At 60.6% G+C, this 57,671-nt stretch carries 53 protein-coding genes and 1 pseudogene (1 of these 54 running past the window's edge); 43 read left to right on the top strand and 11 right to left on the bottom strand.

Annotated features, from left to right (window positions below):
* Both DW661_RS02515 and DW661_RS02510 read left to right on the top strand, forming a co-directional pair.
* On the top strand, window positions 1-821 hold the 3' portion of the coding sequence (locus DW661_RS02515; protein ID WP_118934463.1) for an alpha/beta hydrolase. It extends 259 nt beyond the left edge of the window; the window shows 821 of its 1,080 coding nt (coding positions 260-1,080); its start codon lies beyond the left edge, outside the window; it ends in the stop codon at window positions 819-821.
* A 191-nt stretch (window positions 822-1,012) separates the two neighbouring features.
* Window positions 1,013-1,264: pseudogene (locus DW661_RS02510) on the top strand (HAD family hydrolase); the annotation flags it as partial.
* A gap of 45 nt (window positions 1,265-1,309) precedes the next feature.
* Here DW661_RS02510 and DW661_RS02505 read toward each other — a convergent pair.
* Window positions 1,310-2,101 (bottom strand): DeoR/GlpR family DNA-binding transcription regulator, encoded by a 792-nt coding sequence (locus DW661_RS02505; RefSeq protein WP_128620070.1) that lies wholly within the window; start codon window positions 2,099-2,101, stop codon window positions 1,310-1,312.
* A gap of 348 nt (window positions 2,102-2,449) precedes the next feature.
* Between DW661_RS02505 and DW661_RS02500 the strand changes: the two genes are divergently transcribed.
* The 5 genes from DW661_RS02500 to DW661_RS02480 all read left to right on the top strand — a co-directional run bounded on the left by DW661_RS02500 (window position 2,450) and on the right by DW661_RS02480 (window position 6,458).
* A complete protein-coding gene (locus tag DW661_RS02500) occupies window positions 2,450-3,160 on the top strand; it encodes a transaldolase (protein WP_117564350.1) in 711 nt (236 codons plus the stop codon).
* Window positions 3,161-3,169: 9 nt separating this feature from the next.
* The gene (locus tag DW661_RS02495; RefSeq protein WP_117793886.1) at window positions 3,170-3,616 is read left to right on the top strand and encodes a PTS sugar transporter subunit IIA; all 447 of its coding nucleotides are present in this window, start codon (window positions 3,170-3,172) and stop codon (window positions 3,614-3,616) included.
* A 75-nt stretch (window positions 3,617-3,691) separates the two neighbouring features.
* A complete protein-coding gene (locus tag DW661_RS02490) occupies window positions 3,692-3,967 on the top strand; it encodes a PTS sugar transporter subunit IIB (protein ID WP_022094539.1) in 276 nt (91 codons plus the stop codon).
* A gap of 71 nt (window positions 3,968-4,038) precedes the next feature.
* Window positions 4,039-5,430, top strand: coding sequence for a PTS ascorbate transporter subunit IIC (locus tag DW661_RS02485; RefSeq protein ID WP_118934461.1), 1,392 nt, complete (start codon window positions 4,039-4,041; stop codon window positions 5,428-5,430).
* 323 nt (window positions 5,431-5,753) lie between these two features.
* Window positions 5,754-6,458, top strand: coding sequence for a transaldolase (locus DW661_RS02480; protein WP_233547440.1), 705 nt, complete (start codon window positions 5,754-5,756; stop codon window positions 6,456-6,458).
* Window positions 6,459-6,838: 380 nt separating this feature from the next.
* Here DW661_RS02480 and DW661_RS02475 read toward each other — a convergent pair whose 3' ends face one another.
* The 4 genes from DW661_RS02475 to DW661_RS02460 all read right to left on the bottom strand — a co-directional run bounded on the left by DW661_RS02475 (window position 6,839) and on the right by DW661_RS02460 (window position 12,739).
* Window positions 6,839-8,986, bottom strand: coding sequence for a Tex family protein (locus tag DW661_RS02475; RefSeq protein ID WP_118934457.1), 2,148 nt, complete (start codon window positions 8,984-8,986; stop codon window positions 6,839-6,841).
* Window positions 8,987-9,405: 419 nt separating this feature from the next.
* The gene (locus DW661_RS02470; protein ID WP_118934455.1) at window positions 9,406-10,446 is read right to left on the bottom strand and encodes a Gfo/Idh/MocA family protein; all 1,041 of its coding nucleotides are present in this window, start codon (window positions 10,444-10,446) and stop codon (window positions 9,406-9,408) included.
* 68 nt (window positions 10,447-10,514) lie between these two features.
* Complete coding sequence (locus DW661_RS02465) at window positions 10,515-11,771, bottom strand: MFS transporter (RefSeq protein ID WP_118934453.1); 1,257 nt, start codon at window positions 11,769-11,771, stop codon at window positions 10,515-10,517.
* Window positions 11,772-11,857: 86 nt separating this feature from the next.
* Window positions 11,858-12,739, bottom strand: a complete 882-nt coding sequence (locus DW661_RS02460; protein ID WP_118934451.1) for an SDR family NAD(P)-dependent oxidoreductase — start codon at window positions 12,737-12,739, stop codon at window positions 11,858-11,860.
* A 232-nt stretch (window positions 12,740-12,971) separates the two neighbouring features.
* Between DW661_RS02460 and DW661_RS02455 the strand changes: the two genes are divergently transcribed.
* Window positions 12,972-13,850, top strand: coding sequence for a LysR family transcriptional regulator (locus DW661_RS02455; RefSeq protein WP_233547439.1), 879 nt, complete (start codon window positions 12,972-12,974; stop codon window positions 13,848-13,850).
* 309 nt (window positions 13,851-14,159) lie between these two features.
* Here the strand turns inward: DW661_RS02455 and DW661_RS02450 are convergent, their stop codons facing one another.
* The 3 genes from DW661_RS02450 to DW661_RS02440 are packed head-to-tail and all read right to left on the bottom strand — an operon-like array spanning window position 14,160 to window position 18,382.
* On the bottom strand, window positions 14,160-16,079 hold the full coding sequence (locus tag DW661_RS02450; RefSeq protein WP_117716362.1) for an ABC transporter ATP-binding protein: 1,920 nt from the start codon (window positions 16,077-16,079) through the stop codon (window positions 14,160-14,162).
* Window positions 16,072-17,886, bottom strand: coding sequence for an ABC transporter ATP-binding protein (locus DW661_RS02445; protein ID WP_118934446.1), 1,815 nt, complete (start codon window positions 17,884-17,886; stop codon window positions 16,072-16,074). Before DW661_RS02445 ends, DW661_RS02450 begins: the two co-directional genes overlap by 8 nt.
* Entirely contained in the window at window positions 17,879-18,382 is a 504-nt protein-coding gene (locus tag DW661_RS02440; protein WP_118934444.1) for a MarR family winged helix-turn-helix transcriptional regulator, read from the bottom strand. Before DW661_RS02440 ends, DW661_RS02445 begins: the two co-directional genes overlap by 8 nt.
* Window positions 18,383-18,708: 326 nt before the next feature.
* Between DW661_RS02440 and DW661_RS02435 the strand changes: the two genes are divergently transcribed.
* The 3 genes from DW661_RS02435 to DW661_RS02425 all read left to right on the top strand — a co-directional run bounded on the left by DW661_RS02435 (window position 18,709) and on the right by DW661_RS02425 (window position 21,399).
* Window positions 18,709-19,533 (top strand): PfkB family carbohydrate kinase, encoded by an 825-nt coding sequence (locus tag DW661_RS02435; RefSeq protein WP_117797594.1) that lies wholly within the window; start codon window positions 18,709-18,711, stop codon window positions 19,531-19,533.
* Window positions 19,526-19,855, top strand: a complete 330-nt coding sequence (locus DW661_RS02430; RefSeq protein WP_192934641.1) for a TIGR04076 family protein — start codon at window positions 19,526-19,528, stop codon at window positions 19,853-19,855. Before DW661_RS02435 ends, DW661_RS02430 begins: the two co-directional genes overlap by 8 nt.
* A gap of 182 nt (window positions 19,856-20,037) precedes the next feature.
* A complete protein-coding gene (locus tag DW661_RS02425) occupies window positions 20,038-21,399 on the top strand; it encodes an ATP-binding protein (protein WP_118934442.1) in 1,362 nt (453 codons plus the stop codon).
* Between the two features lie 148 nt (window positions 21,400-21,547).
* Here the strand turns inward: DW661_RS02425 and DW661_RS02420 are convergent, their stop codons facing one another.
* Both DW661_RS02420 and DW661_RS02415 read right to left on the bottom strand, forming a co-directional pair.
* Window positions 21,548-21,994: a low molecular weight protein-tyrosine-phosphatase gene (locus DW661_RS02420; RefSeq protein ID WP_199584314.1), complete on the bottom strand. Its 447-nt coding sequence runs from the start codon at window positions 21,992-21,994 to the stop codon at window positions 21,548-21,550.
* A gap of 51 nt (window positions 21,995-22,045) precedes the next feature.
* Complete coding sequence (locus DW661_RS02415; RefSeq protein ID WP_233547438.1) at window positions 22,046-23,281, bottom strand: MFS transporter; 1,236 nt, start codon at window positions 23,279-23,281, stop codon at window positions 22,046-22,048.
* A gap of 163 nt (window positions 23,282-23,444) precedes the next feature.
* Here DW661_RS02415 and DW661_RS02410 point away from each other — a divergent pair, with 163 nt between their 5' ends.
* The 29 genes from DW661_RS02410 (at window position 23,445) to DW661_RS02270 (ending at window position 52,840) form a co-directional block, all read left to right on the top strand.
* Window positions 23,445-24,392: an isopentenyl-diphosphate delta-isomerase gene (locus DW661_RS02410; protein WP_118934440.1), complete on the top strand. Its 948-nt coding sequence runs from the start codon at window positions 23,445-23,447 to the stop codon at window positions 24,390-24,392.
* Window positions 24,393-24,634: 242 nt separating this feature from the next.
* The gene (locus DW661_RS02405; protein WP_199584828.1) at window positions 24,635-26,092 is read left to right on the top strand and encodes an SLC13 family permease; all 1,458 of its coding nucleotides are present in this window, start codon (window positions 24,635-24,637) and stop codon (window positions 26,090-26,092) included.
* 143 nt (window positions 26,093-26,235) lie between these two features.
* Window positions 26,236-27,723, top strand: coding sequence for a UbiD family decarboxylase (locus DW661_RS02400; protein ID WP_118934438.1), 1,488 nt, complete (start codon window positions 26,236-26,238; stop codon window positions 27,721-27,723).
* A 33-nt stretch (window positions 27,724-27,756) separates the two neighbouring features.
* Entirely contained in the window at window positions 27,757-28,335 is a 579-nt protein-coding gene (locus DW661_RS02395) for a UbiX family flavin prenyltransferase (protein ID WP_117582985.1), read from the top strand.
* A 92-nt stretch (window positions 28,336-28,427) separates the two neighbouring features.
* Window positions 28,428-29,297, top strand: a complete 870-nt coding sequence (locus tag DW661_RS02390; RefSeq protein ID WP_117630044.1) for a MerR family transcriptional regulator — start codon at window positions 28,428-28,430, stop codon at window positions 29,295-29,297.
* Between the two features lie 226 nt (window positions 29,298-29,523).
* Entirely contained in the window at window positions 29,524-30,390 is an 867-nt protein-coding gene (locus DW661_RS02385) for a hypothetical protein (protein ID WP_117582987.1), read from the top strand.
* A gap of 79 nt (window positions 30,391-30,469) precedes the next feature.
* On the top strand, window positions 30,470-31,363 hold the full coding sequence (locus tag DW661_RS02380; RefSeq protein ID WP_117582988.1) for an aldose 1-epimerase family protein: 894 nt from the start codon (window positions 30,470-30,472) through the stop codon (window positions 31,361-31,363).
* Window positions 31,364-31,619: 256 nt separating this feature from the next.
* A complete protein-coding gene (locus DW661_RS02375; protein WP_117630043.1) occupies window positions 31,620-32,546 on the top strand; it encodes a transporter substrate-binding domain-containing protein in 927 nt (308 codons plus the stop codon).
* Between the two features lie 9 nt (window positions 32,547-32,555).
* Window positions 32,556-33,704 (top strand): amino acid ABC transporter permease, encoded by a 1,149-nt coding sequence (locus tag DW661_RS02370; protein WP_118934435.1) that lies wholly within the window; start codon window positions 32,556-32,558, stop codon window positions 33,702-33,704.
* Between the two features lie 22 nt (window positions 33,705-33,726).
* Window positions 33,727-34,512: an amino acid ABC transporter ATP-binding protein gene (locus DW661_RS02365; protein ID WP_089573110.1), complete on the top strand. Its 786-nt coding sequence runs from the start codon at window positions 33,727-33,729 to the stop codon at window positions 34,510-34,512.
* Window positions 34,513-34,584: 72 nt separating this feature from the next.
* Complete coding sequence (locus DW661_RS02360; RefSeq protein ID WP_117582990.1) at window positions 34,585-36,000, top strand: M20/M25/M40 family metallo-hydrolase; 1,416 nt, start codon at window positions 34,585-34,587, stop codon at window positions 35,998-36,000.
* A 231-nt stretch (window positions 36,001-36,231) separates the two neighbouring features.
* Window positions 36,232-37,299: a peptide chain release factor 1 gene (prfA, locus tag DW661_RS02355; protein ID WP_055252487.1), complete on the top strand. Its 1,068-nt coding sequence runs from the start codon at window positions 36,232-36,234 to the stop codon at window positions 37,297-37,299.
* A 589-nt stretch (window positions 37,300-37,888) separates the two neighbouring features.
* Entirely contained in the window at window positions 37,889-39,139 is a 1,251-nt protein-coding gene (locus DW661_RS02350; protein WP_118934433.1) for a HemK/PrmC family methyltransferase, read from the top strand.
* 68 nt (window positions 39,140-39,207) lie between these two features.
* Entirely contained in the window at window positions 39,208-39,393 is a 186-nt protein-coding gene (locus DW661_RS10480) for a type II toxin-antitoxin system HicA family toxin (RefSeq protein ID WP_118934431.1), read from the top strand.
* The gene (locus DW661_RS02340) at window positions 39,360-39,851 is read left to right on the top strand and encodes a type II toxin-antitoxin system HicB family antitoxin (protein WP_147356408.1); all 492 of its coding nucleotides are present in this window, start codon (window positions 39,360-39,362) and stop codon (window positions 39,849-39,851) included. The genes DW661_RS10480 and DW661_RS02340 overlap by 34 nt, the downstream gene beginning before the upstream one ends.
* 134 nt (window positions 39,852-39,985) lie before the next feature.
* Window positions 39,986-40,729, top strand: a complete 744-nt coding sequence (locus DW661_RS02335; protein WP_118934427.1) for an L-threonylcarbamoyladenylate synthase — start codon at window positions 39,986-39,988, stop codon at window positions 40,727-40,729.
* A gap of 13 nt (window positions 40,730-40,742) precedes the next feature.
* On the top strand, window positions 40,743-42,284 hold the full coding sequence (glpK, locus tag DW661_RS02330) for a glycerol kinase GlpK (RefSeq protein ID WP_118934425.1): 1,542 nt from the start codon (window positions 40,743-40,745) through the stop codon (window positions 42,282-42,284).
* 121 nt (window positions 42,285-42,405) lie between these two features.
* Entirely contained in the window at window positions 42,406-43,053 is a 648-nt protein-coding gene (gene upp / locus DW661_RS02325; protein WP_118376863.1) for a uracil phosphoribosyltransferase, read from the top strand.
* Window positions 43,054-43,336: 283 nt separating this feature from the next.
* Entirely contained in the window at window positions 43,337-43,648 is a 312-nt protein-coding gene (locus DW661_RS02320) for a hypothetical protein (protein WP_035138788.1), read from the top strand.
* A gap of 3 nt (window positions 43,649-43,651) precedes the next feature.
* Window positions 43,652-44,455 carry a F0F1 ATP synthase subunit A gene (gene atpB / locus DW661_RS02315; RefSeq protein ID WP_022094263.1) on the top strand — a complete coding sequence of 268 codons (804 nt, stop codon included), beginning with the start codon at window positions 43,652-43,654 and terminating at the stop codon, window positions 44,453-44,455.
* Between the two features lie 124 nt (window positions 44,456-44,579).
* On the top strand, window positions 44,580-44,774 hold the full coding sequence (locus DW661_RS02310) for an ATP synthase subunit C (RefSeq protein WP_022094262.1): 195 nt from the start codon (window positions 44,580-44,582) through the stop codon (window positions 44,772-44,774).
* A gap of 15 nt (window positions 44,775-44,789) precedes the next feature.
* Entirely contained in the window at window positions 44,790-45,392 is a 603-nt protein-coding gene (gene atpF / locus DW661_RS02305) for a F0F1 ATP synthase subunit B (protein WP_118934423.1), read from the top strand.
* The gene (locus DW661_RS02300) at window positions 45,382-45,858 is read left to right on the top strand and encodes a FoF1 ATP synthase subunit delta (protein ID WP_006235713.1); all 477 of its coding nucleotides are present in this window, start codon (window positions 45,382-45,384) and stop codon (window positions 45,856-45,858) included. Before atpF ends, DW661_RS02300 begins: the two co-directional genes overlap by 11 nt.
* The gene (gene atpA / locus DW661_RS02295; protein WP_006235714.1) at window positions 45,858-47,456 is read left to right on the top strand and encodes a F0F1 ATP synthase subunit alpha; all 1,599 of its coding nucleotides are present in this window, start codon (window positions 45,858-45,860) and stop codon (window positions 47,454-47,456) included. Before DW661_RS02300 ends, atpA begins: the two co-directional genes overlap by 1 nt.
* A gap of 5 nt (window positions 47,457-47,461) precedes the next feature.
* Complete coding sequence (gene atpG / locus DW661_RS02290) at window positions 47,462-48,370, top strand: ATP synthase F1 subunit gamma (RefSeq protein ID WP_006235716.1); 909 nt, start codon at window positions 47,462-47,464, stop codon at window positions 48,368-48,370.
* Window positions 48,370-49,824: a F0F1 ATP synthase subunit beta gene (gene atpD / locus DW661_RS02285; RefSeq protein WP_118328836.1), complete on the top strand. Its 1,455-nt coding sequence runs from the start codon at window positions 48,370-48,372 to the stop codon at window positions 49,822-49,824. The genes atpG and atpD overlap by 1 nt, the downstream gene beginning before the upstream one ends.
* Window positions 49,825-49,827: 3 nt before the next feature.
* Window positions 49,828-50,220, top strand: coding sequence for an ATP synthase F1 subunit epsilon (gene atpC, locus DW661_RS02280; RefSeq protein ID WP_006235718.1), 393 nt, complete (start codon window positions 49,828-49,830; stop codon window positions 50,218-50,220).
* Between the two features lie 88 nt (window positions 50,221-50,308).
* On the top strand, window positions 50,309-51,592 hold the full coding sequence (gene murA / locus DW661_RS02275) for a UDP-N-acetylglucosamine 1-carboxyvinyltransferase (protein ID WP_035138796.1): 1,284 nt from the start codon (window positions 50,309-50,311) through the stop codon (window positions 51,590-51,592).
* A gap of 12 nt (window positions 51,593-51,604) precedes the next feature.
* Complete coding sequence (locus tag DW661_RS02270; RefSeq protein WP_006235722.1) at window positions 51,605-52,840, top strand: LCP family protein; 1,236 nt, start codon at window positions 51,605-51,607, stop codon at window positions 52,838-52,840.
* 436 nt (window positions 52,841-53,276) lie between these two features.
* Here DW661_RS02270 and pepT read toward each other — a convergent pair whose 3' ends face one another.
* A complete protein-coding gene (gene pepT, locus DW661_RS02265) occupies window positions 53,277-54,524 on the bottom strand; it encodes a peptidase T (protein ID WP_118934420.1) in 1,248 nt (415 codons plus the stop codon).
* A 120-nt stretch (window positions 54,525-54,644) separates the two neighbouring features.
* Here pepT and DW661_RS02260 point away from each other — a divergent pair, with 120 nt between their 5' ends.
* The 3 genes from DW661_RS02260 (at window position 54,645) to DW661_RS02250 (ending at window position 57,530) form a co-directional block, all read left to right on the top strand.
* Window positions 54,645-55,067, top strand: a complete 423-nt coding sequence (locus DW661_RS02260; RefSeq protein WP_089573098.1) for a metal-dependent transcriptional regulator — start codon at window positions 54,645-54,647, stop codon at window positions 55,065-55,067.
* Window positions 55,068-55,077: 10 nt separating this feature from the next.
* Window positions 55,078-55,971 carry a homocysteine S-methyltransferase family protein gene (locus DW661_RS02255; RefSeq protein WP_055252635.1) on the top strand — a complete coding sequence of 298 codons (894 nt, stop codon included), beginning with the start codon at window positions 55,078-55,080 and terminating at the stop codon, window positions 55,969-55,971.
* Window positions 55,972-56,129: 158 nt separating this feature from the next.
* Entirely contained in the window at window positions 56,130-57,530 is a 1,401-nt protein-coding gene (locus DW661_RS02250) for a phosphoglucomutase/phosphomannomutase family protein (RefSeq protein WP_118934418.1), read from the top strand.
* Window positions 57,531-57,671 lie beyond the last annotated feature (141 nt).

The following is a 57,671-nucleotide window of genomic DNA, read 5'->3' as shown; positions in this document are numbered from 1 at the left end:
ACGTCGCCAAGAAGACCGTCGTCATGAACTTTGGCGACAGGGGCATTCCCCTGCACGTCTTCACGCCCGAGGGCCACGGGTGCGGCTCCGCCGCGCTCGTGTTCATCCACGGCGGCGGCTTCATGGTGGGCAACATTGGCCAGTACGAGAACTGCCTGCGCGACATCGCGGAGCGAACGGGCTGCGTCGCGATCTACCCGGAGTACCGCTTGTCTCCCGAGACGATGTTCCCCGGTGGTGTCGAGGACTGCGTGAAGACGCTCGACTGGCTTGTCGAGCATGCGGATGAGCTGGATGTCGACGCGACGCGGGTCGCCGTGGCTGGCGACTCCGCGGGCGGAAGCCTGACCAACGCCGTCGTCCTCGACGGGTCCCATGCGGACAGGATCAAGCTCGTGGCCGAGCTGTATCCGCTCGTCGACGGCGGCCCTGTTCCGGAGGAATGGTCCTATGACCTCTATGAGATCGTGAACGACCAGAGGACCGAGGCTCTGAGCAGGGTGGATCGCATCCGCAACGCCAACGACGACCTGCCAGTGATGTATACCAACGGCAATGCGGAGGAGATGCTCGACCCGAGGGTGTCTGCCCTGTTCGCGGAGGACGTGAGCGCGTTCCCCCGCACGGTCATCATCTCTTCCGAGTATGACTACCTGCGCTATCAGGACGAGCTATTCGCGAAGAGGCTACAGGATGCGGGCGTTGACGTCACCGCGATTCGCTATCGCGGCTGCGACCACGGCTTCTTCGAGATGTACGGCGTGATGCCTCAGGCTGAGGACGTCTGCCGCGTCATCTCCGAGGAGCTTGCGAAGATCTAGGGGCTCGTCGCGGCGGCCTCCTGGACGAGTGGCGGTCCGGCGGGATGCTAGGTGCGTCCCGCCGGACCTTTGCGTTGACGGGCGCGTGCCGCTTGCCGGAGGGCGTGTGTGGGGTTCGCTTCGGCGGTGCCGGATTAACCGGGAGATGCGTTTACCGCCGCTCTTCCAAGTGAGCCCAGCAAACAAATCGCGAGTTGAGCCCCAAGGGCATCGACAAGGGCGTGGGCCTGGCGCGGGCGCTGGCGTATCTGGGTCGCGCTGGCAACGAGCGCACCTTTGGCTTTGGCGATTCGGGCAACGACCTGGGCATGCTCGCCGCCGTCGAGACGGCTGTCGCCATGGGCAACGCCATGCCCGAGGTCAAGGCGATCGCCGACTATGTGACCGACGACGTCGCACACGACGGCACCGTCACAGCGATGCAGCATTTTGGGTTGATTTAATAAATGGCCGGGTCGCCCGCAGTGGGGGCGACCCGGCCATTTGAGCTATTTTGCAATATAGAGCTTGGGATGACTGCGACTGCTCTCGATCGCCGCCGTCATGATGCCCTCGTTGTCTCCATCAACGATGATGCCGTCGAGGTCATCGATCTGCGCGGACTGATAAAAACTGGTCTTGTTGAACTTTCCCTGGTCAACCATCATGTAGCCCTGGTTTGAGTTGGTAAGGTACATATGCTTGATCATGGCCGAGAAGTCGTGCTCGACGGTAAAACCGTGGTCGGGGTGGAATCCATCGGCACTGACAAACGCCTTGTCGGCATGTAGTTTGCTCATGCAGTCGAGCGTTAGTGCGCCCGCGAGATAGAGGTGGCCCTTGCGCACGGAGCCGCCCAGCAGCACTACCGAAGCGTTGGGGAGATTGAAGCTGGCGTAGTTCGCGATTGCAAGATCGCCGGTGATAATGGTGATCTCACGCTTGTCCATGAGGGCCTTAGCGAAGTAAAAGCCTGTGGTGCCGATATCAATTACCAGAACATCACCATCGTCAACAAGAGTTGCTGCGGTTGCGGCGATGGCCTCCTTGGCCTCGACTTGGACATTGATGCGCTCCTCGGGATACGAGATTGCGTTGGAGCGAGAAAGCGATACCGCTCCACCGCGTACGCGACGCAGCTTGCCTTCGGATTCCAGTGAGATGAGGTCGTGTCGTGCGGTGACTTCCGAAACCGAAAAACGGCGAACGATGTCGGATACCGAGATATTTGGCTTTTCGGCCAGCCAATTCATGATAAATCGCTGGCGCTCAGCCGGCGAAAGGTCTGAAGTAGATGCCATATGCCGCTCCTTTTGAACAAAAGGTAAAAGATGCGCCTTTCGTAATCGAAATATAACGTATCGATATGAAAAGAACAAGGCAAATTCGAATGAATCAAAAGAACGGAATGGCATGTCACAAATGCATGCGTAGCAGATAGTTCGCACGTAGACGGGCTATAAAGAGTCTCATTCTGACGGTGCCGCCCAAAAGAAGTACGTTCACACCCGATATTCGACCGTTCACGGAAAGTTGACAATTGAGCTTTCGATGGCTTTTGAAATAGTTTATAAAAGAAAGCCGAAAAGCTTTTGAAACAAAGAAGAAGGCTTTCGATAGCAATAGTGCTAGATGAGAAAGGACCGAACATGGCGATTAAGGTGTTTGCCGACGGCGCTAACCTCGAAGGCATGCTTGACATGCATGACAATGGCAACGTTCAGGGCTTCACGACCAATCCTTCCCTTATGAAGGCCGGTGGCGTGACTGACTACCGCGCTTTTGCCAAGACGGTTCTTGAGCACATTACCGATGTGTCGGTTTCTTTTGAGGTATTCGCCGACGACGAGGCTGGTATGGAAGCCGAGGCTCGAGAGATCGCAACCTGGGCAGACAACGTCTACGTTAAGATCCCGGCGCTCAACACCAAGGGCGAGTCCACTGCCGCGCTGGTCAAGCGCCTTTCTGCCGACGGCATCAAGGTGAATGTCACCACGATCTTCACGCCCGAGCAGGTCGACGAGTTTGTCGATGCCGTCTCTGCCGAGACCCCCTCTATTCTGTCCATCTTCGCCGGTCGCATTGCCGATACCGGCGTCGATCCGCTGCCCCTCATGGCGGAGTCCGTAAAGAAGGCTGCCGTTAAGCCTGCTGCCGAGGTTCTCTGGGCGTCTACGCGCGAGGTCCTCAATATCTTCCAGGCGGAGTCCGTTGGATGCCAGATCATTACGGTTCCCAATGCCCTTCTTGCCAAGCGCAAGAATTTCGGGAAAGATTTGCTTGAGTACTCGCTTGATACGGTCAAGGGCTTTGCCCGCGACATCCAGGCACTTGGTTTCCATATCTTGCCCGAGGAGTAGGGGACGAGCATGCTGACCGATCTTCTTAAGCCCGAGCTTGTTGCCTGCCACGTCGAGGCCTCCGATTGGGAGGAAGCGATCAGGGCATGCGGTAAGTTGCTCGTAGGCGCTGGCAAATGCGACCAGAGCTATGTTGACGCCATGATTTCATCGGTTCACAAATTCGGCCCCTATATGGTCTTGGAAGAGGGCATCGCCATGCCCCACGCTCAGGCAGATGGCAATGTGAGTGAAGCGGGAATCTGTATCGTCACGCTTGACCCAGCCGTTGCGTTTGGACACGAGGATTTCGATCCGGTTCACGTGCTCGTGGGTATTTGCGCGCCCGACCCCAAGGCTCATCTTGGCTGCTTGGCGGAGCTTTCGCAGATGTTCGAGGACGAGGACTGCGTTGCCAAGCTCAGCGCATGCGATACGCCCGAGCAGGTTTTGGAGACCATGCGTTCATTCTTTTAGGCCTTAATGGCACGGCGATGCGTCGCCGCTTTTGGATAGACGGAAAACCGTCACGTGTAGGAGAGGAAGGTTGCCATGCATATCATCACCGTATGCGGAAACGGCATCGGGTCCAGCCTGATGCTCGCTGGCAAAGTCGAGGAGCTTTGCGAGGAGGAGGGCATCAAGGCCGACGTTGAGTCTATGGACCTGAACGGTGCTTCTTCCGCAAATCCGGATCTGTTCATCACCGTTAAGGAGCTCGCCCCCGAGCTCCACGGCAACGTTGTGATCGTTCGCAGCTATGTGAACAAGAAGAAGATCCGCGAAGACGCCCTCGAGGCAATCAAGGCGGCTGCCGCTAACGCCTAAAGCGGCACAAAAAAGGGCGGTTCCCTGTGGAAGAGGGAAACGCGCCCACGTTAGAGAGAAAGGAAGCGCAGATGCAAGCCATCCTTCCCATACTTGAGTTTATCCAATCGATTCTGACCAAGCCAGCGTGGATCATGGGTCTGTTTGCCTTTGTGGGCCTTGTTGCGCTCAAGCGCCCTGCCCACAAGGTGATGACGGGAACCCTGAAGCCCATTCTTGGTTACATCATGCTGTCTGCCGGCGCTGCTGTTGTCCAGGAGAACCTTGCTCCGCTGGGCACCTTCATCGAGACCGGCTTCCACATCACCGGCGTCGTGCCCAACAACGAGGTCGTCGTTTCGATGGCTCAGAGCGTCCTCGGCGTTCAGACCATGATGATCCTGATTCTCGGCTACGTCGTGAACATTATCATTGCCCGCTTTACCAAGTTTAAGTATATCTTCCTGACGGGCCATCACAGCATGTTTATGGCTTGCCTGCTGTCTGCCGTTCTGCAGGCATCTGGCTTCCAGGATGTCCAGCTTGTCATCGTGGGCGGCATGTTCCTGGGCCTCGTGAGCGCTATGCTTCCCGCCGTTGGTCAGCGTTTCACCGAGAAGGTTACCGATGGCGATGAAATCGCCATGGGCCACTTCGGTTCACTCGCCTATTACATCTCCGCTGCAGTCGGTACGCTTTTTGCTAAGGACGCCGAGGAGAACAGCACCGAGAAGATCGAGGTTCCCGAGAAGTTCTCCTTCCTGCGCGACACCACCATCTCCACGGCTCTTACCATGGCCTTCTTCTACCTGGTTACCGCTTTCGCCGCTTACATCGCAGATCCTGCGGTCGTTACCAAGATCGCTGGCGGCGACAATGTGATCGTCTATGCCCTGACCTGTGCCCTGTCCTTCGCCGTCGGTGTCACTATCGTCTACAACGGCGTTCGTATGATCCTTGCCGACCTGGTCCCGGCTTTCCAGGGCATCTCCAACAAGCTGATCCCCGGCGCCATCCCCGCCGTCGACTGCGCCGTCTTCTTCCCCTATGCTCCCACCGCCGTCATCCTCGGCTTTGTTGCCTCCTTCATCGGTGGCGTGGTCGGTATGTTCATCGTGGGCGCTACCCTGGGCATCTTCATCATCCCGGGCATGGTTCCCCACTTCTTCTGCGGTGCTACCGCAGGCATCTACGGCAATGCTACCGGCGGTCGCAAGGGCGCAGCTCTTGGTGCTTTCGTCAACGGCCTGCTCATCACCTTTGCCCCGGCTCTGCTCCTGCCCGTTCTTGACGTCTTTGGCTTCAAGAACACTACGTTCGGCGATTTCGACTTCTCCGTCATTGGTATTACGCTTGGCCGCGCTGCCGAGGCCTTCGGTACCACCGGTGTCTATGCGATTCTCGCTGTCCTTCTGGTCATTGCCTTCGTCCCCAACTTCATCCACACCAAGGGTGCTGTGATCAATCACGTTGAGGAAGAGTAATCCAGGCACACGTTAAGCCCTAATCGGGCGGAGCTCCGATAACCGGCTCCTACACGGAAGCGGTGACGTCTCAAATGAGGCGTCACCGCTTTTTGCTTTGGAGCGATTGTGAATATGAGCCGGTAAGGCGCTGCTTCTGTTCCGTGAACGGAACCAAACGCAATGATCGGCAAAAACGTTTTGCCGCTGGGGCGTCGATAAAAAATGGTAAATCTGCAAAACCGTTCGCCGAGAAGATAAAAACCCGCAGCTCACGCCTTGATAAACGTAGGTAAAGTGTTTAGCAGTATATCGGCCGTATGCTAACGAAAGGAATCAGGCAGATGGCAATCAAGGTGTTCGCTGACGGTGCAAACCTCGAGGGCATGCTCGACATGTACGAGAACGGCAACGTTCAGGGTTTCACGACTAACCCGTCCCTTATGAAGAAGGGCGGCGTGACGGATTACCGCGCGTTTGCCAAGGAGGTCCTGGCTCACATCACCGATGTGTCCGTTTCGTTTGAGGTCTTTGCCGACGACGTCGAGACCATGGAGGTCGAGGCCCGCGAGATTGCTACCTGGGCAGATAACGTCTACGTCAAGATTCCGTGCGTGACCACCAAGGGCGAGTCCACCGCCGAGCTGGTGCGCAAGCTTTCGGCCGACGGCATCAAGGTCAACGTCACCACCATCTTTACGCCTGCGCAGGTCGACGAGATGGTCGAGGCTGTTGACGCCGAGACGCCGTCTATCATCTCGCTCTTTGCCGGCCGCATTGCCGACACCGGCGTCGATCCCATTCCGTTTATGACGGAGTCGGTCAAGAAGGCCTCCGCCAAGCCCAACTGCGAGGTCCTGTGGGCGTCCACGCGCGAGCTCATCAACATCTACCAGGCCGAAGCCTGCGGTTGTCAGATCATCACGGTGCCCAACAGCATCCTGGCCAAGCGTAAGAACATCGGCCGCGATCCGTACGAGGTCTCGCTCGACACCGTGCGCGGCTTTGCCAAGGATATCGCCGCTTTGGGCTTCCATATCTTGCCGTAACGCGAACACTGGCTGCGCCGCGGGTTGTTCGCCCCGGCCTTCCTTTCCCTATCGCTCACGCGCCTCGCGAGGGTCGCGCTAGGCAAAGGAAAGGCCGGGGCTGCCGACACGAACTTGCCGGTAGGTTGGTGATCGGCTTCCATATCCTGCCGTTGACAAGGGTACCCCCTGCAGCGACGTGCAAAATCGCGAGTATTCAGCAAGGTAAAGGCTTTTACCAGCTAGCTGAAGCACGGAACAGCCCCCGTTTTGGCTCTGACGACGCTAAAACGGGGGCTGTTTTTGACGTTATTGTCTCTGTGGGGCGTTCAGAGCGGCGGAAATTGCAGAATACTCGCGATTTTGCACGTCGCTACAGGGGGTACCCTTGCTTTGGTGGTTTATTTCCCCTGCACCATGGTGAGCGAGATCTTCTTGCGGTCGCGATCGACCTTTTCGACCCACACCTTTACCGTGTCACCGACGCGTACCACGTCGCTCGGGTGCTTGACGAAGCGGTTGGCCAGCTTTGAGATGTGCACGAGGCCGTCCTGGTGAACGCCCACGTCGACGAAGGCGCCAAAGTCCACAACGTTGCGCACCGTGCCCTTGAGTTCCATGCCGGGTTCCAGGTCGTCGATGGAAAGCGCCGAGCGGCTAAAGACCACCTCGGGCGCGTCGTCGCGCGGGTCGCGGCCGGGCTTCTTGAGCTCGTTGACAATGTCGATGAGCGTGAGGGTACCGCAGTCCAGGTCGCTTGCCAGCGTCGAGATGCTGCCCAGACGGCGCTCGATGTCGGGCACGCCGCCACGGCTGAGCTCGCTTGCCGCAACGCCGGCACGCTCCAGGACGGCCGTGGCCACCTCGTAGCTCTCGGGGTGGACGCTTGTCGCGTCGAGCGGGTTCTTGCCGCCGCTGATGCGCAAAAAGCCCGCGGCGTTGAGATATGCCTTGGGTCCCAGCTTGGGGACCTTCTTGAGCTGGCGGCGATCGGTGAAGGCGCCGTTTTCCTCGCGGTACGCCACGATGTTCTTGGCCACGCTCGGCGTGATGCCCGACACGTAGCCCAGCAGGCTCGCGCTCGCGGTGTTTACGTCGACGCCCACGCGGTTGACGACGTCCTCCACCACGTGGCCCAGTGTGCGCGAGAGTTCGGCCTGGTCAAGGTCGTGCTGGTATTGGCCCACACCGATGGACTGGGGCGGAATCTTAACGAGCTCTGCCAGCGGGTCTTGCAGACGGCGGCCCAGGCTCATGGCGCCGCGCACGGTGACGTCCAGGTCGGGGTATTCCTGGCTCGCGAGCTCGGAGGCGGAGTACACCGATGCGCCGGCCTCGTTGACGATGGTGTATCGCAGCCCAGGAGCCTGCTCGGCGATGAACTCCGAGACGACTTCCTCGGTCTCGCGGCTGGCGGTGCCGTTGCCGATGACGATGGTGTTGACGCCGTCCTTCTTGACGAGGCGGGCGAGCTCGCGCTTGGTGCCGGCGACGTCGTGGCGCGGCTTGGTAGGGTAGACCACGCTGTGGTCGAGTAGCTTGCCGGTCTCGTCCATGACGGCGACCTTGCAGCCGGTGCGGTAGCCCGGATCGAGCGCGAGCACGCGGGCGCCGCGCACGGGGCGTGCCGAGAGCAGGCCCTCGAGATTCTTGGCAAAGACGTTAATGGCCTCGGTCTGGGCGCGAACGGTGAGCTTGGCGCGGGCCTCGCGCTCCAGCGAGGGGGCCATGAGGCGCTTGTAGCCGTCGGCGATGGCGGCATCGAAGACGGGAGCGAAGACGCCCTGGCGTCGGGGCCAACGGCTACCGAGGCGTGCCGTGGCGGCGGTGCCGTCGACGTTCACGCGTACGCGGAGCTTGCCCTCGCGCTCGCCGCGGTCGATAGCCAGCACGCGGTGGTTGGGTATGCGGCGCAGCGGCTCGTCGTAGTTGTAATACGGCTCGTAGGGGGTCTTCTCGGCGGGGTCGGTTGCCTCGACGACGATGTCGGCGGTGTTTTGCGTAAAGGCGCGTAGGTCGGCGACGTTCTCGGGGTCCTCGGCTACCGTCTCGGCCACGATGTCCGCGGCGCCGGCGAGCGCCTTCTCGGGCGTATCGAAGCCGGCCTCCTCGTTGACGTATGCCGCGGCGGCGTCGAGGGCGCTGCCCTTGGCCGAAGCCTGCATGATGATCATGTTGGCGAGCGGCTCCAGGCCTGCCTCGCGGGCCTTCTGCGCGCGGGTCATGCGCTTTTTGCGGTAGGGCTTGTAGAGGTCCTCGACACGCTGGAGCTGCGTGGCCTCGCGAATCTGTTGCTCGAGCTCGGGCGTGAGTTTGCCCTGGGCATCGATGAGCAGAATGACGTCCTCTTTGCGTTGCTCAAGATTGCGCAGGTAGGACAGGCGCTCGTCGAGGGCACGCAGGGCAACGTCGTCCATGCCGCCCGTGGCTTCCTTGCGGTAGCGCGAGATAAAGGGAATGGTGTTTCCCTCGTCGATGAGCTTGACGGCCGCCTCGACGTTGGCGGCCTTAAGGTTGAGCTCGCGGGCGAGCTGGGCGATAAGATCCATGGGACTCCTTGCGTTTAAGGTGCGTTTGCAGCACAGAGCTACCAAGGATACCACCTGCCACTTCGCCCAAAAAAGACTGTTTTGGCGCGGAACCACGAAAGCGGCCTATCTACTACGTTTGAACCGTGTGGGTCGACCATCCCCCGGTTTTCCGAAAATGCGCAAGCCGTTTACCTGCGGTTTTTATTTCGCGAAATTCTGTATGGATGAGGGTGATTGGTTAAACGTAGTAGATAGGCACATTTCGTGGCGAACGAATCAAGCTAAGGTGCAAAAAGTCCCCCGTCCCAGAAAAATCATTGGCAACGTAGCAAAATGCCCCGCGGGCAGGAAGCTGCTCGCGGGGCAAAGAAGAGGGGCTTATTTGTGGCGGACCGAGGGGCCCGGCATGGGGTTCTGCCGCGGCCTGTCCTAAGGTGCTACAGCTCGACGAGCTGGCCGGTCTCGGCGGCCTCCTTGATGGCGTTGAGAAGCGTGAGCGTCTTGACGTTGTCGGCGGGGGTTACGACGGGCTCGACCTCGCGGCGGACGACCTTCACAAAGTGCTTGAGCTGCATCTTGTGCGGCAGCGCCGGGTCCACGGCCGGAATCTCCATCTGCAGCGGCTTGTGCCAGTTGGAGGCGCCGTCGTAGGAGAACTGGTGCAGGCGGGGCAGCGAAAGGGCGCCCAAGGTTCCGCCGATAAAGTAGGCGTCGGCGTCGAAGGGACGGTACTGCGGGTCCTCGCGAGCGGTGGCCTCCCAGTTCCAGGGGCTGGCGGTGGCGTCGGAGATGGTCATGCTCGCAAGCGCGCCATCGGCAAAACGGACGTTGACCACGGCGGAGTCCTCGGTCTCAAAACCGCGGGCGGCGCTGGACTGCATGCCCTGGACGGCGACGGGCTCGCCCAGCAGGTAGCGGAGCAGGTCCACGTCGTGAACCAGGTTGACCAAGATCGGTCCGGCACCCTTCTTGCGGCGCCACTCGACATCGAAGTACTCGTCATTCTTATAGATCATGTAGTGGAAGCTCGACACGGTGAGCTTGCCCAGCTCGCCGGACTCGACGATCTCCTTGGCCTTGTTGACGAAGGGGTTGTGGCGACGGTGCTGACCCACGAGCACGGGCACGCCGGCGGTCTCGGCCTCGGCGGCGAAAGCCTGGGCATCCTCGAGGTCGTTGGAGATCGGCTTTTCGACCAGCGGCACGATGTTGCGCTTGATGGCCTCGCGGGCAACGCCCAAGTGCAGGTCGTTGGGGGTGGCGATGATGACGGCCTCGGGCTTGACCTCGTCCATCATCTGGGCGGGATCGGTAAAGAACGGCACGCCGGCAGCCTCGGCCGTGGCGCGGGCGCCCTCAAAGGCGTCGGCGATGGCGACGAGCTCGGCCTCGGGCTCCTCGGTGACAAAGCGGATGTGGTTGCGGCCCATGGCGCCGGCGCCGATGACGGCAATGCGGACGGGGTTGAGCTCAGACATTTCGACTCCTTAATGCTGGTGGCTGGTGGAATGCGGCAAGAGGACGGCCCTTGCCGCGTCAAGCAAAACTAAGCGGACTTCTTCTTGCTGTCGGAGACCATCATGTAGACGGTGAGTACGACGGCGATGGCGGCAATCACGATGGCGCCGTAGAAGGACTGCTGGTAGGCGGCGCTGCCGGCCTCGGCGTGATACAGCACGGCAGTGATGGGCTGGCTGATCCAGGTAGAGGCGGCGTAACCCAAAAACATGATGCCGTAGTTGACGCCGATGTTGCTGGTGCCAAAGGCGCCACCGGTGAGCGGCGGGTAGATGACGAGCAGGGCGCCAAAGCTAAAGCCGAGCAGAGCGAGCGCCACAAAGAACATGCTCTGCGTAAAGCTCATCGACATGATGACGAGGGCGACGATGGTGACGACAAGGCTGATGAGCAGCGACTTATAGGCGCCGAGCTTGTCGATGATCTGACCAAAGGACAGGCGGCCAACCAGGTTAGCGCAGGTGTTGACGGAGACCACCACGCCGCCGAGGGCGACGGCTGCGGCACTCGTGGGGTCGGCGAAGAGCTGGACGGCGGCGATGGAGGCAACCTTGCCCACAAGCAGGGTGCCGGCGGTGGCGGCAAAGGCGAAGGTGGCGATGAGGACCCAGAAGCGCGGGGTCTTGACCATCTCGCCCGGGGTGAGGTCGCCGAAGGTGCCGGCATGTGCGCCACCCTTGGGGGCCTCGAAGCCCTCGGGCAGCCAACCGGCCTCGGGGGCCTTCAGGAACAGGGCGGAGGCGGCGATCGTCACAAAGAAGATGACGCCGAGTGCCTTAAGGGCGCCAAAGATGCCCAGGCTCGGGATGAGCAGCGAGGCGAGCACCGGGGACAGCACGGCGGGGCCGGCGGTCGAAGCGGCCAGGGTGATGCCGGAGGCCAGGCCCTTCTTGTCGATGAACCACTTTTGGCCGGTGGTGAGCGCGGGGTTGTAGCCCAGGCCGTTGCCGATGGCGGCGACGAGCGAGAACCACAGGTAGAACTGCCACGGCTCGGTGACGGTGCCGGACATGAACCAGCCCAAGCCGTAACACACGGCGGCGGCGATCACGACGTTGCGCGGGCCGATCTTATCGGAGATGCGACCGGCGAAGATGCCCGTCACGGCCATGATGGTCTGAAAGACCGGGAAGGCCCAGGTAAGGGCGCTGGACCACTCGGGGTAGACGGCGAGCAGGTTCTTGCTCACGACGGAATACAGCGCGATGGAGCTGATGAAGAACATGGTGACGCACGCGGCGGAAAGCACGACGGCGCGACCCTTGTTGGAGTTGGTGGAAGCCATTGGACTCTTTCTAATCGATGCGGGGGGGAGGGGAGGGGCAAACGCCGCTGAGGTGCTTGCCCCGCGCCCCTTTCTACCGGGTTGGTTTACTGGTCAGTCGGCTTGGCGACGCCGGACTCATCGGACCAAAGCTCGACACCCTTGTTCTTAAGGTAGTTGTCGGCATAGGCGCGACGGCCGCCGGGCTTGGCGGTGAGGTCGCCCATCATGTTGGAGAAGCCACCGTCGACTTTGATGGCGTCGCCGGTGGTAAAGTCCGAGCGCTTGGACGCCAGGAACATGACGGCGTTGGCGATATCGCTGACCTCGCCGATGCGGCGCGTGGCGATCAGGCGGCTGCGGCTCTTTTCGACCTCGGGGTCGGCGTAGAAGTTGGCCGACATCGGGGTCTTAACGAAGCAAGGCTCGACGCAGTTGGAGCGGACGCCGTAGGGGCCCCACTCGGCGGCGAGCATCTTGGACATCATGTTGACGCCCGCCTTGGTGGAGCTGTACACGCCCGAGAACGTCTCGGGGGAGTGGCTGGCAACGGTCGAGATGTGCACCAGGCGGCCCTGGCCGGCCTTGATCATCTCGCGACCAAAGCGCTGCGAGGTGATGAAGTAGCCGGTGAGGTTGACGTTGAGCACCTGCTCCCAGTCGCTTAGCGGCAGGTCCTCCATGGCGGCGAAGCGCAGGATGCCGGCGGTGTTGACGAGAACGTCGACGCGGCCGAAGTCGGCGATGGTGGCGTCGACGGCGGCCTGAACCTCGGCCTCGTCGGTGGCGTTCATCTTGTAACCCTCGGCGTGGATGCCAAACTCGGCAGCGAGGTCGGCGGCAGCGGCCTTGACCTTCTCCTCGTCCAGGTCGAGCAGGACGACGTTAGCGCCATTGCGGGCGAACTCGCGGCAAATCTCGACGCCCATGCCGCCGAGCGCTCCAGTCACAGCGCAAACATCGCCCTCGAGCTTAAGCCAATTGCTCATAGGAACTTCCCTTCTTATGCCTCCCGGTGGGTCGCTCCCATTAACCGACCCACGTGGTTTTCGCTGGTTATCGTATGCTTTGCATTTGCGCAGGTGAATTGCATATTTGTTAGAATGGCGTTAACCATAGGTTTACACTGTGCGATGCAGTTTATTCTCAATTGAGCGCATGACCTGCGAAACAACCTCCTGTGGCACCATGTGGCCACGGGCGCGAAAACGGGAGATTGACGTGTACGATCGACGACTTGAGGCCATATCGGCCGCTGCGGAGCTGGGAAGCTTCTCGCGTGCGGCGGCACAATTGCGCGTGTCGACTCCGGCGCTCGTCAAGCAGGTGTCGGGCTTCGAGGCCGAGTTCGGCATCACGCTGTTCGAACGCTCGCACTCGGGCGTCAAGGTGACGCCGGCGGGCGCTCTGCTGGTGGACGACGCGCGCTCGATCATGCGGCAGTCCGAGGACGCGCTGCGCCGTGCCCGACGCGCGGCGGGCGATGGCGGTGCCGTGCGCCTGGGCGTGTCGATGATGTGCCCTGGGCGCCAGACGCTGTCGATGTGGACGGGCGTACACGAGCTGGAACCATCGCTGCGCTTCGAGATCGTGCCGGTGAACGACCTCTATGACGAGCGTGAATCCGTCATGCGCAGCTTGGGCCGCGAGGTCGATGTGGTGCAATCGAGTTTTTCTACCCCACGCTGGGGTGATGCCTGCCAAAAGCTCCTTATCGTCAACGTACCGTTTTATATTGATGTGCCGCGCACGAGCCCGCTTGCGCGCAAGACGCGCATCACAGTTGCCGACCTGGAGGGCATGCGCCTGCGCGTGCTCCGTCACGGCAACGACGCCATGGACAGCCTGCGCATCGACCTTTTGGCCGACGGCGGCGTGGACGTGATCGACGTGGATAGCTTCGACTTTGCGCTCTTTAACGAGGCGGAGGAAAAGGGCGACGCGGTGCTCACCTGCGGAGCTTGGTCAGGCGTACACCCGGCCTTTGTAGGCGTGCCGTTCCTGTGCGGCCGCGAGGTGCCGGTTTTTTTGCACTATCCGCTCGAGCCAACCCTCCAAGTACAAAAATTCGTCAACGCCATGGCCCAACTCCTCAACTAGCTCATTTGGCGCGGGTAGTCTTTTTGGGACGGGGCTTTTTTAGCTACTTTCGCCGCCCTGCCTGCGCACCCTCAAAGTAGTCAAAAAGCCCCGTCCCAAAAAGACTAACAAAACGAGGCCCTGGCCAAACGGCCAGGGCCTCACTAACTTTTATTCCGTTCTAAACGACGGGCTGACTGCGCGCAGGAGGGCGCCCCGGGGACGGGCGGGGTATTTCCTCCGCGCGCAGTTTCGCAGCGCAGCGAGAATGTTTGAGCGCGGAGGAAATACCCCGCCCGTCCCCGGGGAACCCTCCGTCAGTAACCGTTCCTACTCCAGCTCAAACGCACCCGTGTACAGCTGGTAGTAATACCCGCGCTTGGCGATCAGCTCGTCGTGGTTGCCGCGCTCGATGATGCGGCCGTGGTCCAGGCAGATGATCGCGTCGGAGTTGCGCACGGTGGACAGGCGGTGCGCGATGACAAACGTCGTGCGGCCCTCCATGAGTTTATCCATGCCCGCCTGCACGATAGCCTCGGTGCGGGTGTCGATGGAGCTCGTTGCCTCGTCCAGAATCATTGCCGGCGGATCGGCGACGGCAGCGCGGGCGATCGAGATCAGCTGGCGCTGGCCCTGCGACAGCTGGGCGCCGTTGCCGGTGAGCATGGTGTCATAGCCGTCGGGCAGGCGGGTGATAAAGTCGTCCGCGCCCGCGAGCTTGGCCGCCGCGATGCACTCCTCGTCGGTCGCATCCAGGTTGCCGTAGCGGATGTTATCCATCACGGTGCCGGTGAACAGGTTCACGTCCTGCAGCACGACGCCCAGGCTTCGGCGCAGGTCGGCCTTGCGGATCTTGTTGACGTTGATGCCGTCGTAGCGGATCTTGCCGTCGGCGATGTCGTAGAAGCGGTTGATGAGGTTGGTGATGGTCGTCTTGCCGGCACCGGTGGCGCCGACAAACGCGACCTTCTGGCCCGGCTTGGCAAACACGGACACGCCGTGCAGCACCTCGTGGTCGGGCGTGTAGCCAAAGTCGACGTTGTCCATGACCAGGTCGCCGCGCAGCGGTACGTACTCGATCTCGCCGGTTGCGCGGTGCGGATGTTTCCATGCCCACATGCCGGTGTGGTGGTCAGCCTCCTCGAACTCCCAAGTCTCGGGGTTCACCTGTGCGTTGACGAGCGTCACGTAGCCTTCGTCGGCCTCGGGCTTCTCGTCGATGAGCTCAAAGATGCGGTCGGCGCCGGCGAGGCCCATGACCACGGCGTTGATCTGCTGCGAGATCTGGCCGATCTGTCCGCAGAACTGCTTGGTCATGTTGAGGAACGGCACCACGACGGCGATGGACAGCGCCATGCCCGAGATGCTCAGGTTGGGCACGCCCAGTGCCAGGAAAATGCCGCCGGCAAGGGCCACCAGCACGTAGAGCAGGTTGCCCAGGTTCATAAGGATGGGCATGAGGATGTTGGCGTACATGTTGGCCTTTTGCGAGACCTCGAAGAGCTTCTCGTTGCGCTCGTCAAAATCGGCCTCGGCGGCAGACTCGTGGCAGAACGCCTTGACGACCTTCTGGCCGTTCATGACCTCCTCGATATGGCCCTCGACCACGCCGAGCTCGGTCTGCTGCGCAATGAAGAAACGCGCGGAATTGGAGCCGAGCAGCTTGGTCATAAAGGTCATAAAGGCGACGCCGGCGATGATGACCAGGCACATCCACACGCTGTAGTACAGCATGATAAAGAACACCGTGACAATGATGATGATCGTCATGAGCAGGTTGGGCAGCGACTGACTGATCATCTGGCGCAGCGTATCGATGTCGTTGGTGTAGTGGCTCATGATATCGCCGCGCTGGTGCGTGTCGAAGTAGCGGATCGGTAGGTCCTGCATGCGGTTGAACATCATCTCGCGCAGCTTCTCGAGCGAGCCCTGCGTGACGATAGCCATGGCGCGGTTCCAGAAGAGCGAGGACAGGACACCGACGCCGTAGATGCAGGCGAGGGTGGTCACGAGCTGCAGAATCTTGGGCTGTGCGGCTTCCCAATCGCCCGACTGCCACGATTCGCTAATAATCTGCAGGGCGCTCTGCAGGAAGGTCGCGCCGATGGAGTTGATGATGGCGCAGAGCACCACGCCGGCGACGACAAGGGGCAAAAGCACGGGATAGAAGCCAAAGAGCGTCTTGATGAGGCGCGACATGGTGCCGCCCTTACGGTTGAGCGCGCGCTCGGCGGTCGTTGCCTTACTCATGTGCCTCGCCTCCTTCCTGGGTCTGAGCTTGCGTTGCGGATGCCTCGGTGTCGGCCTCGACGGCCCCTTCGCCCTCGGCAGACATCTTGTTTTGCGAGGTAAAGGTCTCTCGGTAGATCTCGCTCGTCTTGAGCAGCTCTTCGTGGTTGCCGATCTGTGCGATGCGGCCGCCCTCCATGACAATGATGCGGTCTGCGTCCTGCACGGAGCTGATGCGCTGGGCGATGATGATCTTGGTCGTGTTGGGCAGATAGCTTGCCAGACCTGCGCGAATCTTGGCGTCAGTCTTGGTGTCGACGGCGCTGGTGGAGTCGTCCAGGATCAAGATCTTGGGGCGACGCAGCAGGGCGCGTGCAATGCACAGGCGCTGCTTCTGACCGCCCGAAACATTAGAGCCGCCCTGTTCGATCCAGGTGTCGTAGCCCTTGGGGAAGCCGTCGACAAACTCGTCGGCGCAGGCCAGATGTGCCGCCTCGCGGACTTCCTCGTCGGTGGCGTTCGGGTCGCCCCAACGCAGGTTCTCGGCGATGGTGCCGCTAAACAGCACGTTTTTCTGCAGCACCATGGCGACCTGGTGACGCAGCGCGTCCAGGTCGTAGTCGCGCACGTCCACGCCGCCCACGCGCACAGCGCCTTCGGTGGTGTCGTACAGGCGGGCGATGAGGTTAACGAGCGTGGACTTGGCCGAGCCGGTGCCGCCGATGATGCCGATGGTCTCGCCGCTCGTAATGTGCAGGTCGATATCGTCGAGCGCCTGGCGTTTCGCATGCGCGGAATACTTAAAGCTCACGTGGTCAAAGTCGATGGAACCGTCGGCAACCTCGAGCACGGGCTCGGCGGGATTGGCAATCGTGGGCTCGGCGACCAGCACCTCGGTAATGCGGTGTGCCGATTCGTCGGCCATGGTCACCATGACAAAGATCATCGACAGCTGCATCAGGCTCATGAGAATCTGGAAACCATAGGTAAAGGTCGAGGAGAGCTGGCCCACGTCGAACAGCGTGCCCTGGCTCGTGATGATGAGCTTGGAGCCCAGGTAGATGATGACGACAAACGCGCCGTTGACGCAGATGTTCATCATGGGGTTGTTAAAGGCGAGCAGCTTCTCGGCGCGGGTGAAGTCCATCTGGACATCGCGCGCGGCGGCCGCGAACTTCTCCTTCTCAAAGTCTTCGCGCACATAGCTCTTGACCACGCGCATGCCGGTGACGTTTTCCTCGACGGACTCGTTAAGGGCATCGTACTTGTGGAACACGCGCGAGAAGATGGGGCGCACCTTAAAGATGATAAAGAACAGCCCAAAGCCCAGCAGCGGAATGATGACCAGGTAGACCATGGCAACGCTGCCGCCCATGATAAATGCCATGGTAAAGGCGAAGATCAATACCAGCGGCGCGCGCACGGCGATACGGATGATCATCATAAAGGCCTGCTGCACGTTGTTGATGTCGGTGGTCAGGCGCGTGACGAGCGAGGAGCTCGAGAACTCATCGATGTTGGCAAAGCTGAACGTCTGGATTTTGTAGAACAGGTCGTGACGCAGGTTCTTGGCGAAGCCGCAGCTCGCATGGCTGCAGGTGACGCCTGCCGCGGCGCCAAAAGCAAGCGATGTCAGCGCGATGAGCACCAAAAGGCCCGCGGTGGGAAGCATCTCGGCTACGGTGGCGCCGTCTTTGATGGCGTCGATCAGGTTGGCGGTGATAAATGGAATCAGCATCTCGCAGAGCACCTCGCCAAGCACGAGCAACGGCGTGGCAACGGTGACTTTCATATAGTCGCGGATGCTGCCCATGAGGGTTTTAATCATCCAGTTCCTCCCAGGTTACACGGATTTTCTCGAGCATTTCGGCGAGCTGCTCGCGCTCGTCGTGGGTGAGGGCACTAAAGGCTTGCTCTCTAAAGCGAATGCGGGCCGCCTGGTCGATGCAGGCGTTTTCCCGGCCGGTTTCGGTCAGGCGAATGGTGAGCTGCCGTCGATCCTTGGGGTTACGGCTGCGCTCGATGAGGCCGTTGAGCTCGAGCTTGGACAGGATCTCGGAAAGCGACCCCGGCTTGAGGTCAAAGTGCATGCCGAGTTCCTGCTGCGACATCTCGCCGCCGGGTTGCTTGGCCAGCAGGCAGATGATGGGCGCCTTGCCGGACACGCCTCCGCCATGAAAATGCATGTAATGGCCGCAAAAGCCCAGGCCGCTCAGGATGCGCTTGGCGAGTTTGTCTTCGGCGCTGACCGCTTCGGGTATGTCTACCGGTTGCGACGGGTCACCGCCGGGCTCATGCGGAAGGACGAGTGGTTCAACACACATATCTAAGCTTCGCTCCTTTCTTTAGTTAGGTAGTTGAATTGTTTTGTGCCTAACCAATTTAGGAGCACGGTAAATAAATGTCAAGGTACCAAACTTATTATGTTCGAGCGGCACTTAGGGACGTTCCTTATGTGCCGGCATTTGGGGACACTCCTTGTGTCGACTAGTCATTTAAGAACGTCCCCAACGACTAACTTCCTCCTTCCCGTAACCTTTCCGCAACAATTCGTCCTCTGCGGTGCCAGCGCCCGTTCACAACGTCCCCTGCGCTACACTTAGTCGCACTGTGGCGCTGCCGCGCCGCGCCCGAAACAAGGGAGACCCTCATGAAGAATACTCAGCTGCTGCTGATTAACGATATGTGCGGCTACGGCAAGGTCGCGCTTTCCGCCATGCTGCCGGTGCTGTCGCACATGGGTTACCGTATCCACAATCTGCCGACGGCACTTGTGTCCGACACGCTCAACTACCCCAAGTTCTACATCCACGACACCACCGAGTACGTGCGTCAAAGCCTCGCTATCTGGGAGGAGCTCGGCTTTGAGTTCGACGCCATCTCGACCGGCTTTATCGTGACCGAGGAAGAGACGCGCATCATCTCGGACTTTTGCCACCGCCGTGCGCAAAAGGGCACCAAGGTGTTCGTCGATCCCATCATGGGTGACAACGGCAAGCTCTATGCCGGCGTGCCCGAGTCCACGATTGGCCTCATGCGGCACCTGCTGGAGTGCGCAGACTACGCGGTGCCCAACTACACCGAGGCCTGTCTGCTCGCCGATACGCCTATTGCAGAGCAGATCACGCCCGATGAGGCCCGCGCCCTTGTGGACGCCGTGCGCGAGTTGGGTGCCAAGTCGGTGGTCATTACGAGCGCCGTGGTCAATGGCACGAACGCGGTTATCGGTTACGACCATGTAGCGGGGGAGTACTTCACGATTCCCTTTGAGCTCATTCCGGTCTATTTCCCGGGTACGGGCGACACGTTCTCGGCAGTGCTCGTCGGCCGCGTTATGGCAGGTTGGAGTCTGCAGCGCGCGACGTCCGATGCCATGCGCGTGGTGGCTGAGCTTATCGAGCGCAATGCCGATCAAGAGGACAAGTCGGCCGGCCTGCCCATCGAGGCCTGCTTGGACGTGATCGACCATGAGTAATGCTGGCGAGGGCGGCGTCAAGCCTGCGGGCGAGAACAAGCCGCTCGGCGCGCCGCGTGGCAAGCGTCCGCGTATCCGCGTGAGCTGCGTGGACCAGCTAGGTGCGTGCCGCTGCCACCATGGTCACAAGCCGGGCGACGTTTTTGACTTCGACCGAGACCGCGGCAAGATGTGCGCCATGGCCTGCCATGTGGGCTTTCCCTATATCGATATCCTGCGCTATGGCGGAACCGTGCCTGGCAACGAGCCCGGTACGGCGAAGTTTTGCTGTCCCGAGGTCGATACGCTGAATGTCTGGCTTGCCGAGATCGTCGACGAGTAGTTGAGCGCAATGTGGCAAAGGGACAGTCCTTTTGTCACATTCGCCGGTGGTGCCCCTTCTTTTGTTTATAATCTCAAATTTCTGCATTTCATCCGATTTTAGGTTCTAAAAATTCTGCGTTTCATCGATAATCAAGCATATAAAACTTTGCATTTCATTCGATGACACCGAGGGGGGAGCCTATGCTGCGCAGGAAAATAGCGGCAGAGCTGGAGCGTTGGCTGAAGTCTTCCGAGCAAAAGGCCTTGTTCATTACGGGTTCTCGCCAGATTGGCAAAAGCTATTCGATTCGCGCATTTGGCAAAGCCAACCATGCAACCTACATCGAGCTTAACCTCATGGAAAACCGCCAGGCAAAAGATGCTCTTCTCGAGGCGCGGGATGCCGATGATTTCATCAGCAGGGTGACGCTTCTTTCGGGAAAGTCGATTGCACCAGGCAAAACGCTCGTGTTTATCGATGAGGTCCAGGAGGCCCCCGACATCATGACGATGGCAAAGTTCCTTGTTGAGGACGGGAGGTGCCGCTGGGCGTTTTCGGGGTCAATGCTCGGGACTCAGTTCAAGGGCGTCAGGTCCTATCCCGTGGGGTATGTTCACGAGCTTAGGATGTTCCCGCTCGATTTTGAGGAGTTTTGCTGGGCAATCGGGGTGAGCGAGGGGGCTCGCCAAACGATACGTGACGCGTGTATCAGCGAGAGGCCCGTTCCTGATTACATTCATGACGCGATGATGGCAAACTTCAGGACCTATACCGTTGTCGGCGGAATGCCGGAGATCGTGCAGCGTTTTCTTGACACGCAGGGCGACCTTGCCTCTGTTCGTCAGCTACAGTCAGAGCTCAACGAACAGTACCGGCGGGATATCTCCAAGTATGCAAGCGGGCGAGCCCTTCAGGTGCAGAGCATCTACGATCAGCTCCCTATTATGCTCGAGGGCGAAAACAAGCGCTTCGTGCTCAATTCCATTGACCCCAAGGCTCACTACGAGAAGTATCAGCGAGATTTTGTATGGCTTGTCGATGCCGGCGTTGCTCTCAAAGCCGATATCGTAACCGAGTCAAAATCGCCCCTGCTCAAGACGGCGCGGCCATCGCAGTTCAAGCTATATCAATCGGATACGGGCATGTTGATGGCGCGCTACCCCGTTGGAGTCGCCCAAGCGGCGTATCTTGATAGCAAGGAGCCCAATCTGGGCGGCATTTACGAAAACGTGGTGGCCCAGCAGCTGGCTGCCCAAAATCGCCAGCTTTACTACTATCAGACAAAAAAGCGCGGTGAAGTGGACTTTGTGGTCGATGGACCGGATGGGACGGCTGTTCCGATCAAGGTTAAATCGGGCTCCTATTACCACGCGCACGCTGCGCTCGGTCATGTGCTTGATACGGCTGAATATGGCGTAAGGCTCGGGATTGTTTTCTCGAGAGGCAACGTTGAGCGCAACGGAGCGGTTCTCTATTTGCCGCTATATGCGACCTGGGCCCTTTCGGATGTTTTGGGCGACTCCTGTGCCGAGGGGATAAAGTTGGAGGTCAAGCCGGTCTAGGGTCAGTCCCGGATGTGACAAAGGGGCAGTCCCTTTGTCACATTCATGAGCATGGATTTTCTCCCGTTTAGGGCGCACTTGAACGCTCAAAGTGGGAGAAAATCCACGCTCGATTTATGCCGAGGGCGCGGTTCACGCGCCCGCGAACCTACAGCTGCTCGAGCATAGCAGTGCAACCGTCGAGTACGTCGCGGTAGGTGGCATCGAAGTTGCCGGTGTACCAGGGATCGGCCACGTCGCCGGAACGATCGGTCCAATCGAGCAGGCGCGTAATCTTGCCGTCGGGGTCGTCGCCAAAGAGGCGACGCAGGCCGCGCGCGTTCTCAGCATCCATATAGACAATGTGATCCCAGTCGCCATACTCCGCGCGACGCACCTGACGTGCGCGATGTGCGACGACGGGAATCCCGACCTCGCGTAGCTTGGCAACGGTACCGTGATGTGGCGGGTTGCCAATCTCCTCGGTCGAGGTCGCAGCGGAATCAATGACAAACTCGCCCGCGCGCCCGGCGCGCCGCACCAGCTCGGTAAACACCGACTCAGCCATCGTCGAGCGACAGATATTTCCATAGCAGATAAACAGTACACGTTGCATATGCGGTTTCCTTTCGATCACCACCATCGAGCTCGAGTATCTCATCTACGCCTACGCCCTCGTCCGCTTGCGCTCCCAACGGGCGAGCTTAATCGTCACCAGCGTAAGCGCCCAGGCCACAAGCGAGAACGCGGCGCCCACGGCGCCCACGCAGGCAATGCCAACTCCGCTTACCACGGCGCCGCCCACTGCAGTGCCAAACGAGATACCGACGTTAAACGCCATGGGCTCAACCGAACTTGCAAGTACCATCGACTTGGGATGGCGGCTGCGTGCCACGTCCATAAAGTGCGTGATGCACGACACCGAGAACAGGTACATGAGCAACGCCAAGCTAAAGACAAAGACCAGCGCGAGCGGCATGGTGCCGCCCACGGCAAACAGCCCGAGTAACGCCGCAGCCTGCAGTACAAACGTCACAAGCAGTGCCTTCATGCCAAAACGCGCATCGATCCATCCGCCCAAGATGTTTGAGGTCAGGCAAAACACGCCGTAGGCCATAAGCGTGGTACTCGCCTGAACAGTGCCCATTCCCAGCACCTGCTCAAGATAAGGTGTCACGTAGCCGTAGAATACGTAGACCGAGCCCACGCCAAACAAAAAGATGAGCATGCCGGTGATGATACTCGGCTCGCGCAGCAGACCCGCCTGCTCGCGAAAGGTGGCAGGCTCGTCGGTTTGCCCAGCGCGCGGCATAAACGCCACGAGCGCTCCGCAGATCAGAACGGCAAAGGTCGGCGTGCCGTACATGGCCACGTGCCAGTCGAGCGTGTCGGCCAGGAACTTGCCGATCGAAGTGACAAAGACCATTGCCACGGAAAACGCACCATATACCACCGAGATGGCAAGCGAGGTTTGCTGCGGGGACAGCAGCTCGGGGATGTACGTCACGCCCACGGCGAGCAGTGCGCCCGAGACAGAGCCCAGGACAATGCGCGAGATAAACAGTACCTGGAAGTTGGGCGCCAACGCCATGACCAGGTTGCCGAGCACAAAGACGATGCTGTAGCACACGAGCAGCCGGTAGCGGCGGAAGCGTCCCGTGCTGAGCGCAAGCACCGGCGTAGCGATGGCGTAGACGAGTGCGAACACGCTGATGAGCTGGCCCGCTGTGGCAAGCGAGATGCCGAGCTCCGTCGCCAGGTCGCTTTCGATGCCGATGACCACGAACTCGGAGCAGCCGAGCGAGAATCCCAACAGCACGAGCAGCGCCAGGCAGAGCTTGGTGCGCGCGGGGGAGAGCGCGGCGGCGGTCGATGCTATTGCGGACGAGGTTTCGGCGGTCAAGGTGGTTACTCCAGTGTCGCGTTTAATCGGCAAGTTTTATGTCCCTGCAACTCTAGCAGAATGTGACAAAGGAGCAGCGCCTTTGTCAGGTCGGGACCTTGCCTGTATAGTCGCAATACAGGCGAAGATGGTCTCAGGTACATCGCGGGCGACAGGAGATCCCATGGGTATGCACACGACAAAGGTTGCAGTGGGCGAGGGCAAGTTTGCGCTCGAGGCCCAGCTGACGGTGACACCGCGAGGCATGGCGGTCTACGCCTGCTCGCCGGAATTTGCGCACCTGGGCGCCACGGCACAGGCCATTCCGCGTCCCGAGCCCGGCCGTACGGCGACGGTGAGCATCCTGGCCGTTCCGTGCCATCGAGACGAGATCCCGGCGCACGATATCGCGGCGGCGCTGGCCACGCGCTTTAGTGTGCCGGTAGTTGCAAGCACAGGTTTTCATGTCGAGCAGGCGAGCACGGATGACCTGCAGCGCGTGCTCGATACCACCAAGGAGCTCATCGCCGCGCTCGAGGAAGTTGCCGCCCGCATTCTGCGCGCCGTCTGGGATGAGGGCGGCGCGGGTGCCGAGGTCGTGGCGGTCGATGCCGCGACCGGCGAGGCGCTCGGCCCCGTCGACCGCATCGAGGCCCATGCCGGTGAGGGCATCCTGCATCAGGCATTTCTGACGCTTCTGGTCGAGGGACAGGGCGAAGACGCGCGCCTGCTGCTCTGCCGCCGCAGCCCGCTCAAGCGCCTGTGGGGCGGCGTGCTGGCCGACGGCTGCGCCGGGCATCCGCTCCCTGGGGAAGACGTCGCCGTCGCGACGGCGCGTCGCATCAACGAAGAGCTCGGCATCACGCGCGCATCCGACCAGCTCAAGCACCTCGGTCACGTGACCTACCGCGAGGACCACGGCGACGGTCGCTGCGAGTGCGAATGGTGCGAGGTCTACCTTGTCCATGTTGAGCCGGGCGAGCTGCATATCAACCAAGAGGAGATCTCGGAAGTGCGCCGCGTGGCCCCGTCCGAGCTCAAAGGCTACCTGCGGGGTCGCCCCGAGCAGCTGGCCCCCTGGCTCCGCGAGGCCCTCAGCGACCCATCCATCCGTGCTGCCCTCGCAATGTGAAAAAAGACAGTCCCTTTGGCACATCCAAACCGTCACAACATTCGATGAAAATCTCGAAAACGAGGAAAAGCGTCGAATGTTGTGACGGTTTTTGTCTAGGGGATCGCTTCTCATCCAAAAATCCCGCTTGACTGTATTGCCGCAACACAGCGCAACGTAAGGGGTGTCCGATAACGGGCGCCCCTTTTTAAGTGGCAACGTGGCTGCGAATCCGGAGCGCCCCCAACAAGAAAGGTGGGGAGATGGAAGCGGAAAAGAAGGCGTTTAAGATCACCAAGCGCGAAATTGGCTTTGTGCTGGGTATCGTTGTCTTTTTGCTGGTGAAGTTTCTTCCTTTGGCGGAGCTGAGCTCGACGGTCGAGCTCACGGTCGGCGCTCAGACCTGTCTAGCACTGACGCTCGCCACGGTGGTGTTCTGGGCATGTGGCGTGGCACAGCCGGGCTTTGTGGGCCTGCTCTACTGCGCGCTGCTCGTTCTGTTCAAGGTGTGCGTGGACGACACGGGCGCCGCGAGCATCTCGGCGACGGTCGCCTCCACGTTTAGCTCGTGGACCAAAGCTACCATGTGGCTCGTCATCGGCGCCTACCTCATCGCCAGCGCGGTCAAGGAGTCGGGGCTGGGCGAGCGCATCGCCTATGCGTTTATGCTCAAGTTCGTGCGCGACGCCAAGTCGCTCATCATCTCGATCTTCGCGCTCACCTTTGTGCTGTCGCTGCTGATCCCGCACCCGTTCCCCCGCGCCTTCCTCATCCTCGCCGTCGTCTCGGTCATCGCCGAGTCCGCCGGCTACGGTGACGATGACCGCGGCAAGCTCGGATTCCTCGTGTTTGCCGCTGCCGCCCCGGGTTCCATGTTCTTCCTGACGGGCGACTCCACGCTCAACCCGCTTGTTGCGCAGTACAGCGCCGAGGCCGGCGGCATGAGCCCGTCCTTTATCGACTGGTTCCTGTACATGAGCGTGCCCATGCTGGTTGCGCTGCTGTGTACCCTGTTCTTGGGCCTCTTCCTCTTTAAGCCCAGCAAGGAGCTCGTCTACGATCGCGAGCAGATCGTGGCCAAGCAGGCCGCGCTCGGTAAGCTCTCCGTCAAGGAGATCCGCACCATCGTGTGGCTTGTCATCGCCATCGCGCTGTGGCTCACCGTCTCGGGCGATTACATCGGCTGGGTGACACTTGCCATCGGTGTCGCGCTCGCCATGCCCATCATCGGCGAGGTCCTTACCCCCGCCAGCTGGAACGCTGTCGACATCAAGTCCCTCATGTTCCTGACGGCCGCCATGGCCGTGGGTTCCGTGGGCGGTGCCACCGGCATGAACGCCTGGATCGCCGATGTCGTGCTTCCCAGCTCCGTGCCCGAGAACATCTTCCTGTTCGCCCTGCTTGTCGCCGCGCTCTCCATGATCATCCACATGTTCATGGGCTCGGTCATGGCCGTGCTCGGCGTGTGCGTGCCGGCGTTCATCAGCTTCGCGGCCGGCTCCAGCGTGAGCCCGCTCGCCGTGGCGCTCATCGTCTTCACGTCCATCAACATCCACTACATCCTGCCGTTCCACAACCTGCCGATCCTTATCGGCGAGGGCAAGGACGCCGGCGGCTACACCTCCAAAGAGGCTATGCGCATGGGCATTCCCCTCACTGCGGTCGTCTTTATCGTCGTGCTGGTCGAGGCCGCCTGGTTCCACCTCTTTGGCCTGATGTAAGCGGTCGAGCGCTTGGGCTGTAAGCAGCCGAGTGCTCGAACTGCGAGTGGCCGAGCGTCCCATCTATGAGCGCCGCGGCCCCACTACGTTACCCAGCCCGGCGGCATCCTCGCCGCCGGGCACTCTCCCGAAAGGAGCACGCTATGTCCACTACCGATGCTTCCCAGATCCACGACCTGCGCTCCGCACTCGACTTTTTGCGCAAGATGCCGGGCCAGCTGCTCGAGACCGACACCCAGGTCGATCCCGATGCCGAGGTTTCGGGCGTCTATCGCCACGTCGGTGCCGGCGGCACCGTTATGCGTCCGACCAAAGAGGGTCCGGCGATGGTCTTCAACAACGTCAAGGGCTTTGACGACGCCAAGGTCTGCATCGGCATGCTTGCCAGCCGCAAGCGCGTTGCCGCCCTGCTCGACCTGGATGAGGAGCACCTGGGCCTCGAGATCGGTAAGCGCTTCGAGAACCTGATCGCGCCCGAGCAGATCGCCGAGGGTGCGCACGTCGACTGCCAAGAGGTCGTGTACAAGGCGACCGACGAGGGCTTTGACCTGCGCAAGATCGTTCCCGCTCCTACCAACACGCCCGTCGACGGCGGCCCCTACATCACCATGGGCCTCGCCTACGGCACGAGCCCCGACGGCTCCCAGTCCGACGTGACCATCCACCGTTTCTCCTGCGTCGACAAGGACAAGCTCGCCATGTGGATTACCCCCGGCAGCCGTCACCTGGGCGCGTTCTTTGACGAGTACTGCCAGCGTGGCGAGGATATGCCCATCTCCATCTCCATCGGTTTGGACCCCGCCGTGTACATGTGCTGCGGTTTTGAGGCTCCCACCACACCGCTCGGCTTCAACGAGCTGCAAATTGCCGGCGCCCTGCGCCGCCACGCCGTCGAGCTTGCCGACTGCGTCACCGTTCCGCAGAAGTGCATCGCCAATGCCGAGTACGTGCTCGAGGGCTACCTCATGCACGACGAGACCATCAACGAGGACGTCAACGGCCACGGCTACGCCATGCCCGAGTTCCCCGGTTACACCGGTGGCGCCAAGGTCTGCCCGGTGATCAAGATCACCGCCGTTACCACGCGCGTCAACCCCATTATGGAGAGCTGCATCGGTCCTTCGCACGAGCACGTGTCCATGGCCGGTATCCCCACCGAGGCCTCCATCTACAAGATGGTCGAGACCGCCATCCCGGGCCGTCTGCTCAACGTCCACGCCGCTCCCTGCGGCGGCGGCAAGTTCGTTGCCATCATGCAGTTTAAGAAGTCGAGCAAAAATGACGAGGGCCGTCAGCGCAACGCCGCCATGCTCGCCTTCTCGGCATTCTCCGAGCTCAAGCACGTCATCCTTGTTGACGAGGATGTCGATATCTTCGATATGAGCGACGTGATGTGGGCCATGACCACGCGCTTCCAGGCCGACGTCGACCTCATCACCATCCCCGGCTGCCACTGCCACGTGCTCGACCCGTCCAACGACCCCGCGTTCGACCCCACGATTCGCGAGCACGGCATCGCCTGCAAGGCCATCTTCGACTGCACGGTCCCGTTCGACCTCAAGAAGAACTTCATTCGCTCGCAGTTCATGGAGATCGACACAGACAAGTGGGCCAAGGAGATTGCTTTCTAGTAAGTAGCCCTACCAAGTAGTTAAGGAGCCGTCATGCCTGAGTCTTCTGTCCGTCCCCGTCGCATTGTCGTTGGCGTGTCTGGCGCCAGCGGTGCCGCGCTGGGTCTTGAGTGCCTCAAATGCCTGCGCCAGGCAGGTGCCGAGTCGGCGCTTGTCGTCACGCGCGGGGGAGAGATCACCATCGAGCAGGAGCTCGGCATGACGCTCGACGAGTTTGCCACGCATGCCGATGTGGTCTACGACAACAAGAACATCGGCGCTGCCATCGCAAGCGGCACCTATCCGGTCGATGGCATGATCGTGGCACCCTGCTCCATGAAGACGCTCGCCGGCATCGCGAGCGGCTACAGCGAAAACCTGTTGCTGCGTGCGGCCGACGTGCAGATGAAAGAGCAGCGCCGCCTGGTGCTCATGGTGCGCGAGACGCCCTTCAGCGCCATTCATGTCGACAACATGGCGCGCCTGGCGCGCGTACCGGGCGTCATGCTCATGCCGCCCATGCTCACGTTTTACAACGGCCCCGCCACGCTCGATGACGCGGTGCATCACATCGCCGCCAAGGCGCTCGAGGCCGTCGGCGTGTCATGTGCAAACTATAAGCGCTGGTCATAGGCGTCTTTAGGGTAGGATACGAGTAGTGTTTGAGCCCGCTGCCCCTGTGGGCGGCGGGCTTTGTGCGCAAAAGGGATGTGTCGGGAGGACCTATGCAGACGGGCATGTATGCGATTAGCGAGATGGCGAGCTTGTTTAACGTTTCGCGCCAAACGCTCATCTACTACGACAAGATCGGTCTGTTTAAACCCGCCGTGGTGAACGAAAAGGGCTACCGTTTCTATTCGCCCACGCAGATCCCGCTCATGCGTCTGATCTGCATGCTGCGCGACCTGGGGCTCGAACTCGACGAGATTGACCGCCTGACCTCGACGTTCGACATTGGCGAGATGACCGATCACCTGCGCTCGCGGGTGCAGGCGCTCGATGAGCAGATTGCCGGGCTCAAAGCCGAGCGCGCGAGCGTACAGGAGCGTCTAAGCTTTTACGACGAGGCGGTTTACTGGCGCGAGCGCGAGGGCAAGCCGGAGCTCAAGCAATTCGAGCGTCGCTACGTGGTCTTTGAGGAGTTTCCGGGCGATATCGAGCGCGGCCGCTCGATGCTGCACCCTACGCTCATGCGGGCAATCCTGCGCATGCGTACGTTGACGGGCACGCGCCCCATGCGCGGTTGGGGCGCCATGCTGCGTCGCGAGGCGCTGCATTCCGACGACCCTATCGCCGGCGCGGGCTCCTTTGTCGTGCTGCCGCGCGGTGTCGAGGAACTGCTGCCGAGCGACGCTGCCGAGCTGGCAGAGATCGGCATCGAGGTGCTGCCCGAGGGCACATACCTGTGCATGAGCCGCTGGGGTATGCCGTACGAGCCCGAGGGCATCCGCGCCATCGTTGCCTGCATGGACGAGCACGCGCTCCAGCCCGTTGGCAACGCTTTCGACTTTTGCTACCTCGATACCACGAGCTACGACGAGTCCCACCAAGAGGACTTTTGCTGCATCCAAATCCCCGTCGCCCTCCAGATGTGACAACGGGACAGTCCCTTTGCCACATCCATTTCTTAGAAACTTGCAAAATCTGCAAGTTTCTAAGGCGTCATCTTATAAACTTGCAAAATTTGCAAGTTTCTATGTTTTCACGTCTGGTCGTGTGACAAAGGGACAGTCCCTTTGTCACATTCCGTGCGAGCTCCTGTGCCATCTGGGGGTATAAGGCTAGCAAGTGTTTATTTGCGAGGCCAAGGGGGCGCCCCGTATGGATATCGATAACTTTGAATGGTGGTATAGCGAGGGCGAGGCTCCGGACGAGGAGTGGGACGAGCCCGCGCCGCGTGGCGTGTCGAGCGACGAGGACGAGAGCGGCAACGATGTCGTCGAGACGGACGCCGCTTCCGACTCCGCCGAGCCCCTGACCTTTGAACAGGCTTGGGCCCAGGCCGAGGCCGACGAGGCAAAGGCCGATGCCACGGCCACGCTCGGTGAGCCGGCCGATATGTCCATCTCGCCGGCAAAGACCCCGCAACCTCGCCATAACATCGACCCCGACAGCACGGCATCCTTCAGCATTCTCGACGTGCCCTCGCAGGGTGCTCAGGCGCCCGCGCCCACGCGTCGCCCCAATCTGTCTCGCGAGGAAGATGCGGGACGTCGCTCGCCGCTCGGCCCCATTCTCATCGCCTTTATGGCCGGCGTCATCGCTTGCTCGGCGATCGGAAATGTCTGGAGTCACGTGGAGCAACAGCGCAAAGACGCCGCCAAGGTCGAGATGTCCGTCGAACAATCGCTCAGCCGCACGCGCTCGGTGCATGTGTCGGTCGAGGTTAAGGACGGCGCGACGTGGGATACCGCGCGCGGCGATAGCCAAATGCTCGTCCATATCGTGGGCCGCACACTCAAGGGACAAGCAATCGACGAGTATCAATACGTCAATTCCGAAGGTGACGGCATCGAGCTCAAGCCCGGCGACTACGAGCTCACGGTCGATGAGCCGCCCGTCGCCACCGACGGCACGCGTTACCGTGCCTCAAAGCGCATGGTTCCGGTGAGTTTTAATTCACAGGCGCCCGATACGGTCGATAGCACGCCGCAGGGCGGGTTTGACCTTTACGCTATTGCTCAATAACTGCACCTGTCGCTCAACCCCGCCGCCAAGAGTGGGACAATAGCCCTCGACACTGTTGTTTACTTTTGGAGGAAGTAGCATGTCCACCGTCACTACCATCAAGCGCGGCGGCCTCACCGCGGCCATCGATTCCATGGGTGCCCAGCTCACGAGCCTTGCCCTCAACGGCAACGAGTATCTGTGGCAGGGCGACCCCGCCTTTTGGGGCAAGCATGCGCCCATCCTGTTCCCCATTGTGGGCTCGCTGCGCAACAACACGGCGACGTCTGCGGCCGGCACCTGCGAGATGCCGCGCCACGGACTCGCGCGCATCGTCGAACACAAGCTGGTCGAGGTTTCGGAGGACGGCTCCTCGGTAACGTACGAGATCACCGACACGCCCGAGTCGCTCAAGGCGTTCCCGTTCCACTTTAAGCTCAGCATGACCTATGCCTTGACCGGCGACGCCACCCTCACGCAGACCTTTGCCGTCACCAACACCGGCGACGTGGACCTGCCGTTCTCGGTGGGCGGCCACCCCGCGTTTAACGTACCGGCTCCCGGTGCCGAGGACGAGGCGTTCGAGGATTACGAGCTGGCGTTTACCGAGGCTTGGACTAACGAGGCCCCCGTCATCACGCCCGACGGTCTTATGACGTTCGAGGGTAGTTACAAGGCTCCCGATAACTCGGACGTGCTGCCCATCGCGCACCGCAGTTTCGATAACGATGCCATCATGTTCACCGATACTCCGGGCTCTACGCTCACGCTGCGCGGTCGCAAGTCGGGCCACGGCGTCAAGATCGACTTTGAGGGCTTTAAGTACATCGGCGTGTGGTCTGCCGCCAACGACGCTCCGTTTGTGGCGCTCGAGCCCTGGACCGGCCACACCACCATGGACACCGAGGACGATGTCTTTGAGCACAAGGTCAATACCATTACGCTGGCGCCGGGCGAGACGGACGTCCGCAGCTTTAGCGTCACCCTGCTCTAGAGGTTCCGCCGTTCTGACGAACGGCGGACCGGTCGACGCTGCGCGCCACCCAGAGCGACAATTTGCCATTCAAAAGGCACGGCATGACCAGAAGGTCTATGCCTTGCCTTTTTCATGCCAAGTGGTACATGGGGGCAGGCTGCTTTGCGCCAATCGTCTTCGTGTGTCTATTATTTTTTCGCGCACATGCCGCGCTGCTGGTTGTTGACGTATATCCTGTCTTATTGTCAGCAAAACGACATAGGGAAGGCATCAGATGCAACCTCGACTACAGCGCGACGCGCAGACCCAGCCGGTGTGCAGTCGTCGCATCTTCTTGGGTAGCGCCCTCGCTGCGAGCGCAACCGTTGTCGCCGGCGCGCTTGCCGGCTGCCAGCGTCCGTCCACACTCAAGGTGGTCCAGCCCACGACGGGCGGCGGTCGCGATGACCTGTCCGATTCCGTTATCGGCAAGGATAAGATCCGCATTGGCATGGAGGCGGCCTACGCCCCGTACAACTGGCAGGTTTCCGAGGCCAGCGAGTTCACCATTCCCATCGACAACGTGCAGGGCGCCTATGCCGACGGCTACGACGTGCAGATCGCCAAGATCGTCTGCAAAGCCCTCGGCGGCGAGCCTGTTGCCGTCAAGCAGAGCTTCTCGGGCCTTATCGATTCGCTTAACAACGGCCAGATCGACCTCATCATCGCCGGCATGAGCGCCACGCCCGAGCGCGAGGAGTCCGTCGGCTTTTCCAAGCCGTATTTTATCGGCTATTTTGGCCTGTTCGTAAAAGAGGGCTCGCCCTACCAAAACGCGACCAAGCTCAGCGACTTTAGCGGCGCCACGGTGCTCGGCCAAAAGGACACGATGCTCGACACCGTCATCGACGAGATTCCGGGCGTCGTCCACAAAAATCCGGTCGATTCGGTACCCACGGTGTTCTCGAACCTGCTGCAGGGCACTTGTGACGCCGTGACCTACAACACCGAAAACGAGAAGGGCTATATGGCCCAAAACCCGGGCATCGTGCCCATTCGCTTTGCGGAGGGCGAGGGCTTTAAGCAGGAGGTTACGACAAACGTCGGTTGCCGCAAGGGCTCGGACAAACTGCTTAAGCTCATCGACAAGACACTCAAGGGCATTAGCCAAGAGGAGCGCGACCAAATGTGGGACGCGTGCCTCGACCGTCAGCCGGCATAGGGAGGCAGCATGAAAGCCATCAACCGTCTGGCCTCCTTTATCAAGGCCGACCACCGTTATGTATACCTGGGCACGAGCGTCATCGCGGCGCTCGGCCTGGCGTTTAGCCAGCGCAACCCCACACCGCTGAGCTTCTTAGCCCCCACCGGTATCTTCCAGGATTGCCTTTGGGCGATTCTTTGGGCCTGGATTGTCGTGTCGGCAGCGGCGCTTGTCACCAAGCTTATGCACTGGAGTGACTATCGCGAAAAGTCGCCGTTCGCATTCGAGCGTTTCCGCCGCGGCGCGCGCCTGGGTAGCTATGTTGTGGTCGCTATCGCGGCGATCTTCTTTATCGACCGCTGCGTCATGTCGTTTATCGACCTGGTGCAGGTGAGCATTGTCTCGGATTCCAACCCCAGCGACTTTTTGTCGAGCCTGGTCTACATGACCTACAAGAGTGGCGACTTCTTTATCCGCGGTATCGAGATCACCATCGCGCTTGCGACCTTCGGTACCGTCATCGCATTCTTCCTGGCGCTGCTCTTTGTGTTCCTGCGTATTCAGACCTTTGACCGCGTGGACAACGACCTGGTGCGCTTCTTTAAGAGTATCGGCCGCGGCTTTGCGACCATCTACTCCACCATCGTGCGCGGCACGCCCATGATGGTCCAGGGCCTGCTCATCTATTACGCGGGCTTTACCGTTTTGCGCGGCATGGGCTTCGAGACCGCTCAGGCCAACCAGATCTGGAGTACCTTCACCGCCGGCCTCGTCACCATCTCGCTCAACTCCACCGCCTACATGATGGAGGTCCTGCGCGGCGGCATCGAGTCCATCGATCCCGGCCAGGCCGAGGCAGCGCGCTCGCTGGGCCTGTCGCAGTGGCAGGCCATGCGCAAAGTCGTGTTCCCCCAAGGCATTAAAAACGCGATTCCGGCGCTCACCAACGAGCTCATCATCAACATTAAGGACTCGTCGGTGCTCTCGGTCATCGGCGTGTTCGACCTTATGTACGCTACTACCACGGTCGCCGGCGTGTACTACCGCCAGATGGAGGTCTACTGCGTGGCGCTCGTGGTCTACCTGATCCTGACACTCGTGGCGAGCCGCCTGCTCGAAGCCTTTGGCAAAAAGCTGGGCGCCGAGGCCCCTGCCACGCTGCCCAGCTCCAACTAGGCGCAAGACGAGGAGAATCATCATGGCAGATACCGCCACTACCGGCACTGCGGCAGCCGTGCAAAACCAAGAGCCGCTTATCCGCGTCGAGGGCCTGCGCAAGAGCTTTGGCTCACTCGAGGTGCTCAAGGGCATCGACCTGTCCGTCAATTCCGGTGAGGTTGTCACCATCATCGGCGCCTCGGGCTCGGGCAAATCGACCTTCCTGCGCTGCCTCAACCTGCTCGAGACCCCGGACGCGGGCCACATCTGGTTCCACGGCCAGGACCTCACGGCCGAGCGCTGCAACATCAACAAATTGCGCGAGGACATCGGCATGGTGTTCCAGGGCTTTAACCTGTTCAACAACATGGATGTGCTCGACAACTGCACGCTCGCGCCCGTCACGCTCAAAAAGATGAGCAAGGCCGAGGCCGAGAAGGTCGCGATGGAGCATCTGACGAGCGTGGGACTCGAAAAGTTCGCGCACGCCGCCGTTGGCCGCCTGTCCGGTGGTCAAAAACAGCGCGTGGCCATCGCTCGTGCCCTATGTATGAATCCGCAGATCATGCTGTTCGACGAGCCGACCTCCGCGCTCGACCCCGAGATCGTGGGCGAGGTGCTCGAGGTCATGCGCAAGCTCGCCGCCGACGGCATGACCATGGTCGTCGTCACGCACGAGATGGCCTTTGCCCGCACGGTGTCCGACCGCGTGGTCTTTATGGACAAGGGCGTGGTGCTCGAGGATGCCGCGCCGGCCGAGCTCTTCGGCAACCCCAAACACCAGCGCACTCGTGAGTTCCTCTCTCGCTATCTCGAGGACAAATAACCGACCGCAAACGCTTACGTTGCAGGGCCGCTCCCGTGGGGCGGCCTTTGTCGTCACAATCGAAAGGATGTCATGGCCGAGGTTTGGCGCTTCTTTGCGCATGAGGACGATTTTGCCGATATAGACGAGGTCAGCGCGTGCGAGCGCTTGGGCCGCGTGCTGTCGTTTCCGACCATTTCGAGCATGGATGCCGAGGCGGTGGACTGGCAGCCCTTCGACGACCTGCGCGCCTATATGCAGCAGGCCTGGCCGCGCGTGTTTGCGGCGGGCGAGGTCGAGCTTATCGACCACTCGCTGTTGGTGACGCTTGTCGGCTCCGACCCTGCTCTCAATCCTGTTATGCTCATGGGCCACATGGACGTGGTCCCCGTGGTGCCGGGTACCGAGGCCGACTGGACGCACGCCCCCTTTAGCGGGCACGTGGACGACACCTACATTTGGGGCCGCGGCGCTATCGACATGAAGGATCAGGTCGCAGGCATTCTCGAGGCGGTTGAGTATGCATTGGCGCACGGTTGGGAGCACAAGCGTTCGCTGTTGCTCGCCTTTGGCCAGGACGAGGAAACCACGCAGTACGGCGCTGGAGCTATCGGCCGCGTGCTCGAGGAGCGCGGTGTTGAGCTCGAGTTCCTGATCGACGAGGGCGACTACCGTATTGTTTCGGCTGCCGAGTACGGCGCGGGCGAGGGCTGGCTTATGCATGCCGACCTGGCCGAAAAGGGCTATGCCGATATCGTGCTCAAGACGAAGAGCGCGGGCGGGCATTCGTCTAACCCCTACGGCGGCACGTCGCTCGAGGTGCTCAGCCGTGCCATCGCCGCAATCTGCGATATCGAGTGGCCGACGCGCGTGACCGATCTGCTTGCCGCGCAGCTTGTCGAGCTGGGGCTCTACACGGCGGATGAGATTGCCGCCAACGGGGGCGCCATTGTCCGCGATTGCCTCGCCAGCAAGAAGCTCTATCCGCTGGTGACGACCACCTGCGCGCCCACGCAGATCGAGGGAGGCAGCGCCGGCGCCAACGTGATGCCGCAGGATATGTGGGCCAACATTAACTTCCGCATGCTCGAGGGCACGAGCGTGGCCGACGTTGTGGCGCGCTGCCGTGAGGCGGTTGCCGGGGCGGACCTTGCCGGTCGTGTCGAAGTGGAGCTGGGCCCCGGCAGCTCCGAGCCCTCGCCGTCCCCGCGCATCGGTGGTCCCGGCCTCGAGGCGGTTCGCTCCATCGCCGCCCGCTATTTCTGCGATCCAAAGGGGACGGAGGAAAACGGATCATCCGAGCCGTTGGCGATTGTCCCCTCGACCGTGATCGGCGCGACCGACGCTGCCAACTACCAGCACATTTGCTCCGAATGCATTCGTTTTTCGGCGTTTGTGGTCGACGATGACGAGTGCGACCGCGGCGTCCACGGCACCAACGAGCGCATCACCCGCCGCGCCTACCTCCAGGGTGTTCGCTTCCTCATCGCCCTGCTCCATACGCTCTAGAATCCGACAAAGGGACTCTCCCTTTGTCGGATTCCGTGCGGGTTGTATGCAGGTTTGCCTGCGCACGCTATCATGTATGGGTTAGACCGCAACTATGTACCCCCATACGCGAAGGGATGCGCATGTATCTGAAGATCGACATGTTCTAGCCGGGCTTTACCCCCGCAGCGGCGCCCCGCGCCCCATCAATTCTGCCGATTTTCACCTTCACGCATATAAAAGGAGTCCGTCATGCGCGACAAGCTCGAAAAGATCATCAAGGCCTACGAGGAGCTCGAGAAGAAGCTTTCCGACCCAGCCGTCGCCTCCGATATCAAGGAGTTCACGCGTCTCAACAAGGAGTACGCGCACCAGTCCGACCTCATCGCTGCCTCGCGCGAGTACATCGGCGCGCTCGATGACATCGAGGCTGCCAAGGAAATGCTCCACGATACTACCGATGCCGATGAGAAGGAGATGCTCCAGATGGACATCTCCGAAAACGAGGCCAAGCTTCCCCAGCTCGAGGAAGACATCAAGTACATGCTCATCCCGAGCGACCCCAACGACGACAAGAACACCATCGTCGAGATTCGCTCCGCCGCCGGTGGCGACGAGGCGGCCATCTTCGCCGGCGACCTGTACAAGATGTATCAGCGCTTCTGCGAGTCGCGCGGCTGGAAGACCACCGTGCTCGACTCCAGCCCCAGCGAGGCCGGCGGCTTTAAGTCCATTGAGTTCAAGGTCGAGGGCGACCGCGTCTACTCCGTCATGAAGTTCGAGTCCGGCGTGCACCGCGTCCAGCGCGTTCCCAAGACCGAGTCCCAGGGCCGTATCCAGACCTCCACGGCAACTGTCGCCGTGCTTCCCGAGGCCGAGGAGATCGACGTCCAGATCAACCAGTCCGACCTGCGCATCGACACCTACTGCGCCTCCGGCCCTGGCGGTCAGTGCGTTAACACCACTTATTCCGCCGTGCGCATCACCCACCTTCCCACCAACACCGTGGTGCAGTCGCAGGAACAGCGCTCCCAGATCCAGAACCGCGAGGTCTGCATGCAGATGCTGCGCGCCCGCCTGTACGAGATGGAGCTCGAGAAGCAGCAGGCAGAGCTCGGTGCCGAGCGCCAGAGCCAGATCGGCCACGGCAACCGTTCCGAGAAGATCCGCACCTACAACCAGCCCCAGGACCGCGTGACCGATCACCGCATCGGCTTCAATTCCACCTACAACGGCGTCCTCCTGGGCGACCAGCTCGGCACGGTCATCGAGGCACTCGCCGCCGCCGAGCGAGCCGAGAAGCTGGCACAGGCCGTGTAGGTTACGCGGTTTTACAAACCGCGTAACGACTCGACGCTGCGCGCCGCCCAGAGCGACAATTTGTCATTCAAAAGGCAAGGCATGACCAGAAGGTCTATGCCTTGCCTTTTTCATGCCAACTTGTTCGCTCTGGACGTCGCTCGCTGACATTGCCAAAACATCGGCGTTTCCTTGGTTGTCAAATGATTCGTAGGGAGTCATTGGTGACATTGCCTTGATATTTTATTCAGTCGGCTGTTATGGCATTTGAGCTGCTTACCTGCTTAAGGTAATTGACGGCATATATCTGCTATTGAAAATATTGCTCGAAAAATCGTTCAAGAAGTCGCGGGGCGATTTTTGATGGGTCGCGCGTCAAGCGATGTGGCAAGTTCTTGGTTAGATATTGGTCAGTTTTGGGTCAACCTTGCCAAAAGCTTGACGAATGCAGATTTAGACGTCGACGAATGAACATTTCAGGCAGGTTCCAAGCAAAATTCTGGGCTGATTCTCGATAATCGCCTTCAATCGTCCCTTGCCAAGCGCTGGCCTCGCGTACAATCTGCTCCGACATTCGCGCGCCGTCCGGCGCTTAAGAGGGGAGGGCCCCATGGCAAACGAGATTTGGACCATCAAGCGCTGTCTCGAGTGGACCAAGGAGTACCTGGCCGAGCGCGGCGAGGAGCACCCCCGTCTTTCTGCCGAGTGGCTGCTCTGCGCTGCCACGGGTTTGGTACGCATCGACTTATATATGCGCATGGACGAGACGCTTAACGCGGCTCAGCTCGAGACCATGCACGCGGCCGTTGTTCGTCGCGCTAAAGGTGAACCGCTGCAATACATCACGGGCAGCACGCAGTTTCGCATGATCGACGTCGCGTGCGCCCCCGGTGTGCTCATTCCGCGTCCCGAGACCGAGATGCTCGTCGAGGAAGTCCTCAATTATCTGGATGCCGAGGTGCTGAGCCCCGAGGCTGCTGCCCGTCAGCGTGTTGAGCTGCCTTGGAACGATGAGGTCGAGGAGGCACGCAAGGCTGAGGCCGCGCTGGCAGACGAACGCGCGACCGCCGAGCGCCGTGCCGCCAACCTGACGGCCGCCGATGAGGCTGCGCTGGGTAGCGACGTGCTCGGCAGCCGTGCCTATGCCGAGGAGCTGGCCGACCGCGAGGCCGAGGAGGCCGCCGCGCAGGCAGCAGAAGCCGAAGTCGCGGAAGCCGCCGAGTCCGAGCTCGACGAATACGGCATCGCCATCGAGGGTGCCGACCAGGAGACGGCTTCAGCTCAGGATGCCGCTTCGCCTGCCCCAGCCGAGCCCCGCACTGCCCGCGTTCTCGAGGTCGGCTGCGGCACGGGCTGTATCTCGCTCTCGATCGCCTGGGAGCGTCGCGGCCACGTCACCTGCACTGCTACCGATATCGAGCCGCGCGCCATCGACCTTGCTACCAAAAACCGCGATGCGCTTGGCCTCACGTCCGACGAGGTCGCCTTCAGTCTCACGAACCTGGTGAGCTCCATTCCCCGTGAAGAGTGGGGCACCTTTGACGTACTCGTCTCCAACCCGCCCTACATCCCCACCGATGTCATGCGCTCGCTGCCGCACGAGGTCAAGGACTTTGAGCCCGATCTGGCGCTCGAGGGTGGCGCCGACGGCCTGGACATCTTCCGCCGCCTGCTCAACGCGGCGCCCTACATGTTGCGCGCCGGCGGCCTCTTTGCCTGCGAGCTCTACGAGGGCGCCCTCGATGCCGCGGCCGAGCTCTGTCGTCAAGCGGGTCTGTCGGACGTGTGCATCGTCCGCGACCTCACCGATCGCCCCCGCATCGTCCGAGCCATCGTCACCGAGCCCAAACAGCGCCAGTAATATTTATTAACTGGTTAGCAAAAATTATAAAGTAGTTTATAATTAGGACGGCTGAAAGAGGTCGGCCCATGCAACCTCCTACCTTTCGGGATATCATTGCCCTACTCAAGCACGATGGATTCGTGAAGGTCGCGCAAGTCGGTAGTCATGCTAAGTATGTTTCTGGCGATCGTGTTGTCACCGTGAACGGCTCTGGTGGTGATCGACCAAAGAAGGGCACGTGGGCAAGTATTCGTCGCCAAGCTGGATGGTAGTTGGAGGCAAAATGAGGCAGCGATTTACCTATGACTGCGTTCTCATAAAAGAAGACGACGGTTACTGCGCCAGCTTCCCGCAGCTTCCCGGCGCCTTTGCCGATGGCGATACGCGCGAAGAAGCGATTACCCATGCCACCGAGGCGCTGATGGCGTTTTTGGCCGACGACCTCAACAACGGTTTGACTCCGGCAGGGTACGAACGCTCGGCCGAGGTCGTGGCCCTTTCAGTCGAAATCGACCACGAGGACGCTCGGGAAGCGGCGTGCCGAACATTTAAAGATGCAGCGCTGGACCTCAAAGTCTCCGCTCCGCGGATTACCGCGCTGGTCAAAGCCGGAAAACTCGATGTTGAACTCGTCGACGGCCGTCGGATGATAACGATAGACAGCATCGAGCGCTACGCCGCCCAAAGATGCCACGCCGGCAGGCCAAAGAAGTTCGTCGCAGTCCAATAACCCCCTCACTTTCACCGACTACTAGAGCCGCTCACCAAACCAACATGCGCTCTGGGCAAATAGGCTGAATGTTTCGTGCGAGAATGCCCCTCAGTAAACAAACTTTCACCAGAGCGTAAGGGGCTGGCATACACATGCAGACGGTCTATCGGGTATACGAGGGAACGCGCGAGCCGCATCGGCTCGCCGTCGAGCGCACGGCCGAGGTGCTCGGCTGCGGCGGCCTGGCCTTGATCCCGACCGAGACCGTCTACGGTGTCGCCGTGGCAGTCAACGCCTTCTCGGACGCCGTACCCCAAGATACAAGCGAATTCCCATCGTGGCCGCGCGATCCGCAGGCTGTCGTCAATGGCGCCGCGGTCCCTGCGCTCGGTACCGGCTACCGCCGCATCTTTACCCTCAAGCAGCGCAAGCTCACCCAAACGGTCGCCTGGCTGGTTGATAATGCCGAAGCACTCGACCGCTATGGCGTGGATATCCCCGAAGAGGCTCGCGTACTCGCGCGACGATGCTGGCCGGGCGCCCTGACTATCGTGGTCAAGGCGGCGCCCTGCGTGCCGACCTTTATGCGCGCCGCCGACGATACGGTGGCCCTTCGCGCGTCGGCCTCGCCCGTGGTGCAGGCGCTCATCCGTACTTGTGGCAGTCCGCTTGCCTGCACCAGCGCCAACACGCACGGCGCGCCCGCGCCGGCAAGCTTTGCCGCCGTTGAGGACCGTATTCTGGAGGGGGTCGATGTGGCCGTCGACGCGGGCGAGACGCCGTGCCGCGATGCTTCGACCATCGTGACGTTTAAGCATGGCGAGCTCCAGATCCTGCGCCAAGGCGCACTTCCCGCATCAGAGATCGAGCGGGTCCTGTCCGACCCGATGCAATAGAAAGGTGTAAGCGATGTCGTTGAATCTAGGTAGCCTGGGTATGGAAGACGCCTCGTTTAGCTTTGGCGGTTCCTACATCATGGCGCTCGACTGCGGCACCACCTCGGTACTCGCGACCATCGTCGACGAGTACGGCTGCATCGTCGCCCAGGCGCGTCGTAGCGTCAAAACCAGCTTCCCGTGCCCCGGCTGGGTGGAGCAGGATCCCACGGAGGTGCTTGCCAGCCAGATCGGCGTGATGATGGAGGTCCAGTTTAAGAGCGGCATCCATTCCGATCGCATCGCCGCCATCGGTATCTCCAACCAGCGCGAGACCACGGTGGTGTGGGACCGCGTGAGTGGCCAGCCTATCTACAACGCCATCGTTTGGCAGTGTCGCCGCACCGCCTCGACAATCGATAAACTGGCCGAGCAGGGCTGCGAGGAGCTGGTGCGTTCCCGCACGGGACTTACGCTCGACCCGTATTTCTCGGCCTCCAAGGTGCAGTGGATTCTCGACAACGTCGACGGCGCGCGCGAGAGCGCGGCAGCGGGCGACCTCATGTTTGGCACCATCGATACCTGGCTCATCTATAACCTCACCGGCGGCCAAACCTTCGCCACCGACTACACCAACGCCAGCCGCACGGCGCTCTTCAATATTCATACGCTGGACTGGGACGATGACCTGCTGGCTCTCTTCGACATCCCGCGTGCCATGATGCCCGAGGTCCGTTGGAGCGCCGGTGACTACGGCCGCGTCGCGAGCGACATCATGACCAACATGCCGCCCATCATGGGTGTGGCGGGCGACCAGCAGGCATCGCTGTTCGGTCACTGCTGCTTCCATCCCGGCCAGACCAAAAACACCTATGGCACGGGCTGCTTTATGCTCATGAACACCGGCGACGAGATCGTCGAATCCAAGAATGGCCTGGTCTCCACCATCGGTATCGCTGCGAACGGCAAGGTCAGCTATGCGCTCGAGGGCTCTATTTTTGCCGCCGGCTCAACGATGAACTGGCTGCGCGACAACATGGGCGTTATCTCCAACGTATCCGAATCGGCACAGCTCGCCTCCTCGATCGGCGATAACGAGGGATGCTACTTTGTCCCCGCTTTTGCGGGCTTGGGTGCTCCTTGGTGGGACGCGCACGCCCGCGGCATCGTATGCGGTCTGACCGGCGCCTCGAGTCGCGCGACCATCGTGCGTGCCGCTTGCGAGTCCATGGCCTATCAGAGCTATGACGTGCTGCGTGCCATGGAGCAGGACGTGGGTCTTTCGATCGAGCGCCTGTCCGTCGATGGCGGCGCCTCGCGCAACGAGTTCATCATGCAGTTCCAGGCAGACTTGCTGGATATCCCCGTACTGCAATGTGAGTCGGTGGAGACAACGGCGATCGGTGCCGCGTATCTGGCGGGCCTCGCGGTTGGGTATTGGGAGGATCTGGAGGAGCTGGAGCAAAACACCCAGATCGTCAAGACATTCCATCCCCATATGTCCGTTGAGCGTCGCGAGCACAACCTGGACGGTTGGCACGATGCGGTCAGGCGTTCGCTCAGCACCGCTCAATAGGGCTGCGACGGGGCACTCGATACAACAAACCGCTAAACTTATGCACGGCGTGCGGCAACAGCACCGCGGCGCGCCATGTCAGCAAGGCCATCTTGCGGCCGCAATGAAAGGGGCAAGATCCATGACCGTTACCTACGATACGTCCCGCGTGACGCTTGTCGATCATCCGCTCGTCCAGCATAAGCTGTCGATCCTGCGCGACAAGAGCACCGGCACCAACCAGTTCCGCCAGCTCGTACGCGAGCTCGCGCTCTTTGACGGCTACGAGGCCATGCGCGACCTGCCCATGGAGGATGTCGAAGTCGAGACTCCCATCACGACCGCCACGTTCAAGCAGCTTGCCGGCAAGAAGCTCGCCATCGTCCCCATTCTGCGCGCGGGCCTTGGCATGGTCGACGGCATCCTCGACCTGGTGCCTTCTGCCCGCGTGGGCCACATTGGCATGGAGCGCGACGAGGTTACCCACGAGCCGCATGAGTATTACTGCAAGATGCCCAAGGATATCGATCAGCGCATCTGCCTGGTCGTCGACCCCATGCTCGCCACGGGCGGTTCGGCCGAGATGGCCATCAGCTACCTGCGCGAGCGCGGTGTCAAGGACATCCGCATGCTGTGCATCGTCGCGGCCCCCGAGGGCCTCAAGTCGCTGACCGAGAAAGACCCCGACGTGCATATCTATACCTGCGCCATCGACGACCACCTCAACGAGGCCGCCTACATCGTCCCCGGCTTGGGCGATGCCGGCGACCGCATCTACGGCACGCTGTAGTCGTCGGGCCTTGTCGGCTACGGTCACAAATACGAAGAAATGGTGCGCGCGGGCGAGTAAAAGACGTCCACGCGCACTCCTGTTAACGGACGTTTAGCCCAGAGGGGTTCGCGAAAAAACGTATTACCGTACCTGCGGCATAAAGAAGGTCTTAAGAAAACGAACAGGTGCGTATTAACCGATGCTTTTTCGGTTGTACTTTAGCGATTGGCTCGTACAATAGTCACCAATGTTTGGCGGGAACTGTCCTGTGAGGCGATAAAAAAGGAAAGTGAGGACGCCAGTGTTTCAGATAGCCGATCTGCTCGCTATCGTTGCAGGTGCCATCGCGGGCGCGATTGCCTTCCTTCCCTTTGTCTTTACGCTCAAGCCGGTTCTTGACGATAAGCAGAATGCGGACATGCTCAAGGGTATGGTGAGTCTCGCGGTCTCGGCAATCGCGTTGCTTGTCTTTACCTTGGTTGTGTTTGTGTTGTTCGGAGAGGCATTTCGCATGTTCCTCCTGGGCGAGGCGATCGGCTTCGTGGCCTTTATGGCCGCCTGCGCGGTTCGCGTCGCCAAGGCGCTGCGAGATCCTCATGAGGTCGAAAGGTAAGTCGTGGAAATTTTTGAAAAGCTGCCTGATGAGATTAATCATCTGGTCAGCGAGTTCAGCTCCACCCCTGTCGTGGGCGATCTGAGCTGCGGTATCACGCAGTACTCGTTTTGGCTGATCGTCTCCACGATCGTGCTCCTGATCGTCCTGGCCGTGTTCAAGAAGAAGCAGACCCTGGTTCCCAAGGGCTTCTTCGTCAACGGTTTCGAGTACATCATCGAGTACGTCGAGAACGATATCGGCAAGGGTGTCGTGGGTGAGAACTGGAAGAAGCACTTCCCGTTCCTGTGCTCGCTTTTCCTGTTCATCCTGATCAATAACATGATCGGCCTGATCCCGGGAATGAAGCCCGGCACCGGCGCAATCGGCTCCACCGCCGCACTCGCCATTTTCGCCTTCGTGTACTTCATCTACTACGGATGCAAGGCTCACGGCGTGATCGGCTACATCAAGAGCCTCGCCCCGCAGGGCGTGAGCTTCCCGATGAACGTGCTCGTGTGGGTCGTCGAGCTTTTCTCGACCTTCCTGCGCCTCATCACGCTCGCCGTCCGTCTGTTCTGCAACATGTTCGCAGGACACGTGGTCATGGGCTCGTTCGCCATCATGGCGAGCATGTTCATGCAGCCGCTGCTTCAGCAGGTTTCCGCGGCCCACGCCGTCGGCGCCCTGCCTTCGCTGGCCTGGCTTGCCATCCTCATCCTGATCTATGCGATCGAGCTTGTGGTCGGCGCCATCCAGGCTTACGTCTTCACGGTCCTTACCGCCGTGTATGTCTCCGAGGCAGAGGAGGTCGCGGAGGAGGAGTAGTCTTCCGTTCGCGCCTTAAAGGTAAGGCAATTCGTTAAACCGCCGGTGCCCGTACCCATGGAGCCCGGCAGTTATAAAAAGGTTATCCTGCGTGAAATAAGACACGCACGACAAAGGAGGAATCGTGGGAGTTATCGGTTACGGTCTCGGTGTTATCGGCGCTGGTCTTGCTATCGGCCTGTCTGCTCTGGGTGCTACGGGTGCTATGGCCCGTCAGCCTGAGGTCCAGGGCCGCGTGTTCACCGTCTTCATCATGGGCTCCGCCTTCGGCGAGGCTCTGGCTCTGATCGGCTTCGTTGTCGCGCTGATCGTTAAATAGCACGGAGCGTCAAGTATGAATCTTTCATCCCAGAAGAGCGCGATCGCACTCTCCGCGTCCGCGGCCGCGCTGCTCATGCCGGTTTCCGCGTTCGCCGAGGACGGCGCCGCCGGTGCGGACATCCTCATCCCTAAGATGGCGGAGTTCATCCCGGCGCTTATCGCCTTCCTGATTATCTGGATCGTGCTGGCCAAGGTCGCCCTGCCGGGCATCATGAAAACCATGGAGGAGCGCGGCAAGAAGATCGAGGAGAGCCTCGACGAGGCCGAGAAGACCAAGCAGGAGGCTATCTCCAAGCGCGCTGAGTCCGACTCGATCGTCACCGACGCCCGTCGTCAGGCTGCCGACATCGTTCTCGAGGCCCGCAAGGACGCCGAGTCCGAGCGCGCCCGTATCATCGAGGCTGCTCACAAGGAGGCCGAGGAGATTATCGCCAAGGCCCATACGACCGTCGAGGACGAGCGCAAGTCCATCTACGCCGGTGCCGCGAGCTCCATCGCCGACCTGTCCGTTGCCGTCGCCACCAAGATCGTGGGCGAGGCACTCGAGGACGAGACCGAGCAGAAGAAGCTCATCGAGCGCTACATCCAGGAAGCAGGTAGCCTGAATGCCGACTAGCCGCTATCAGGACAAGGTGCTCGAGACCTATGCGCGCTCCCTTCTGGAAGCCGCTAAGGCCGAGAACCATGTGTTCGAGGACCTCGAGATGATCGAGCGCTTGGCTTCTGCCAGCCCCGAGATCATCGCCGTGCTCGACACCATGTCCAAGCGCGACCAGCTCGACCTTCTTCCCAAGGTGGCAGCTGCCTTTAAGTATGTTGCCGAGGAAGACGAGGATGTAGTGGGCGTGACCGTCACCACGGCGATCCCGCTCGACGACGAGCTGCGTCAAACCATCACTAAGAAATGCGAGCAGGACTTCGGCCGCAAGGTATTCCTTATCGAGCAGGTCGACCCGTCTATCGTGGGCGGCCTGGTGCTCGAGGCCCGCGGCGAGCGTCGTGACATTTCCGTCAAGACGCAGCTGCGCATCGCGCAGGAGACCCTCGCAAACTCTGCTAATTCGTACGGAGGTGAAGCCTAATGTCCGAAACCCTCAATGCCCAGGATATCGCCAAGAAACTGCAGGAGCAGCTCACGAGCCTCTCCGCGACGGTCGATACGCATGAGGTTTCAACGGTCGACGAGGTAGGCGACGGCATCGCGCGCGTCTCCGGCCTCAAGAGCGCCATGGCAGGCGAGCTTCTGGAGTTCAAGAGCTCCGATACCGGTGAGACCGTCTTCGGCCTTGCCCAAAACCTTGACCGTGACGAGGTCGGCGCCGTTCTGTTCGGTGCCGTCGACTCCATCAAGGAAGGCGACGAGTGCCGCACCACTGGCCGCGTTATGGATATCCCCGTGAGCCGTGCCATGCTCGGCCGCGTCGTCAATCCGCTCGGCCAGCCCATCGACGGCCTGGGCGACATCGTCGCTACGCACCGTCGCCCCATCGAGTTCAAGGCTCCCGGCGTCATCGATCGTACCCCGGTGTGCGAGCCGGTTCAGACCGGTCTGCTCGCTATCGACTCCATGGTGCCTATTGGCCGCGGTCAGCGTGAGCTCATCATCGGTGACCGTAAGACCGGTAAGACCGCCATCGCCATCGACGCTATCCTCAACCAGCGCGGCAAGGGCATGGTCTGCATCTATGTCGCCATCGGCCAGAAGGCCTCCACGGTTGCCAACATCCGCGAGACCCTCGCTCAGCACGGTGCGCTCGACTACACCATCATCGTTTCGGCCACCGCTGCCGATTCCGCCCCTATGCAGTACATCGCGCCTATGGCCGGTGCCGCTATTGGCGAGTTCTTTATGTACAACGGCGAGGACGGCAAGCCCGCCAGCGAGACCAACCCCGGCGGCCACGTGCTCGTCATCTACGATGACCTGTCCAAGCAGGCTGTGGCCTACCGTCAGATGTCGCTGACGCTGCATCGTCCGCCCGGACGCGAGGCCTATCCTGGCGACATCTTCTACCTGCACTCTCGTCTGCTCGAGCGTGCCGTCAAGATGTCCAAGAAGAACGGCTACGGCTCCATGACGGCACTGCCGATCATCGAAACCCAGGACGGCGACGTCTCGGCCTACATTCCGACCAACGTCATTTCCATTACCGATGGTCAGATCTACCTGCAGTCCGAGCTCTTCTTCCAGGGTCAGCGCCCGGCAGTCGACGTGGGTATCTCCGTGTCCCGCGTCGGTGGCGATGCGCAGACCAAGGCCATGAAGCAGGTCGCCGGCAACCTCCGTCTGGACCTCGCTTCCTATCAGGAGCTCGCTGGCTTTACGCAGTTCGGCTCCGACCTCGACGAGGCTACTCAGAAGCAGCTGACCCACGGTGCTCGCATGACCGAGCTCCTGAAGCAGCCGCGTTACAAGCCGTTTGAGGTTGGCGAGCAGATCGTTACGCTGTTCGCTGGCAACGAGGGCTTCCTGGATGACCTGGAGATCGCCGACGTGCTGCCTTTCCGTGCCGAGCTCATCGAGTACATGGACAATGGCTTTGGCTCGCTGCTCGACAAGGTTCGCGCCAAGAAGATCGATGATGACACCAAGGCTGAGCTCTTGCGCGTCATCGGCGACTTCAAGCAGCAGTTCATGGCCAAGCACCATTCGGATGTTTCTGGATCAGAGGAGAACTAAGCCCCATGGCCAACCTTCGCGACATTAAGAAGCGAATCTCCTCGGTTACCACGACCAAGCAGATCACGCGCACGATGGAGATGGTCTCTACGGCCAAGATCCGTCGTGCCCTCGATCGCTCCAAGCAGGCCGAGCCCTATAAGGAGGCGCTGACCGACGTCATGTTGACGGTCGCCGGTGACGCCTCCTGTTCGGGCACCGATCCCATGCTGCAGAAGCATGAGAGCGTCAAGCATGGCCTGATTGTCGTTATTGCCTCGGACCGCGGCCTTGCCGGCGGTTTCAATACGACGGTGGAGCGCACGGCCGAAAAGCTCGCCGCTTCTTGGGCGAACGACGGCATCGAGTGCGAGATCATCGCGTGCGGGCGTAAGCCGGCCACGTATTTCCGTGACCGCGCAAACGTTGTCATGCACTTTGAGGGCAACTCCTCTGAGCCCGATTTCAATCAGGCCCGCATGATCTCCTCTCATATCTGCGATGCGTATCGTGCCGGTGAGCTTGACCGTGTCGAGCTTGTCTACCACCACGCCAAGAACCGCGTGGATCAGGAGCTTCGCGTCGAGCATCTGTTGCCGCTCGACCCCGAGATGATCGCTATGGCCCACGGTCCGCGTAAGAACGAGACCGACGCCCCTAAGCGCATCTCGTCCACGTTCGAGTTCGTGCCCTCTCCCGAGCATGTTCTCGGCAAGCTTGTGCCGTCTTATATCCTGACGGTCATCTACCAGGCCCTGATCGATTCGGCGGCTGCCGAGCAGGGTGCACGCCGCAAGGCCATGCACTCCGCGACGGAAAACGCCACCGCGATCATCTCGACCCTTACCCGCACGTATAGTCGCGTGCGCCAGGCTTCGATCACGACCGAGATTAACGAGATCGTCGGCGGAGCCTCAGCATTGGAGGAACAGTAATGGCTAATAACACCGTAAAGCTTGCGGTCGAGGAAGCCACCAAGAAGACGACTGCCGGTGATGGTCGCATCGTGCGAATCATCGGCCCTGTCGTCGACGTCAAGTTTGACGGCGCGGTGCCCCCGATCTACAACGCGCTCACGGTCGAGGCCGAGACCCCGATCGGTCATCTGAGCACGATCCTCGAGGTCGAGAGCCAGCTTCCGGGCGGCGTCGTCCGCACGGTCGCCATGTCCTCGACCGACGGCCTGCAGCGCGGCCTCATCGCCACCGATACCGGTGAGCCCATGAAGATGCCCGTTGGCCCCAAGACGCTCGGCCGCATTTGGAACGTCATGGGCAGGCCCGTCGACGGCAAGCCCATGCCCGAGGTGGAGGAGTTCTACCCCATCCACCATGCAGCGCCCCGTTTCGACGAGCTCACCACCAAGACCGAGATCTTCGAGACCGGCATCAAGGCCGTCGACCTGCTCGAGCCCTACATCCGTGGCGGCAAGACAGGCCTGTTCGGCGGCGCCGGCGTCGGCAAGACCGTTCTGATTCAGGAGCTCATCAACAACCTCGCGCAGGAGCACGGCGGCACCTCGGTGTTCACCGGCGTCGGCGAGCGTACCCGCGAGGGCACCGACCTGTTCCTCGAGATGAGCGAGTCTGGCGTTATCGACAAGACCTGCTTGGTCTATGGCCAGATGAACGAGCCGCCCGGAGCGCGTCTGCGCATCGGTCTGGCCGGCCTTACCACCGCTGAGTATTTCCGTGATCGCGGCCAAGACGTTCTGCTGTTCATCGACAACATCTTCCGCTTCTCCCAGGCGGGTTCCGAGGTTTCCGCACTGCTGGGCCGTATGCCGTCCGCCGTTGGTTACCAGCCCACGCTGGCAACCGAGATGGGCGACCTCCAGGAGCGCATTACCTCGACCAAGACGGGCTCCATTACCTCCGTCCAGGCTGTCTACGTCCCCGCAGACGACCTGACCGACCCGGCGCCTGCCACGACGTTTACGCACCTCGACGCCACCACGGTTCTTTCGCGTAGCATTTCGTCGCTCGGCCTGTTCCCGGCTATCGACCCGCTTGCGTCTTCCTCTGACGCTCTCGATCCCTCGATCGTCGGCGAGGAGCACTACCGTGTCGCCGTCAAGGTCCAGGAGCTCCTGCAGGAGTACTCCGACCTTCAGGACATCATCGCCATTCTGGGTATGGACGAGCTGTCCGAGGAGCAGCGCCTTACGGTCAACCGTGCCCGTAAGATTCAGCAGTTCCTCTCGCAGTCCTTCCACGTCGCCGAGAAGTTCACCGGCAACCCCGGTGTCTACGTCCGCGTCGAGGATACCGTCCGCTCTTTCGCCGAGATTGTCGACGGCAAGGCCGACGACCTGCCCGAGCAGGCTTTCCGCTATGCTTCCACGATTGAGGACGTGCGCGAGCGCGCCCGCAAGATGGGGGAGAAGTAGGTTATGCGTATCCGCATCGTGTGCCCCGTGAGCTGCGCCTATGAGGGCGACGCTGCGTTTGTGTCGATTCCGTCCACGGATGGCGAGTTTGGCGTTCTGCCTGCTCACTCCAGCGAGATCTGCACGATCGACCGCGGTTACGTTCGCGTTTCCGATAAGGCCATGGGCACTGTCGACCACACGTTTGCCGTGGCCGGCGGCTATGCCCAGGTTGCGGACGATGTCGTGACCGTTCTCGCCGAGCGCGCTTGCGATTTGGCGACCGTCGATGCCGACAAGCTTAAAGCTGATATTCAAGGTTTTGAAGAGAAGCTGGGTAATTTGTCGGAGGATGATGCACGCCGCGCCTACCTCTATAATGAAATCGCATGGTGTAAGCTCAAGCTTGCCCAATAGTCAAACGATTTAGCGTTCGACCATTTGCGAACACATCATGCCCGGGATGGCCCAGCCATCCCGGGCATGCTTTTTGAAAGGGTAGACCTTGGATATTATCCGCGTTGAGGGTGGCCACGCCATCGGAGGCTCCGTGCCCGTCTCGGGCGCCAAGAACTCCGCGCTCAAACTCATGGCGGCAACGCTTCTGGCGCCGGGCAAGACGACGCTGCAGAACGTGCCCGATATTTCCGATGTCCATGTGATGGGCAAGGTGCTCAAGGGCATGGGCGCTACGATCGATGTTCTCGACGAGCACACGCTCGAGATTGATACCTCTCAGGTCGATTCTTGGGAGGCCCCCTACGAGCTCGTTGCCAAGATGCGTGCTTCCACCGCCGTCATGGGACCCCTGCTGGGTCGCTTCCATCGCGCCAAGATTGCCATGCCGGGCGGCTGCAACCTGGGTGCTCGCAAGATCGATATGCACATTCTTGGTCTTGAGGCCCTGGGCGTTGAGTTCGATACCGCCCATGGTTACATCAACGCTAATGCGCCCCAAGGTCTGCGCGGTACCACCGTCACGCTCGAGTTCGCCAGCGTCGGTGCGACCGAGAACCTCATCATGGCCTCTGTGCGCGCACAGGGTACCACGGTTATCGACAATGCCGCCCGCGAGCCCGAGATCGTCGATCTCGCCAACATGCTCAACGAGATGGGCGCTAAGATTGTCGGCGCCGGCACGCCCGTCGTGACCATCGAGGGCGTGGAAGAGCTGCATCCTGTTACCCATCGCGTAGTGGGCGACCGCATCGAGGCCGGTACCTTTATCGTCGCCGGTGCGCTGATGGCCGACGATCGCGGTGTCGACGTCACGGGTTTTTGCCCCATTCACTTGGGCATGGTGCTCAAGAAGATGGAGCTCATGGGCATCGATTGCGAGCGCGTCGAGGATGGCGTCCATGTGAACCGCGCCGAGCGTATCAAGCCGGTCGACATCCAGACGCTTCCGTTCCCCGGCTTCCCGACGGACATGCAGGCACAGATTATGGTACTCTCCGCCCTTGCCGACGGCAGTTCCGTTATTACCGAGAACATCTTCGAGAATCGCTTTATGTTTGCCTCTGAGCTGGTGCGCATGGGTGCCGACATTCGTATCGAGAGTCATCATGCCATGATTCATGGCGTCAAGGGCTTCTCGGGTGCACAGGTTACCTCGCCCGATCTGCGTGGCGGAGCGGCCCTCGTCGTAGCGGGCTTGATCGCCGACGGGACGACCGAGGTTTCGGCCATTCATCACATCAAGCGCGGCTACGAGCAGTTTGTCGAAAAGCTGCAGGCGCTCGGCGCGCATGTCGAGCATGCTACCGTCCCCGATCCCGTCATCTACTAATACAGGTTGCCTATGTTTAATAAAAAGCCCCTCGCGGATACCACCGCCCGAAGACCCTCAACTGGTGCGCAGGCCAAGATCTACAGTCGCGATAACGTGGCTCGCTATTCCGAGCGCGCTCGTCAACGTCGTCGTAGCCACACGATTCGTCACGTCGCGCTCATTGTCGTGCTTGGCGTGCTGCTGAGTGCCACTACCGCTGCCGGCCTGTGGTTTGCCACCATTATGGGCAAGCTCGGCGATTCTAATGTCATTACCGACAATCTGCGTCGGGTTCTGGTTGACACCGATGAGGCAAAGGATCCGTTCTACGTGCTGCTTCTTGGCACCGACGGCCGTCCGGGCGAGGATACGTATCGTGCCGACTCGATTATCCTGGCACGCATCGACCCCACGCAAAAGCAGGCGACGCTCATTTCCGTTCCGCGCGACACCAAGGTCGAGTACAAGGGCGAGACCATGAAGATCAACGCCTGCCATACCGTTGGCGGCGCCGAGGCCATGGTCGAGGCGGTTAACGAGCTGTGCGGTGTTCAGATTTCCCACTATGCCGAGGTCAGCTTCGACGGTATGCAGGCGCTGATTGATTCGGTTGGCGGTATCGACATTAACGCAACCGATGATGTTGACGACCCCGAGCACCTGGATATTAAGATTACCGCTGGCCAGCAGCATATGGACGGTGCCACCGCCCTTACCTATGCCCGCTGTCGCTACACCTATGCCGACGGCGATTACACGCGCATGCGCCACCAGCGTCAGGTGCTTGGCGCCCTTGCCAACCAGATTCTCAATAACTTCGATGCCACGAAGATCTTTGGCCTGGTTAATTCGCTGTCCGATATGCTCGTAACCGATATGAGCGTTCAGGATATCGTGGCTACGGTCAACGCCATGCGCGGTATGGATGTCGACGGTATCTACTCGGCCAACCTGCCCTCGTACGCCGACGACAGCACCATGATCGACGGTGTGAGCTACGTCTTTGTCTACGAGGACGAGCTCAAGGAAATGATGGAGCGCGTCGATGCCGGCAAGGATCCCAAGGGTCCCAACACCATGGGTCTTTCCGACGGTTCCAGCTCTACGATCGGCGACCTGAACAACAACACGTCTGACGACTACGCAAACGGTACCGCAACCTCATCGGTCAGCTCTGACGATTCCGATGACTCAAGCGATTCAAGCGATTCGGACTACTACGAAGAGCCCACCGGTGACGGCAACGGCTACGAAGCCAATTATTAGGGTTACGCGGGCTTACCAGCCCGCGTAACCAGTTGACGCTGCAAACCCGCCAGAGCGGCAATCTGCCTTTCAACTTCGGCGGCATGATCAAAAGATCAATGCCGCCTCGTTTCAAGGCACCTTGCTCGCTCTGGCGGGTTTTCGCTGTCGTTGCCAAAACATCGGCGTTGCCTTGGTCCGGACTAGTCGTTGGGTAGTCATTGGGGACGTTCTTAAACGACTAGTCAAACAAGAACGTCCCCAATGACTACCCACAAAGCGAGAGTGGATCTCGTCATTTTGCGGCACTTGGGGACGTTCCTTTTCTGCCGGCAGTTAGGGACACTCCTTGCGTTAAGAGGCTGGCGTGCGTCAACCTGTTCTCATTGCAGCAAAAAATCGCCCCGTTCTTGGTTGAGGACGGGGCGATTCGTCTTTTTGACTTGTGCAGCCAGGCTTATGCAAAGCGGGCGACGAGCTCCTGGAGCACGTCGGTCATCTTGACGAGCGAACTGACCGGGACGAATTCGTTGACGCCGTGGTAGCAATAGCCGCCGGTGGAAAGGTTGGGGCAGGGCAGACCGCGGAACGACAGCTGCGCGCCGTCGGTGCCGCCGCGAATCGGCAGCACTTGGGGCTCAACGCCGCAGGCAAGGTAGGCTTCCTTGGCAACATCAATAAGCTCGGGAAAGTCACAAACGATCTCGGCCATATTTCGATACTGCTGCTTAATCTCGACTGTCACGCGCTCCTCACCCAGACGCTGGTTGAGCATCGAGGCGGCGGCATCAATAAGGTCGAGTTTCTGCTGGAACTTGGCGGCGTCATGGTCGCGGACGATATAGCGCGCTGTGGCGTGATCGACGGTCGCAGATACACCCTCAAGGTGATAAAAGCCCTCGTAGCCTTCCGTATACTCCGGACGCTGCACGTAGGGGAGCAACGCGTTGAAGTCGCAGAACAGATTGCCTGCGTTGACCATACGGCCCTTAGCGTCGCCCGGGTGGATGGACTGGCCCTCAAAGCAGACAGTCGCCTCGGCGGCGTTAAAGCACTCCCACTCCAGCTCGCCGATGGGGCCGCCGTCGACCGTGTAGGCGTACTTGCAGCCAAAGGTATCGATATCCAGCAGCTCGGCTCCGTGACCGATCTCCTCGTCAGGGCAGAAGCAAATGCCGAGTGCGGGATGGGGCAGAGAGGGGTCCTGAGCGATACGCGCGACAAGCGACATGATCTCGGCGACGCCTGCCTTGTCGTCCGCGCCCAGCAGCGTGGTGCCATCGCTGCAGACCAGGTCCTCACCCGCGAGGTCGTTCAGGGCGGGAAGCTTGGCGGTACTCATGGCAACGGGCTTACCGTCAACCGTGCCGCAGACCAGGTCGCCGCCTTCGTAGTGTACGATGTGCGGCTTCACGCCGGCGCCCGGTGCAACTTCGGTGGTGTCGAGATGGGCGATCAGGCCAAGGGCGGGCTTGTCCTCAGCGCCCGCACTTGCGGGGATATGCGCGCAGACATAGGCATGCTCGGTCACGTGGACATCTTCCGCACCAAGCTCGCGCAGCTCTTCAGCCAGCACGTTGGCAAGGTCAAACTGAACGACGCTCGAGGGTACCTGGTCGCAGTTTGCATCCTCGGACTGCGTGTTGATCTGGACGTAGCGCAAAAAGCGCTCGAGGACATCGGGGTTCGTGGTGGTGTTTTCCATAAAGACCGCTCCAATCTTGGTCGTCGTGTGCAACAAGAACTCTAGCACGGTATGCCACGGCATACCGCGACGCTTGGATGGGGTAGAATCAGCCATTGAATGCAGAAGGGACGGAAGATCATGGATACGACAAATAGCTCGCGCGAACTACATCTGACGGTGGCGAACGAAGACTACTTGGAGTGCATGGTTCGCATTGAAAGCGAAGAGGGGGAAACCAACGGCGTGCGATCGGTCGACATCGCGCAGCGCCTTGGCGTCTCCAAGGCATCGGTCAATAAAGCGGTTTCGGCGCTCAAGGCATCCGAGCTTGTCGAGCAATCGCACTACGGCAAGGTAGTCCTGACCGATCGCGGCCGCGAGGTTGGCACGGCTATCTGGTACCGTCATCGCCTCGTCCGCACGTTTTTGGTTCAGGAGCTCGGTGTCGAATTTGAGCGAGCCGATTCCGAGGCCTGCATGATGGAGCATGCGCTATCCGAGGACACGATGAACCGCTGGCTCGCCTATCTCGAAAAGCAGGGAATCAGCGTCGAGGAATAGCGGGATATATATGGATACGAGTTATTACAATCGCTTTGGTGCCGAGGAACTTACGCGCCGCTTGTCGAGCGAGACCTTGTTGGCGCAGGGCCCCATGGGCAGTGTTCTGTTGAGTGAGTACGACGCCGCCGATATTCCACCGGCGTTTTGGAATCTGGCAGAGCCGCAGACCGTTTCTCGTATCCATCGCTTGTATGTCGCCGCCGGCGCGCAGGTACTCATTACCAATACCTTTCAGGCATCAAGCTATGCCCTCAAGCACGACCAGATTGCGCCGTCCGTGGCGGAGGTCAATCGCGGGGCCGTCGACGATGCCCGCCAGGCGCACCCTCAGCTGCTGCTGGGCTCGATGGGTCCGATCGGTATTGAGTGGTTTGCCGAGGACTCGGCCGAGTTTCGTGAGATCCGAGGCATTGCGCGCGAACAGGCGCACGCCTTGCTCAATGCTGGTGTTGACGGTCTGCTGATCGAGACGGTGACGTCTATCCGTAATTTGCAGCCCATGCTTGCCGGCGCCCGAGATGCCGCCGACGGCATGCCTGTTCTGGTGAGTTTTGTCGTTGACGATAAGGGCGACCTGTTGGGCGATGGCCTCAACATCGAGGCAGCCGTTTTGTACGCCGAAAAACACGGCGCAAACTCGGTTGGTGTTAATTGCTGTTCGCTTGCGGCCGCGAACGCGGCGGTGCCCAGGATGGTTGCATCGGCGACTACTCCCGTCACGGTGCGTCCCAACGTGGGCGATCCGGTCCAGACTCAGGATGGCCCCGTATGGCACGAGAACCCCGAAGCTTTCGCGCGCGCATGCATCGAATGGAGACATGCCGGTGCCGCAATGGTGGGCAGTTGCTGTGGAACCACGGCAATCACTACGGCAGCGATGGCCGAGGCGCTCGATATATAAAGGGCAAAACCGCTCCATACGGGGCGGTTTTTTTATTGCTTGCATGTCCTCGGCAGCATTTGCCCAAATGGTGAATGCTGGTGCCGGCAGGTTGCCGAGTGTGTATCGCGGGTATACCTCATGCGTACCATGATCCAAACACTGTGAGGTGTCTGCGCGTGTGCGCGATAATTCATTTTGGAACTGACGGTTGGCGCGCTCGCGTCGATGAGGACTTCACTGCCGACAACGTTGCCCGCATTGCCGATGCCGTCGGCGAGTTGTGGCAAAAGATCAATCCCGGCAAAACAGTATATATAGGGTTCGACACCCGGCCGCAGGCGCGCGAGTTTGCTGAGCTTGCGGCAGGCGTGCTTGCCGCTCACGGATTGGACGCAGTGCTCGCATCTCGGCCTGTTCCGACCCCCGCCCTTACGTGGGCGGCGGCGTATGACGGCGAGGCCTGCGGTGCGCTCATGGTGACGGGATCCCATCATCCGCAGGGGTATCTGTGCCTTAAGCTGCGCATGGGAGATGGCTCGACGGCCAATCAGGATGTCATCGAAGAGCTCGAAGAGACTATGGCCCCCGAGCCGATGGGGATCGAGGAACGCTATCGCACCGCGGATATTATTCCTGACTATATGCAGGCGGTGGCATCGTTTGTCGATGCCGAGGCCATTCGAGCCGCTCACCTGCGTGTGGTAGTTGACCCCATGGGCGGCGCGGCCCAGGGATATCTTGCCGACCTGCTGCGGGAGCTAGGCGTCGAGGTGCACGAGATTCATGCCGGACAGTCGTCCGATCAAGAGGACATTTGCCCCGACCCTGTTGAGCCGTGGGTGGACGCTTGCGAGCGTGCGGTTGTCGAGGACGGGGCGTGCGCAGGCCTGGTGACCGACGGCGATGCCGACCGTATCGGTGCGGTCGACGAACGCGGTAGATATATTCATCCGCATCAAATCATGGCGCTTGTTTTGGGCGACCTCGTTCAATTCCGCAATTTGGAGGGGCGTGTCGTCGTCAATCTCTCGTGCTCGACGCTCGTGCGTCGCATTGCCGAGGCGCTTGGCTGTCGTGTGACCGTTAAGCCGGTCGGTTTCAAATATATAGCTGCAGAGATGAAGAAGGGCGGCGTCCTCATGGGAGGCGAGGAGGCCGGCGGTATCGGCATCGCCGCGCATATGCCTGAGCGTGATGGAATCCTTGCTTGTCTGATTCTGTGTGAGCTTATGGCAAAGACGGGCGCGCCTTTGGGCGTTTTGGTCGATCAGCTCGAGGCCAGTTTTGGTAAGACGAGCTATGGGCGTCGCGATTTGCGCCTTGAGGCCGAAGACGCCGAATCGCTGCGAACGCTGCTTCCTGGCATGAATCCTAAATCGATTTGCGGCAAGGCGCCGCAGGCTGTAAGCCATATGGATGGTTTACGTTTGGCATTCGAGGATGACACCTGGCTGCTGATCCGCCCCAGCGGGACCGAACCGGTGGTTCGCGTATACGCCGAGGGGTTCTCGGTGGAGGAGCGCGATGAGTTGCTCGATGCCGGCTGTGCCTTGGCTAAGGGAGCCTATCAGCTTTAGCCATATGACGCTTCACTATAAAGAGGCCCTCGGTGAGCGGTAGAGAACGGCTGGCAAACGTAAGCAGGGTTTTAATATGTGTAGGAAATGTGTGCGTCCAGATTCCCGCCCCCGGCGCCCCTCCGGTCTGGCAATATATCT

The organism is Collinsella sp. AM24-1 (genome assembly GCF_003470325.1).
Taxonomy (GTDB): domain Bacteria; phylum Actinomycetota; class Coriobacteriia; order Coriobacteriales; family Coriobacteriaceae; genus Collinsella.
This window is presented reverse-complemented; position numbering and strand designations above follow the sequence as displayed.

Excerpts from the sequence above, each read along its gene's own strand:
- DW661_RS02505 (WP_128620070.1), bottom strand. The coding sequence starts at position 2,101 with ATGGCATCTACTTCAGACCTTTCGCCGGCTGAGCGCCAGCGATTTATC.
- DW661_RS02500 (WP_117564350.1), top strand. The coding sequence starts at position 2,450 with ATGGCGATTAAGGTGTTTGCCGACGGCGCTAACCTCGAAGGCATGCTT.
- DW661_RS02495 (WP_117793886.1), top strand. The coding sequence starts at position 3,170 with ATGCTGACCGATCTTCTTAAGCCCGAGCTTGTTGCCTGCCACGTCGAG.
- DW661_RS02490 (WP_022094539.1), top strand. The coding sequence starts at position 3,692 with ATGCATATCATCACCGTATGCGGAAACGGCATCGGGTCCAGCCTGATG.
- DW661_RS02485 (WP_118934461.1), top strand. The coding sequence starts at position 4,039 with ATGCAAGCCATCCTTCCCATACTTGAGTTTATCCAATCGATTCTGACC.
- DW661_RS02480 (WP_233547440.1), top strand. The coding sequence starts at position 5,754 with ATGGCAATCAAGGTGTTCGCTGACGGTGCAAACCTCGAGGGCATGCTC.
- DW661_RS02475 (WP_118934457.1), bottom strand. The coding sequence starts at position 8,986 with ATGGATCTTATCGCCCAGCTCGCCCGCGAGCTCAACCTTAAGGCCGCC.
- DW661_RS02470 (WP_118934455.1), bottom strand. The coding sequence starts at position 10,446 with ATGTCTGAGCTCAACCCCGTCCGCATTGCCGTCATCGGCGCCGGCGCC.
- DW661_RS02465 (WP_118934453.1), bottom strand. The coding sequence starts at position 11,771 with ATGGCTTCCACCAACTCCAACAAGGGTCGCGCCGTCGTGCTTTCCGCC.
- DW661_RS02460 (WP_118934451.1), bottom strand. The coding sequence starts at position 12,739 with ATGAGCAATTGGCTTAAGCTCGAGGGCGATGTTTGCGCTGTGACTGGA.
- DW661_RS02450 (WP_117716362.1), bottom strand. The coding sequence starts at position 16,079 with ATGAGTAAGGCAACGACCGCCGAGCGCGCGCTCAACCGTAAGGGCGGC.
- DW661_RS02445 (WP_118934446.1), bottom strand. The coding sequence starts at position 17,886 with ATGATTAAAACCCTCATGGGCAGCATCCGCGACTATATGAAAGTCACC.
- DW661_RS02440 (WP_118934444.1), bottom strand. The coding sequence starts at position 18,382 with ATGTGTGTTGAACCACTCGTCCTTCCGCATGAGCCCGGCGGTGACCCG.
- DW661_RS02435 (WP_117797594.1), top strand. The coding sequence starts at position 18,709 with ATGAAGAATACTCAGCTGCTGCTGATTAACGATATGTGCGGCTACGGC.
- DW661_RS02430 (WP_192934641.1), top strand. The coding sequence starts at position 19,526 with ATGAGTAATGCTGGCGAGGGCGGCGTCAAGCCTGCGGGCGAGAACAAG.
- DW661_RS02425 (WP_118934442.1), top strand. The coding sequence starts at position 20,038 with ATGCTGCGCAGGAAAATAGCGGCAGAGCTGGAGCGTTGGCTGAAGTCT.
- DW661_RS02420 (WP_199584314.1), bottom strand. The coding sequence starts at position 21,994 with ATGCAACGTGTACTGTTTATCTGCTATGGAAATATCTGTCGCTCGACG.
- DW661_RS02410 (WP_118934440.1), top strand. The coding sequence starts at position 23,445 with ATGGGTATGCACACGACAAAGGTTGCAGTGGGCGAGGGCAAGTTTGCG.
- DW661_RS02405 (WP_199584828.1), top strand. The coding sequence starts at position 24,635 with ATGGAAGCGGAAAAGAAGGCGTTTAAGATCACCAAGCGCGAAATTGGC.
- DW661_RS02400 (WP_118934438.1), top strand. The coding sequence starts at position 26,236 with ATGTCCACTACCGATGCTTCCCAGATCCACGACCTGCGCTCCGCACTC.
- DW661_RS02395 (WP_117582985.1), top strand. The coding sequence starts at position 27,757 with ATGCCTGAGTCTTCTGTCCGTCCCCGTCGCATTGTCGTTGGCGTGTCT.
- DW661_RS02390 (WP_117630044.1), top strand. The coding sequence starts at position 28,428 with ATGCAGACGGGCATGTATGCGATTAGCGAGATGGCGAGCTTGTTTAAC.
- DW661_RS02385 (WP_117582987.1), top strand. The coding sequence starts at position 29,524 with ATGGATATCGATAACTTTGAATGGTGGTATAGCGAGGGCGAGGCTCCG.
- DW661_RS02380 (WP_117582988.1), top strand. The coding sequence starts at position 30,470 with ATGTCCACCGTCACTACCATCAAGCGCGGCGGCCTCACCGCGGCCATC.
- DW661_RS02375 (WP_117630043.1), top strand. The coding sequence starts at position 31,620 with ATGCAACCTCGACTACAGCGCGACGCGCAGACCCAGCCGGTGTGCAGT.
- DW661_RS02370 (WP_118934435.1), top strand. The coding sequence starts at position 32,556 with ATGAAAGCCATCAACCGTCTGGCCTCCTTTATCAAGGCCGACCACCGT.
- DW661_RS02365 (WP_089573110.1), top strand. The coding sequence starts at position 33,727 with ATGGCAGATACCGCCACTACCGGCACTGCGGCAGCCGTGCAAAACCAA.
- DW661_RS02360 (WP_117582990.1), top strand. The coding sequence starts at position 34,585 with ATGGCCGAGGTTTGGCGCTTCTTTGCGCATGAGGACGATTTTGCCGAT.
- prfA (WP_055252487.1), top strand. The coding sequence starts at position 36,232 with ATGCGCGACAAGCTCGAAAAGATCATCAAGGCCTACGAGGAGCTCGAG.
- DW661_RS02350 (WP_118934433.1), top strand. The coding sequence starts at position 37,889 with ATGGCAAACGAGATTTGGACCATCAAGCGCTGTCTCGAGTGGACCAAG.
- DW661_RS10480 (WP_118934431.1), top strand. The coding sequence starts at position 39,208 with ATGCAACCTCCTACCTTTCGGGATATCATTGCCCTACTCAAGCACGAT.
- DW661_RS02335 (WP_118934427.1), top strand. The coding sequence starts at position 39,986 with ATGCAGACGGTCTATCGGGTATACGAGGGAACGCGCGAGCCGCATCGG.
- glpK (WP_118934425.1), top strand. The coding sequence starts at position 40,743 with ATGTCGTTGAATCTAGGTAGCCTGGGTATGGAAGACGCCTCGTTTAGC.
- upp (WP_118376863.1), top strand. The coding sequence starts at position 42,406 with ATGACCGTTACCTACGATACGTCCCGCGTGACGCTTGTCGATCATCCG.
- atpF (WP_118934423.1), top strand. The coding sequence starts at position 44,790 with ATGAATCTTTCATCCCAGAAGAGCGCGATCGCACTCTCCGCGTCCGCG.
- DW661_RS02300 (WP_006235713.1), top strand. The coding sequence starts at position 45,382 with ATGCCGACTAGCCGCTATCAGGACAAGGTGCTCGAGACCTATGCGCGC.
- atpA (WP_006235714.1), top strand. The coding sequence starts at position 45,858 with ATGTCCGAAACCCTCAATGCCCAGGATATCGCCAAGAAACTGCAGGAG.
- atpG (WP_006235716.1), top strand. The coding sequence starts at position 47,462 with ATGGCCAACCTTCGCGACATTAAGAAGCGAATCTCCTCGGTTACCACG.
- atpD (WP_118328836.1), top strand. The coding sequence starts at position 48,370 with ATGGCTAATAACACCGTAAAGCTTGCGGTCGAGGAAGCCACCAAGAAG.
- atpC (WP_006235718.1), top strand. The coding sequence starts at position 49,828 with ATGCGTATCCGCATCGTGTGCCCCGTGAGCTGCGCCTATGAGGGCGAC.
- DW661_RS02270 (WP_006235722.1), top strand. The coding sequence starts at position 51,605 with ATGTTTAATAAAAAGCCCCTCGCGGATACCACCGCCCGAAGACCCTCA.
- pepT (WP_118934420.1), bottom strand. The coding sequence starts at position 54,524 with ATGGAAAACACCACCACGAACCCCGATGTCCTCGAGCGCTTTTTGCGC.
- DW661_RS02260 (WP_089573098.1), top strand. The coding sequence starts at position 54,645 with ATGGATACGACAAATAGCTCGCGCGAACTACATCTGACGGTGGCGAAC.
- DW661_RS02255 (WP_055252635.1), top strand. The coding sequence starts at position 55,078 with ATGGATACGAGTTATTACAATCGCTTTGGTGCCGAGGAACTTACGCGC.